This window comes from Acinetobacter baylyi DSM 14961 = CIP 107474 (assembly GCF_000368685.1).
GTDB classification, from domain to species: Bacteria; Pseudomonadota; Gammaproteobacteria; order Pseudomonadales; family Moraxellaceae; genus Acinetobacter; species Acinetobacter baylyi.
The window spans coordinates 1150813-1192079 of sequence record NZ_KB849628.1 but is presented as its reverse complement, the minus strand read 5'-3'; the positions used below and the strand labels follow the sequence as shown (position 1 = coordinate 1192079).

Below are 41267 nucleotides of genomic sequence, written 5' to 3'. Positions count from 1 at the left end.
CAGAATTCACAGGTGTAATGGCAGGGGCGGCTGGATTCGAACCAACGGATGCCGAGATCAAAACCCGGTGCCTTACCACTTGGCGACGCCCCTAAATATCAGTCATGAAATGAGATAATGGTGATTTGTTCAAGCTATGTACCACATAAGATTTACATGGTGCATGTTGAACAATTTCGCTCACATTCATTTCAGGAGTGACCTCAGTAAAAACACAAGCACCTGTACCTGTAAGCTTTGCCTGACCAAACTGATCAAGATATTGCATTGCTTCTTCTACTTCTGGATATAGACTACGAGCAAGAGCTTCAAAGTTATTTCCAAAATCAGAAGGCTTTAACTGATAGGCGCAAAATGTAGTGCGATTGGAATCTCTTGTCAACGTTTTTTGTGAAAAAAGCAATTGGGTGCTGATAAAACAGTCAGGTTTCAAAATAATGTATTGTTTTTGATCTAAATCCACAAAAGTAAGTTTCTCTCCAATGCCTTCAGCCCATGCATTTTTACCATAAATAAAAATAGGAACATCGGCACCTAGTTTCACACCCAAAGCTGCCAATTGATCGAGATTTAAGCCACAATCCCAGAGCTGATTTAAGACCAGAAGTGTTGTTGCGGCATTGGATGAACCACCACCCAGACCTGCACCCATCGGAATCTGCTTTTCAATCTGAATATTCAGACCGCAATATTTTTTTGCATACAGTTTAAGCAGTTGAGCCGCACGAAAAATCAGGTTTTGTTCAAGATCGACTTGTTCAATGCCTGTAATGCTTAAATTATCTTCGGCTTCAGTTCGAGGTGTGAAAGTCATCCAGTCGTAAAGATCGATTAGTTGGAAAATACTTTGTAACTCGTGATAGCCGTCATTACGACGGCCTGTAATATGCAAAAATAAATTAATTTTGGCAGGGGATGCTACACGAATCATAAACCCAACTTGACTTAACGATTTTGAATAATCATTGTAATACGGTTTTCCTGATTATCTGCAAGTGACTGCTTTAAAATCAGTTTATTGGGAAGAGTTTGCTGGGCATTATAACTTAGATTGACATTCCAGCCATCTTCCTGAATATCCTTGATTCGACCCTGATCATCTTGCATGGTTTTTGCTAAAAGTGTTGCTGGCTTAGCTTGTACCCAGCTTACGATATGGGTGATGGGTGCATCCCAGCCTGTTGCACGTTTTAGTAGTTCTTCTGGGCTGGAGGCGGTAATTAAGCCAGTCTTGGCACTATTTAGAGTGACTTCACCTGGTTTGCCCTCAATTTGTGTTTTACCTACGCCCAGGATACCGCTGAGCTCGATATCAAAATCATCTTGATGCTGTGACCACGTAAAAAAGGCACTTCCAGATTGTTGAGGTGTGCGTACACCAATTTTACCTTGTAAATCAAATTCATTAGGTTGTTCAGCTTGAGCTGTACTCGGTGCTGACTGAGGTTTTATAATGTGTTGACAGCCGCTAAACAATAAAGCACTTGTACAGCATAATGCGATTGAAAGTTGAGATGTTTTAAACATAAATTAACTCTTTTTAGTCACTGTCGGTAAAATTAACGCATCAAGCTGTTTTAATTGTGGATCATTTGCATTTTTTTCTTTGAGCTGTTGTAACACTTCGCTAAATTCTGTGAGATTTCCTTGCATATACAAGGCTTTAGCAAAACGTATTCCAATATTAACGTTATTGCTGAGCGTGTATGCTTTGCCTAATGAAGTGGCTGCTGCTGCATAGTCATTTTGTAAAAAAGCAATATAGCCTAAAGTATCCAGAATGGATGCCTGCTCAGGTGCATATTCTAATGCAAGTTCTGCATACTGACGTGCTTCATCTAAGCGTCGATTTTGTAAGGCCAGGGTGTATGCGTAAGCATTCAAATAGGTTGGACTATTGGGTTCAATCAATAGAAGCTGTTTAAGTGTACGATCTAGCTTATCTCGATCTGAGAACGGATCGAGTAATAAGACTTCTGCATAAATAAGTTCTGGATCATCAGAGATATTTTTTATAGCTTCATCCAGCAGGCGTAAAGCAGCTTTTTTATTTCCGGTCTTTTTTAAAATTTCGGCCTGTGCCTGATAGAGAAAACTGGCATGCTGTGGATAATTGACCCGTTCTTGTGTCAAAAAACGCAAGGCGTCGTTTAAATTACCCTGCTTTTCAAAAATTGACACCAGATTGCGTCTAGAAACGACGTATAGGCTGCCGTCGACCAAGCGATAATAGGCTTTTGCTGTCTCAAAATGCTGTTTGCGTTCTGCATTGACGGCCAGATAATAATAGGCATCATTTTGATACTTTGCAGAATAGCGCAGATCGACCAGATATTGTTCGGCTTTTTCATACTGTTTCAAATCAATACTGGTTAGCCCTGCGATGAATTTGGCATCTTCGGCATCTGGCCAGGTTTTGATAATGTCTTCAAGTTTTTTCAGCGCCAGCTCTGATTCATTGTGGCGAATTAAGAAACGTGCTTCTGCCAGACGGATATCTAGATTATCACGATGACGTTTACTGGATTTGGCATACCATTTTTGTGCGCCCTCAATATCATTGAGACCAATCAATAGATTGGCTTTCATCAAGATAAAACCTGTCACTTTGGGCCGTTTTCTTAAAGCACGGTTTGTATTGATTAGTGCATCTTGTAGATGTCCATTTTGTGCTTCAAGACCAGCAATCATCACCAGAATTGAAGGATTTTCTTTTTCTTTACTGGTTTTGAGTGTTTCAAGCAAGTTTTCGCGATCTTCTTTAGATTCTGGCGCAATTCCAGCCAGGATTTGTTCCAGGTCGGCATTAGGATCAATATTTAGAATTTTATCGAGTGTATTTGCTGCGAGCTTATATTCATGTGCGCGTAAGGCAATATGTGCCAAATAAAACATTGCTGGAACGTCCTCAGGCTCTTGTACAACCCAATGGGTTGCAATATCAAGTGCGGCTTTCAAGTCATTGTATTCAAGTGCAATATCGAGGGCACGTTGTTTAATACTGGTTGAATTACTTTTGATTGCGAGTACAGTATAGTTATGAATTGCAGTTGGAACATCGTCATATGCCAGTGCAAACTCGGCAATCATGCTTTGTTTGAGGGCTTCACTATTAAACGAATTTGGATGAAATTCATCCGCAGCTCGAACATGGGCAGCGGAAGCCATGCTACCTAGCAACAAGAATGTGGTAGAATATTGTTTAATGGACGTACCGTTGAACCGGTTATTCATTTGTCGCAATTTTTAGTAATCCAAGTAATGCTTTTTATGACACCGATATTGCACAATAGCATAAATTTAGCGAAATGATGATCTGATATGTCTTTCTTTGCATTGGGTGTCAACCATCAAACTGCTTCTGTCGAGTTGAGAGAACAAGTCGCGTTCAATGCTGAACGTTTAAAGGACTTGCTAGCTCAGCAGCGTAATCATGCCCATTTAAATGATATGGTGGTGGTGTCGACGTGTAATCGCACAGAAGTCTATGCCATGACAGAACATGCTGACATACTGCTAAATTGGCTCGCCCAAACAAATGGTATTGATATTAAACAGCTTCTTCATCATGTTTATCGTTACGAAGATGCACAGGCTGTTACACATCTGATGCGTGTTGCAAGTGGCTTAGATTCCCTTATGTTAGGTGAGCCTCAAATTTTGGGGCAGGTTAAAAGTGCCTTGGCACTGTCCAAAGAAAGCCATACAGTGTCACGCGACCTAAATCGTATTTTTGAATACGCATTTTATGCAGCCAAGCGGGTTCGTTCAGAAACTGCTGTGGGAAGCCATGCTGTTTCGATGGGTTATGCTGTAGCTCAATTGGCATTACAGGTATTTAGTAATCCTGAAAAACTTACTGTCATGATGGTTGCTGCGGGTGAAATGAATACGCTCGTTGCCAAGCATTTGGCTGAAATGGGTGTGGCAAAGGTCATTATCTGTAACCGTAGTCGTGAACGTGCCGAGTCTCTGGCGCAAGAAATTGCGCATCAGGTCGAAGTTGAAATTATTGGGTTTGATCAGTTGGCAGCGAATTTACACCGTGCAGATGTCGTGTCTAGTTGTACTGGAAGTCTGCATCAAGTGATTTTTTATCAAGATGTCAAGGCAGCACTGAAAAAGCGTCGCTATAACCAAATGCTCCTAGTTGATTTGGCTGTTCCACGAGATATTGATTCTAAGGTTGAAACACTAGATGGCGTCTATCTATATGGTGTAGATGATCTGCAAAGCGTGATTGATGAAAATCTGGCGCAACGCCGACAGGCTGCAGTAGAAGCTGAAGTCATGGTGAGTCAGCTTGCAAGCCAGTTGCTCACCCATCAGAAAATCCAGCAGGCAGGCAGTACAATTCAGATGTATCGTGAGTTCAGTCAACAACAAAGTCAGGATGAGATAGCACGGGCATTAACAGATCTGAATAAAGGTCATGATGCTGAAGACGTTCTTAAACAATTCGCCCATCGTCTAACTCAAAAAATGATGCATCCGACCTCTATTTTGCTCAGAGAGGCAGCACAGCATGAAAGTCCAGATTATTTTGAGTGGATGAAAGAACAACTGACAGACGTATTTGAGCATCAGCGCAAGCCTAAAAACAATCTGGATCGATAATTCAAGATAATAATCTTAAGTTGATCTGTTTGCTTAATTCATTGAGCTGTTGACGTAGATTGCGTGATTCAATCAATGAAATAGGTGCCTTTAACTTTTGACGCAAATATTTTTCTTTCAAGCCCAGCGCATATTCTTTGGCATGTTTATCGGCAGTTTCTGGTGCATTCATTAAGGTTTGAATGTCGGTACGTTCAATGATATCTGCAATTTCATGACTAAACTGATTGCAGGCGCCTAAAACGTAATAAGTGGCCAGTTCCTGATCATCGGGTAATTCATCAAAGACACGGTCAATGATGGCTAATATTTGAGCCAGTAATTGTTGTGGATCAATAAAAGCCCGCAAAGCCTCGAAGTGAATATAAAGATAAGGATGCTGCATCAATAATGCTACAGCAAAATCTTCATCTTTGGTCTGGATATTAAAGGATAACGAGGCATCATGACTGATTTGAGGCGTCCATTTACGCCCCAAACCGAGCTTTTCACGGAAAGATTGTGTGAGCAGGTAGCGAAAAGAGCCTTGTTTGGGTAATAACTCTGTGAGTTCACGCAGCTCGCCCATGACCTGACTTTTGCCCTCAGGCGTAGAGATGTCATGTTGCTGTGTTAAATGTGCAAAAATAAAATCGGAAAGTAAGGGTGCTTGCTCAAGTAAGCGCTGAAAATGTTCCAATCCTTCACGGCGAATGAGCGAGTCTGGGTCATGCTCTTTGGGAAGTACAAAAAACTTGAGTTCTCGACCATCGTTGAGTGAGGGAAGGGCAATTTCCAAGGTTCGACGTGCCGCTTTTTGCCCTGCTGCATCGCCATCAAAGGCAATCGTGATTCTAGAGTTCTGTTTAAATAATGTATTTAAGTGATCAGCATTACTGGCTGTGCCTAAGGTTGCTACCGCACCATAGACGCCATATTGCTGTAAAGCAATCACGTCCATATAGCCTTCTACCATTAACCAGTCTTTTGCCTTGAGTTTTCTGCCTTCATATAGACCATAAAGTAACTGGTTTTTATGGAAAATCTCGGAGTCTGGTGAGTTGATATATTTAGGCTTGATTTCATCATTCAGCGCACGACCGCCAAAACCGACCACACGCCCTTTATGATCACGAATCGGGAAGATGACACGCTCACGTAGCAGGTCAAAGTCACGTCCACTATCACTTGAGCGGATGAGTCCCACTTGCTTTAATCCTTCGATATCATAAGGAAAGGCTTTTTCAAGGTGCTGCCAGTCTTCGGGTGCATAACCCAAACGCCAGAATTGAATAGTTTCTGCACTCAAGCCACGTTGTTTAAAATATTGCTGTGCCTTATTACTATTTGGCAGCTGTTTTTCATAAAACTGAGCTACATTTTCCAATAGGTCATAAAGATTGCCTTCTTGAGGGGCATCTTCAAAACCCATATAGCTTTGATCAAACTGTGCGAATGGATCGTCAAAGTAAGAGGGTGCTTGTAAACCGTCAATCTGTTCCGATGATTCGGATATTGCAGCATGGTGAGATGGTGCAGATTTTTCAGTATTTACAACAGGTTTCGGTTCTGGTTTTTGTGTATTGCGCTTATAGGAAAGTTTCTTTTGTTCAAAGTTATCTTTAGGAAGTTCAACGCCCGATTTACTAGACAGTTCCTGCATGACATCAATAAAGTTACGCCCATCAATATCCATCAAAAAACGGATGGCATTACCGTTGGCCTGACAGCCAAAGCAATGGTAATAGCCCTTGTCTCGATATACATGGAAAGAAGGGCTTTTTTCTTGATGAAATGGACAGCAACCCGAATAGGTTCTACCTGTTTTTTTTAGTTTGACTCTCTGGCCTATTAACTCAACCAGATCAGTCCGATCTAGAATTTGATCAATGGTATGCTGAGGAATAGCCATAACGAGAAATATCCTAACGACAAGCGCAGTTTTTAAAATAACAATTTATTAGTGTATATGATGAAAAGCCAAAAAAGAATTTTGATCGTAAGCAAAAATAAAAAGGCAGGTATTAAACCTGCCCTTTTTTATTGATAATCACTGATCTGGTTTATTTGGCAGCATCAGCCCCATCAGTGTTTTGTGTATTTTGCGAGCTACTTTGCACTGGTGGCTTTGGAATTTCGGCTGGTGTGTGCTGGGTTTGAGCTGCTGGTTTGTCCAATAATCCCAAACTTAGGCGATTGGTCCAACTACGTTTATCATCACTTTCTGGGGTGGTATTGCTACTATCACGCGACGCATTGGCTTGAGCTTCACGACCAAAAATACCCAAAGTAGCGCGATTGACCCAGCTCGCATCATGACGAGCAGCACGCAAGTTGACCGTACCGTTGGCACGTACAAGATCTGGATAATTTAGCTTTAACAAATTCACATATTGTTGTGAAGTTGCCTGATCACCTAATTCATTGTATGCATAAGCTAAAGTTGCAAGTGCTTCTGGTGTCTGAGGTGTTTGTGGGAAATGTTCTACAACCCATTGTGCACGATCAATCGCAGCAACCCATGCTTTACGTTTGATATTAAAACGCGCCACATTCATTTCACTTTCTGCAAGCTCTTGTCCAATAAATTTCATCCGTTGAGCGGCATCTACTGAATATGGACTACTTGGAAAGCGACGGATCAGATCTACAAAATTCTGATAAGCCAGCTTCATATAGCTGGTATCACGATGTGATTGTTGAAGCGAAGTATAACGCATCAAACTGTCGTAATTCAGTTCCATATTGGCTACACCGCGAATGTAATAAACATAGTCAATATTCGGATGTTGTGGATTTAAACGAATAAAACGATCCGCCTGAGAAACAACCGTTTCATATTCTTTTTGCTGAAACTTGACATAAAGTAGATCAAGCTGTGCTTGAGCAGCATACTGGCCTGTTGGGTAATATGTATCTATCGCTTCTAAAGATTTAGCGGCTTCTGTATATTGTCCACGATCAAGTGCTTTCTCTGCTTTTTGGAAGTAAATTTGTTCACTTGACTGAGGGCCTGTATCGACTACTTCTTTTTTGGGATTACTGCTACAGCCCACCATTGCAGCCGCTACGCCAAGAGAAAGGGCAAGCATGGTAATCTTATATTGTGGTAGCGACATAAAAACTCCTCTGTTTAATACGGGCAATGAGCTACAATTGCGCTATTAAACCACTTTTATCTCAATGAGCAAATGACTTCAGCACAATCTTCTAATACTAATCTCTCTGAAACAGACTTCAATTTACTCGAAGATTCTGAGGATGCAGATAACCATACTTCTGAGACAACTGCAACACGTTTATCGTTGCAAGTTCAACTTGATCCAGATTACTTAGGTCAGCGTATTGATCAGGTCGCTGCAACCGTCTGGAATGAATTCTCAAGAGAAAAACTTAAACAATGGATGAAAGATGGTCACCTACTGGTCAATGGCGAAGTAGTCAAACCTAAATATCGCTGCGAAGGTAATGAGCTTCTGACACTTAATGTCGAGCTTGAAGCGCAAACAACAAGCCAACCTGAAAATATTCCACTCGACATTGTTTATGAAGACCAAGATATTCTGGTGATTAATAAACCCGCAGGAATGGTCGTGCACCCAGGTGCGGGTAATCCATCTGGAACACTGGTCAATGCATTGCTTTATCATTACCCGAAAGCTGTCGAACTTTCACGTGCTGGCTTGGTTCACCGTATTGATAAAGACACCAGTGGTTTACTGGTTGTCGCTAAAAATCTGGAAGCGCAATTTTCATTGAGTAAACAACTGGCAGATAAGTCGGTCTATCGAATTTATGATTTGGTGGTTTATGGCAATATTATTGCGGGTGGAACCATTGATGAGCAAATCAAGCGACATCCTGTAGATCGTATCAAAATGGCAATTTTACCAGGTGGGCGTGAAGCAGTTACACATTACAATGTCAAAGAGCGTTTCCAACACTTTACCCGAGTACAGGCTCAACTTGAAACAGGTCGTACTCATCAAATTCGTGTACACTTTAGTTATATTGGACATGGCTTGGTGGGTGACCCAGTATATATGAGTCGCGTACGTGTGCCAGCAGGTGCCAGTGAACGTTTGGGCCAGACATTGCGTGGCTTTAAGCGTCAGGCTTTACATGCTTCAAAACTTGGCTTGGTACATCCTCGTACTCAAGAGGAAATGATGTTTGAAGCACCATGGCCTGAAGATTTTACCCAGTTACTTGAGGTTTTGCGTCAAGATAATGCAGCTTACTAGGTAAGGAACAGAGCATGGATTTTGTAAAAGGGTTACCTACAGGTGTGTATGTAGGGCAAACCAGAATTCAGCATCCTAAAGCTATTCAAAGCCCTTTATCAGAGCTTGAAGGTTTTAACTTAGCCTTGCATGTGAATGATGATCCGTTTCGTGTACAGCAGCATCGTATGATTTTGCTGGATGAGTTTTCTCAATACGGTGTCAATAAAATGACATGGATGACTCAAACGCACAGCACCATTTGTCATACCGTGAATGACGCTATGACCATGAACGCATTGACGGGTGACGGATTGGTGACTCAGAGCAAAAAACATGCCCTCATGATGATGACAGCCGACTGTTTGCCTGTGGTTTTGGTCAATCGAACAGGTACTGAAGTTGCCAATCTGCATGCAGGCTGGCGGGGCTTAGCAGATGGCATTATTGAAAATACCATCGAAGCCATGCACAGTGGGCCTGCATATGCATGGCTGGGTGCAGCTATTAGCCAGCCATGCTTTGAGGTGGGCGAAGAAGTGAAGCAAACCTTTTGTGCAAAATATCCAGAACTCGACACTGCATTTGAACAGGGCAAACAATTTGGCAAGTTTCAGGCAGATTTATATTTGATCGCGACCTATATTTTACAGTTACACGGTGTGGAAACGATTTTGGGCGGTGATCAATGTTCATATCGTCAGGACAAAGATTATTACTCTTATCGTCGTCATGCCAAAACGGGACGAATGGCAACATTCGTGTTCATGCAATAAAGCTGCTAAACTTTTTCTAACTGGTTGATTAAATCTCATTATGTCGCAACTCAGAAAATCTCTTTCAATCGTCTTTCATAGTCCTTATGGTCATACGGCAAAAGTTGCGGCATATATTGCACAGGGCGCCCAAAAAATGGGAATCGACGTGCATATTATGCCAATTGAGCATATTGACTGGGATATTCTGGATCATTCTCAAGGAATTATTTTTGGTTCACCCACCTATATGGGTAGTGTTTCTGCAGATTTCAAACGTTTTATGGACAGTACATCTAAGCGTTGGCGAGATCGGATCTGGCAAGGCAAGCTGGCAGCAGGGTTTGCAAATTCAGGTGGCTTAAGTGGTGATAAGCTTTCTGTACTTCAGCAAATCAATATTTTTGCCATGCAGCACGGCATGCTGTGGTCAGGATTGCCCTTAATGAGTACAGGGCATCGCGAAGATGATTTAAATCGATTGGCTAGTTGTTTGGGATTGATGACACAGTCAGATAATGCGCCAGTCGAAATCACACCTCCACAAGGTGATCTGGATACTGCAATCTGGTTTGGTGAGTATATCGGTGGGTTACTTTACCGTTTGCATTAAACAATCAAACAAAAAGCCTTAGTAAAGGCTTTTTGTATAAATTACTTATGCATAATCCGTGCTTTGTCACGTTGCCAGTCACGATCTTTTTCGGTTGCACGCTTATCATGTAACTGTTTCCCTTTCACCAGTGCAATTTCGAGCTTGACCAAGTGACCTTTCCAGTAACATGCCAAAGGTACACACGAATAACCTTTCTGATTGACAGCACCTAGTAGTTGACCAATTTCACGACGTGACAGTAGTAATTTACGTGTCCGTGTGGCTTCAGGCACAACATGGCTCGATGCGGTAAGCAACGGTTGAATTTGAGCACCAAATAGGTAGGCTTCACCATTTTTAAAGATGATATAGCTTTCGGTAAGGCTCATACGACCTGCACGCAAGGATTTTACTTCCCAGCCTTGCAAAGACATACCTGCTTCAAATTTTTCTTCAATAAAATAATCGTGTCGGGCGCGTTTATTCTGCGCAATGGTACCGCCATTATTTTTTTTAACTACTACTGCTTTCGACATAATCTTAAAATTCCAAAGTTATGCTTATTGTGCCTTAAACAACGACCGAGGTGAAGTTTTTTCATTTTAATGGAGTGACTTCGCTAAGAAATCAAGATTTGCTAGAATTAAGACTTACACAATAAACTAGAGTACAACCGGATGTCTAAAACACGTGTTATTTATCCAGGCACATTTGATCCTATTACTAATGGTCATGTAGATTTAGTCACCCGTGCATCAAGAATGTTTGATGAGGTTGTGGTTGCAATTGCAATCGGGCATCATAAAAAACCTCTTTTTAGTTTAGAAGAACGCGTCAAGCTGGCTCAGTTATCATTGAGTCACTTGCACAATGTGGAATTTGTTGGTTTTGATGGCTTGCTGGTCAATTTTTTTCGTGAACAAAATGCAACGGCTGTTTTGCGTGGGTTGCGCGCCGTTTCCGATTTTGAGTATGAATTTCAACTGGCCAATATGAATCGTCAGCTTGATCATCATTTTGAAGCGGTATTTTTAACGCCTTCAGAACAGTACTCGTTTATTTCATCGACTCTGGTGCGTGAAATTGCACGCCTAAGAGGTGATGTCGCCAAGTTTGTGCCTCAGGCTGTGGTTGAGGCTTTTGAATATAAACATCAACAAGGTTGGTAGCGTGTCATTATATATCACTGAAGAATGCATCAATTGTGATGTCTGTGAACCCGTGTGTCCCAATGAAGCCATCTATATGGGTGAATTGATTTATGAAATTCATCCCGATTTATGCACCGAATGTGTTGGACATTTCGATCAGCCACAATGTCAGCTTTTTTGTCCAGTGGACTGTATCCCCAAAGATCCAGACCATGAAGAAACACAAGATCAACTCATGCAGAAGTATCAAAAACTAATTGATCAAAAAAGCGCGAGCAATTAGATCAAATCTTTGATACTATGCGCACACGAAGTGGACTGGACGGTCGCTGCTGTGGAGGTCTTCGTGACTGAAACAGGGGAGGAAAGTCCGGGCTTCATAGGGCAGGGTGCCAGGTAACGCCTGGGCGGTGAAAGCCGACGGAAAGTGCAGCAGAGAGTAGACCGCCTCATTCGTGAGGTAAGGGTGAAAGGGTGCGGTAAGAGCGCACCGCGTGTCTGGTAACAGTTCACGGCATGGTAAACCCCACCAGAAGCAAGACCAAATAGGAATCCTGAGGTACGGCCCGTACTGGATTCGGGTAGGTCGCTTGAGCGTATGAGTGATTGTACGCCTAGAGGAATGATCGTCCTCGACAGAACCCGGCTTACAGGTCCACTTCACCAATTTTATGAAAAATTTGCTTGACGTATCTTAGAGAACTTAAGATAATGCGCGCACAGTTTTCGGCTATGTAGCTCAGTTGGTTAGAGCACCGCACTCATAATGCGGGGGTCACAGGTTCAAGTCCCGTCATAGCCACCATTTTATAGACCATGCTCCTGCATGGTCTTTTTTTATGTCTTTTATCAGTGCGAATGGATTTTATACAAAATATCTAGCTGTATTCGTGTGTCATATTGCATTTAGTTTTATTGTTAAAATTGTAAGGAAAATAGCGGATTTAGATATTTTTGAATATTTGCTGAGCAGATGAATAGTAAAACTATTGACGCTCATCTGTGTTCTATAGATAATGCGCACACAGTTTATGGCTATGTAGCTCAGTTGGTTAGAGCACCGCACTCATAATGCGGGGGTCACAGGTTCAAGTCCCGTCATAGCCACCATTTTTAAAGATCATGTACCTTACGTGATCTTTTTTTTTATTTATCTTTTTTAGATTTTTATTTCACATTCAAGTTCACTGTTTTAGTTTTCTAATTCCAACCGAACTTATGCATTTTCATCACCCACTCAAAAGGATGTTATGGCATGAATAAGTCATTATTACTACTTACAACAACAATTGCATTTACCCCCGTTGTATATGCACAAGATCTTAGCTGGGGCGACCCAAAGGCCGAAGCGGGGCAGGTCAAAGTATCGGGTGCCATCCGCACGCGTTATCTCAGCAAAGATTTTCAAGATGAAGCCAATGAGGGGTCAAATAACAACTGGCGACTGGCTGATATCAAGCTTAATTTAAACTATGAAAATCCGAAATGGCTGGCGGCACTCGATGCACGTTGTTATGAATACGATGAACTCTGTGATGCGGTTTTTTTGAGTGATGCATGGGTTGGGTACAAGATTTCTGATCAGCAGCGCGTGAGCATCGGATTACAGCCTGTGGAATTTGGTTTCGGACGCTTTTGGGGGAGTAGTTACTATGAAACCCTCATGAATACGGTTGGCTTTGAAGATGTATCTGCACTTGGTTTACGCTATCAGATCAATCATGATGATTATCATCTAGGCTTAGGTTTTTATCCGACAGATGGTGGTAATTATAAAGGTACATCTCAAGATTCGAGTCGTTATAGTCCTGCCTTTGTTAAAGCTGATGATTTGACAACAGGAACTTATCTTGAAGAGCGGAATATGTGGATTGGTCGAATGTCCAAAAATTTTCATATGAATGCTGTAGAGGGATTATCTACCGAAGTTGGGACATCATTTTGGTATTCTGATCTTAAAAATAAGAAAAATGGCCTGAGTGGCTCACGCCATAGTTGGAACGTCTTTGCGCAAACACAATATAATGCTTGGCAGTGGATGTTTTTGGCAGGTAAGCAATCGGTCAATAATCGTGATGACATGCAGCCCGATACCTCTACATTGGGGGCATTTGATTCTAACTATCAGTTGGCTAACAAAACAAAATATTTGGTCAATGAGATCAATTATAGTTTTAATCAACCATTTTACAAAATTGGGAATATCAAACCTTATGTGTCCTATAGTCGACTCTTTAAACAGCAGTCGGGGTATCAGGATTCTGATCGTTTAATTGCAGGTGTGTCTTTTAATTATAAAGCAATTGGTATTCAGGGTGAATACATCTGGAGCCGTAATGATCCAATGACAGGTGCAAGCAGTGATGGATTGGCACAAGGTGATCATAATGGCTGGAATCGAATGCTATATCTAGCGCTTGGCTATTACTTTTAAATGATAAAAAGAGGCATGTTCAAGCAGTTGTATGATGCTTGAACATGTAGTCTTTAATTTTGATGTTGCTCAATCAATGCCAGTGTCGCAGGGCGAATATAAAATGGCTTTAAAATCTGCATCAGTAATGGTTCAAGTAGATTTTGTTGCTCAAATGCTCGAAGTACTTTGGGGTAGAATCGTAAAGCTTCAGTCTTAATATCGCTTTCATTCAAACCAATGCCATAAAGTAAGTCTTGCAGCGTCTCATGTTCATAAAATCGATAAAATACTTCGACACCTCGAAGAATTAGATTTTGCATAAAGGGTTGTTGACGTAATTCCTTCCAATACTCATAGATCAAGACAAAAAACTCTTCTACATCCAGTGGATCAATCTTTGAAATATATTGATAAACCGTTTTTTCTTTTAAATCATCCCAAATATTTCGAATCAAATCTTCCAGATCATCATTGGATAAAATAGTCAGCTCAGCCAATTGCTCCTGAATAAATGTAGCGAGATAATCTTCGAGTTTCTGTTCAATTCGCTGTTGTTGCTTGAGTGAAAAACGTTTGATCCGCTGTTGCCAGCTAGAATGAGGATGTTGTGTATGATGTTCTTGAAAATTAGGATTTTGTAAAAAACCAGGAAGCTTTTTCTGAATAACAGTGGTCGCAATAAAATGACAAAGCTGCTGAATAGCAGGACTATCACGCAAGAAATTATTCAGATATACACGCACATGTTCAAGCTCTAAAAATTTGGACAGCCAAATTTCAAATTGATGATCTGAAATCAGATCATTCAGGGTAGAGGAAGATTTTAATGCAGAGATGAAAATCTGTTTAGAAACTTCACCAATAAATTCCAGCAAATCCGCACCTAGCTGCATTTCAAGTGCATAACGCTGTACAACGGCTTGAAGTTGTTCAAGGTCTACCACTTGATTGAGATTAAGGTATTGAGTGGACTGAAAAATTAAATGACAAATATGCTGAATATATTCGGGAGAGTGATCTGCAGAAAGTTGTTGTTGATAATAACGAACTTGCTCAAGCAAAAGTGCTTGAGCAAGTTGTTCGCTAGATGATGTCTGATCCTTAGTCATCGGGTCTCCAGCCATTTACGATAGGGTAACGACGCTCTCGACTAAAAGCACGTGAGCTAATACGCGGGCCAATTGCACCTTGACGGCGTTTATATTCATTTCGATCAACCAGGCGAATCACTTTTTCAACGACTTCTTTGTCGAAGCCTTTGGCAATGATATCTGACTGACTTTGATCTTCTTCAATATAAGCATAAAGAATTGCATCAAGAATATCATAAGCAGGTAGCGAATCCTGATCTTTCTGATCGGGGCGCAATTCTGCCGATGGCGGACGAGTAATCACACGTTCTGGAATAACAGGTGTTTCACTCAGAGTGTTTCTGTATTTTGCGAGTTCAAATACGATGGTTTTATACACATCCTTAAGAACAGCAAAGCCACCCACCATGTCACCGTAAAGTGTGCAATAACCCACAGCAAGCTCAGATTTATTTCCTGTTGATAAGACTAAATTACCAAATTTATTGGACAATCCCATTAACAACGTACCACGAGCACGTGCTTGCAAGTTTTCTTCAGTTGCATCCGCAGGCGCATTTCCAAAGAACGGGTAGAGCGTTTGCATAAAACTATTGACGATTGGATGAATCTCGGCAATTCCGAAAGTTACACCCATACGACGCGCTTGTTCGGTTGCATCTTCAACACTAATCTGAGATGTATAAGTATATGGCATCATGACGGCCTGTACTTTGTCTGCACCAATCGCATCGGCCGCGATGGCGAGCGTTAAAGCAGAATCGATACCGCCAGACAAACCTAGAATTACGCCTGAGAAGCCTGAGCGTTGAACGTAGTCACGCGTTGCCATGACCAAACTTTGATAGATTTCAGCAATGGTATCAAGTGCGGGGGCAGGGTCAATTTTTTTATAGCGCTTTTGTTCAATATCAAATTCACTGTAGTACAGCTCTTCTTTGAAGCTTGGCGCCTGAAATGCGACTTCTCCATCGTGATTGATAATAAAGCTGCTACCATCAAAAATTAGATCATCCTGACCACCCACTTGATTGAGATAAACCAGATGAACATTGAGCTGCTTAGATAGCTCAGTCAATGTTTGGACACGATGCTGTGGTTTACCTACTTCATAAGGAGATGCGTTTAGAACCAGAACAGTTTCAACATTCAACTTAGAGAGTTGCTTAACCGTATTGATCGACCAGATATCTTCACAAATCAAAACACCAAATTTATGTCCAAGGTATTCAAACACCAAGTGCTGATGACCAGGACTAAAATAGCGTTTTTCATCAAACACACTATAGTTTGGTAAATTGTGTTTGTTGTAAACACCCAGAACAACACCATCTTTCATGACAGCTGCAGAATTGTAACGATGACCTTCTTCGGTTTGATGAACAAACCCAAACACCATGACAATATCTTTAACTTCCTTGAGTTGCTGAAATGCCTTCTGCATCCGTTTGTTTAAATTTGGACGTAAAAGAAGATCTTCTGCGGGATAGCCAATCACAGAAAGTTCTGGAAAAATAATTAAGTCAGCATTTTGTTTTTTAGCTTCATTTGCTTGCTCAACCATTCTTTGAGCATTTGAATCAATATTGCCAATATGCGGTGAAAATTGAGCAAGGGCAATTTTAAAACTTTTCATTCAAACCTAGTCCTAGATCGATAGCACAGATATACGTCAGCAGTTGATTTTGTCGTTGTCATTATGCAACGTTTCGACGTATGGGATAACACAAAAAAGTCAATATAATTGAAAAACAGTGCAAGATGGATAATATATACTAATCAAAACTTTTTCTGCGTAAAAATAACAAGATTTATCGTTTTTTATTATTTTTTTATTTGTTGTTAATTTTCTTTCTATTAAGTCGGTTATTCCTGCATGATCAATCTAATAGTGGCTATTGAACAATAATGTTGATGCATAAATTTCTGATCCTTCGAAAGCGCTCTCTTACTGTCGGAGAAATTCGCCTTGCCCATGCGATATTTGCTGATCATCTTGATCTGAAGTCGATTTGTATCTATGCGCATCGTCTGATCATCAAACATTATGCAATCAGCCCAAATGGTCATATTTATTTTAATATTGCGGATTGGTGTGATGATTTTTCGACACAATCGATTGAGAAACAGTCTTGGCTGATTCATGAGCTCGTGCATGTTTGGCAGTATCAGCAAGGCATAAAGTTAATCCGAAAAGGAATTTTTGAAAGAAAATATCAGTACGTTTTGCAGCAGGGAAAGCAGTTTTTGCATTATGGTATAGAACAGCAAGCGCAGATGGTACAGGATTATTTTTTGAAAAAACACTATCGACAAGATTGTGATGATTTAGCTGCCTGTATTCCATTTGTCTCGCGTAACAATATATGATCTTAGTCAATCATCAAAATAAAAAAGACCGCACTAGGCGGTCTTTTAAGTTGCTCTTCTTTCGAAAATTAACGTTTAATGTCGCGTTTGGTTTCGCCAGTGTAAAGCTGACGAGGACGACCAATTTTGTACGGAGCACTGTGCATTTCTAACCAGTGGCTGATCCAGCCCACAGTACGTGCAAGTGCAAAGATCACTGTAAACATTTCTGTTGGAATACCAATCGCTTTAAGAATGATACCTGAATAGAAGTCTACGTTTGGATACAAATTACGCTTGATGAAGTATTCATCAGACAACGCAATGCGCTCAAGTTCCATCGCAAGTTCAAGTTGTGGATCGTTAATGCCGAGTGCGGCAAGAACTTCATCACATGTTTCTTTCATGACTTTCGCGCGTGGATCGAAGTTTTTATACACACGGTGACCAAAGCCCATGAGTTTAACTTCTTTGGTTTTCACTTTTTCCATGAAACCAGCAACGTTCTCAACAGTGCCAATTTCATCAAGCATTTTCAGAACAGCTTCGTTTGCACCACCATGAGCAGGGCCCCAAAGTGCAGAAATACCTGCTGCGATACACGCATACGGATTCGCACCGGTTGAACCAGCCAAACGGACTGTAGATGTTGAAGCATTTTGTTCATGATCTGCATGAAGCGTGAAAATACGATCCATTGCCTTAGCAAGAATTGGATTAACTTTGTAATCACGGTCTGCTGGGGTTGCAAACATCATGTGCAGGAAGTTTTCTGCATAACCAAGATCATTACGAGGGTAAATGAACGGTTGGCCGACAGTGTATTTATAACTCCAAGCAGCAAGCGTTGGAATTTTTGCAATCAAACGAATTGCAGTAATTTCACGATGATTGACATCTTCAATGTTTAACTGGTTGTGATAAAACGCAGATAAAGCACCGACTACACCCACCATGATTGCCATAGGGTGCGCATCACGACGGAAACCATTGAAGAAACGGCTAACTTGATCGTGAACCATGGTGTGGTTACGAACTTTAGCATCAAATTCTTGTTTTTGCTCTGGCGTAGGAAGTTCACCATTTAATAACAAATAGCAAGTTTCCAAATAATCTGCTTGAGTTGCAAGCTGATCAATTGGGTAACCGCGGTGTAATAACACACCTTCGTTTCCGTCAATGAATGTAATCTTCGATTCACATGAAGCGGTCGCCATGAAACCAGGATCAAAAGTAAAATGACCTGCAGCCAATACATCCTTAACGTCAATTACATCTGGGCCCAATGTGCCGCTGTAAATTGGTAATTCAATTTCTTTGCCATCAAGCTTTAATACGGCTTTCTTGCCAGTTGCTTCAGACATTCAATAGATCTCCTGTCCTGGTGAATGTTGATCTGAATCGAAGTATTAATCTTTTAATGCACGAATTCAGACGGGTCAAAAATTGTTACTAAGATTAGTGTGAACTGAAATTTTGTCAATCATACTTATGGATAAAAAGTAACGTTACCACAAGCAGTTAGTTTCAACCTTTGACAGCTAAAAAAACTGAATAAAATCACAGTGTCGACGCGCTATGATAAGTCAAATTTATGACCACGTGCAGAAAAAAATTGACTATAAAAGCTAAATTGTAAACAAATTTTTAGAGCAATTAATCCATCGGTACACTGATATATATTGCCAATTTAAAGTTAAAATGGCCTAAATCCCATAACTTACCTATGTTGCGTGTTTAAAAAACTATAAATTTAATCAAGTGAATTATTTTGCTATGCAGGTTGTTTTGATGGTTTGATTGGTTAAAAAATAGCTTATTGGAAAGTTGTTTTATGTAATTGATGCTGCAAAAGAGAAATATTTGATCGGTTTTTGTTGGATTATCAAGCAGGATTACTGTTTGGTGAGATTGTTAAGTTTAAGTTATTCACAAAGTAAGTTGTTCTTTATAAAAATGATGTGACTATTTAAATAATGGTATTTGATTAAAACATTTCATAAAAAAATGTTGCTAAACAAATCATAATGATGAATTGAGGTGAATCATCTTGATTTTACTCATGATCGGTTGATTTTTTCTATGAAAATCTATTCATCTTTGGTCGAATACCAGCAAGAATGTAGTTTTGTCATTCAGTTTGAGTGTAATTATAAAATTATTCTATAAAAATAGTGACATACATATTAAATCGCACAAAAAATGATTATTATTTGATAAGTTGCATATGTTAATGATTCTTATTTGAAATATTTTATGAGTAAAACTGATTTTTCATTGTTTGTATTTTGATTTTTGACGATTTATAATTCATTGTCGTTTATTAAGTAGGCATTTGCTTGCCTTCAATGCCAGCTTTCCTTCGAATTAATTCAAACAAACTCCAGCTGGAGTTTTTACTACAGGATGCCCGCTGTGAAAAGCAACAGACCTGTCAATTTGTCCATGGGTCAGGTGTTAGCGGTAAATTTGCGCTCACCCGTGGCTATTGCATCAATCTTACACCGTCTTTCTGGTGTGATCGTATTCCTCTTAATTCCCGTTTTACTATGGATTTTGGATAAATCCTTATCTTCACCAGAAGGATTTGAATACGTAAAAACAGTAATCTTCGGAAATATTTTAGTACGTCTTATCGTATGGGTATTTGTAGCAGGTTTAATCTTTCACTTTATTGCTGGTGTTAAACACTTGCTCGCTGATCTTGGCTTTGCAGAAGAGCTTCAAAGTGGGCGCACTGCAGCTACAATTTCATTGATCTTATCTGTGATCGGTATCATCGCAGCCTTTGTATGGATTGTGTTCTAATGAAAAGTGCTACAGGATTAACAGGTTCAGGTTCTCGCGATTGGTTTATTCAGCGTATTAGTGCTGTGGTTTTGGCCGTATATACAGTTGTCATTTTTGGCTGGATTCTTTTTCATGGTGGTTTTAGCTATGAGCAATGGTCTGGCTTCATGATGACTTTGCCAATGAAGATTTTATCTTTACTGGCAATTCTGTCATTGGCAGCACACGCATGGATCGGCATGTGGCAGGTATTTACTGATTATGTAACGACTCGTCAAATGGGTCCTTCGGCATCAGGTTTACGTCTGGTTCTTACATCGGCTGTGATTATTGCCGTGTTTGTATTTGCAATCTGGGGTATCCAGATTTTCTGGGCGAATTGATAGGAAGACATCATGGGCGCGATAAACCCTAAAGAAGATTATTCAAATATTCAAAACCTCACTTTTGATGCTGTCATCGTAGGTGGCGGTGGTTCTGGTATGCGTGCTTCTTATCAGTTGGCACAAGCTGGTTTGAAAGTTGCGGTACTCACCAAAGTATTCCCAACCCGTTCTCATACAGTGGCAGCGCAGGGTGGTATTGGTGCTTCACTAGGCAACATGCAGGAAGACAACTGGCATTTCCATTTTTACGATACAGTAAAAGGTTCTGACTGGTTAGGTGACCAAGACGCCATTGAATTTATGACACGTGAAGCGCCAAAAGTTGTATATGAGCTTGAACACTTAGGTATGCCATTTGACCGTAACGCAGATGGTACGATCTATCAACGTCCGTTTGGTGGTCACTCTGCAAACTATGGTGATAAACCAGTTCCACGTGCTTGTGCTGCTGCTGACCGTACAGGTCATGCGCTATTGCATACCTTGTATCAAAGCAACGTCAAAATGGGCACTCAGTTTTTCGTTGAGTGGATTGCGCTTGACTTGATCCGTAATGAAGCAGGTGATGTACTCGGTGTAACTGCTTACGACCAGGAAACAGGTAATATTGCAGTATTCCAAGCCAAAGCGACTTTGTTTGCTACAGGTGGTGCAGGTCGTGTTTACCGTGCATCTACCAACGCTTATATCAATACTGGTGATGGTCTTGGTATGGCTGCACGTGCAGGTATTCCATTGCAAGATATGGAATTCTGGCAATTCCACCCAACAGGTGTAGCGGGTGCGGGCGTACTTCTGACCGAAGGCTGTCGTGGTGAAGGTGCGATTCTTCGTAACAAAGATGGTGAGCCGTTCATGGAACGTTATGCACCAACTTTGAAAGACTTGGCGCCGCGTGACTTTGTTTCACGTTCAATGGACCAAGAAATTAAAGAAGGTCGTGGCTGTGGCCCTAAAGCGGATTATATCTTGCTCGATATGACTCACTTAGGTGCGGATACCATTATGAAGCGTTTACCATCTGTATTTGAGATTGGTAAAAAATTCGCAAACGTGGATATCACCAAAGAGCCAATTCCGGTTGTACCGACGATTCATTATCAAATGGGTGGTATTCCAACCAATATTCATGGTCAGGTGGTGGTTCCAGTGGCAACTGAAAACCTTCACTTGGAAGCGCATTATAACAATGCGACCAAAGAATATACTTTTGAGACCAACTGTCCAGATTTCGTAAAACCAGTAAAAGGTTTTTATGCGATTGGTGAATGTTCTTGCGTATCTGTACATGGTGCAAACCGTTTGGGTACCAACTCTTTGCTTGACCTGGTTGTATTTGGTAAAGCCGCGGGTGAGCATATCATTGATTATGTGACCAAGCATCATGGTGATGAATATGCACCGCTTCCAACAGATGTATTAGAGAGTACATTAAAACGTATTCGTCATCTGGATGAATCAACTTCTGGTGAAAATGCGCAAGAAGTTGCAGATGCGATTCGTGACATTGTGCAGGATCATGCTGCAGTATTCCGTACTCAAGAGTTGCTGGATGAAGGTGTAAGACAAATTCTTGCGCTAGAGCCACGAGTTCGCAATATTTACTTAAAAGACAAATCTAAGGTATTTAACACTGCACGTGTAGAGGCTTTGGAGGTTGAAAACCTGTATGAAGTTGCGAAAGCAACATTGATTTCGGCTGCCGCACGTAAAGAGTGTCGTGGTGCGCATACAGTTGTCGATTATGAATTGGCGCCAGATCATCCTGATTACCCATATGGTCGTCGTGATGATGAGTGGATGAAGCATACACTGTGGTATTCGGCAGATAACCGTCTTGAATACAAGCCTGTGCGTTACGTTCCATTAACAGTTGACGCAATTCCACCTGCACCACGTACATTCTAATTCGGGAGAATAAAGATGAGTAGAGGTACTCGTACATTCGAAATCTACCGCTATGATCCTGATAAGGATAAAGCGCCGTACATGCAAACTTTTAAGCTTGAATTGACAGATAAGCACCGTATGTTGCTTGATGCTTTACTTGCATTGAAAGTTCAGGATGAAACATTGACATTCCGTCGTTCATGCCGTGAAGGAATCTGTGGTTCTGATGGTGTGAACATTAACGGTAAAAATGGTTTGGCTTGTCTGTGGAATTTGAACGATTTACCAGAAAAAATCGTGATTCGTCCACTTCCTGGTTTGCCAGTGATTAAAGATTTGGTTGTTGATATGAACCAGTTCTATGATCAATATGACAAAATCCAGCCGTTTTTGATTAATAATCAGCCTGCGCCACCTAAAGAACGTTTACAGTCTCCAGAAGAGCGTGAACACTTAAATGGTCTATATGAGTGTATCTTGTGTGCATGCTGTTCGACATCATGCCCATCATTTTGGTGGAATCCAGATAAGTTCCTGGGGCCTTCAGCACTTCTTAATGCGTATCGTTTTATTATCGATTCGCGTGATACAGCCACTCAAGATCGTTTATCGCGCTTGGATGATCCGTTCAGCTTATTCCGTTGTAAAGGAATTATGAACTGTGTATCTGTTTGTCCAAAAGGACTGAACCCAACCAAAGCGATTGGACATATTCGTAATATGTTATTCGATCAGGCGGGTTAATATGCGTCAAAAAAGCGTGCATTTAGATGTGCGCTTTTTTTTATGTAAAAAGAAATGGGACTAAGGTCTAAATTGCATCTAAAATCTATATGAAGCACCATAGATTATCAGATAAAATAGGCAGTGTATTTTGTCAATTTATGAGAGGTATATGTCAAAAAAATCAATTCAGGTTAATAGAACATGATACGATTTGAAACGAAATTTTATGCCGATAAAGCGCATAATAGTTACATGTTCAGCAAGCACGATTTTGAGATTGTGCTTAATTTTTATATAAAAAGTCATTTTAGAAAAGCTAAATAGTTTATTTTGTTTTTCTAAGACGATTTGCAAAAATTGCTCGGTGTTGCCGAGTATACAGATGAGTGATGATGCCAATGAGGGCGTAATTATTCATTGACTGCATTGGTTTGACTAATGCAGTAATAACGCCCCCGATGGTCACAGCGCCAGAATGGGTTTGTAATGCCATTTACAATTTGGCGTTATCAATCATGGGTATGCTTAAAAAGCAACCCGTAATGTTTTTGCAATAGGAAATGGGTCCACAAATGCAAGATGTTGCTGACGCTTTGCGTCTTGACACTGAACTTTCCGCTGATAGCGCAGCGTATATTGAAGAGCTTTACGAGCAATACCTGACCTCCCCAACCTCTGTGACAGAGGACTGGCGCCAATATTTCGATAAATTCCCTAAAGGTGATCAACCGCACAGCAGTGTGCGTGAGCAGTTCTTATTACTTGGGCGTAATTCGAATCGTGTTCAGGCAGTAGTACAGAGTTCAGTAAGCAGCGATCATGAGCGTCGCCAGATTGGTGTCTTACAACTTATCGCAGCATACCGTAACCGTGGTCATCAAAAAGCAAAATTAGATCCGTTAGGTTTGGCAAAGCGTGAAGACGTTCCAGATCTAGATTTATCTGCACACGGTTTAACCAAATCTGATCTTGATACTGTATTTAATACCAGTAATCTTGCTATTGGTAAAGCTGAAGCCACTTTAGGCGAAATGGTTGAAACCATGGAGTCTATTTACTGTGGTTCTATTGGTGCAGAATATATGCACATTGTAGATACCAAAGAAAAACGTTGGATTCAACAGCGCTTAGAGGGTGCTCGCGGTCAGTTCAATTTTACCAATGACCAGAAAAAAGCATTGTTAGAGCGTCTTACCGCTGCTGAAGGTCTAGAAAAATTCTTAGGTAATAAATATGTCGGCGCCAAGCGTTTTGGTGTTGAAGGTGGTGAGTCATTCATTCCAATGATGAATGAAATCATCCAGCGTGCTGGTTCGGTTGGCTGTAAAGAAGTTGTGATTGGGATGCCACACCGTGGTCGTCTAAATCTACTTGTAAACATCATGGGTAAAAACCCTGCTGATCTTTTTGGTGAGTTCGAAGGTAAATCAATTCACAAAAAAGGTTCGGGTGATGTGAAATATCACCAAGGTTTCTCGTCAAACGTAATGACACCTGGTGGCGAAGTCCATTTGGCTTTGGCATTTAACCCATCGCATTTGGAAATTGTTGGACCTGTAGTTGAAGGTTCGGTACGCGCACGTCAGGTTCGTCGTAAAGACATTGGTGGTGATGACGTACTACCTGTGATCGTACATGGTGATGCTGCATTTGCAGGCCAAGGTGTTAATCAAGAAACCTTCCAAATGTCACAAACCCGCGGTTACACCGTTGGTGGTACAGTGCATATCGTGATTAATAACCAAGTCGGCTTTACGACTTCTGATCCACGTGATGCGCGTTCTACAGAATACTGTACTGATGTGGCGAAAATGGTGCAGTCTCCAATTTTCCATGTCAATGGGGATGACCCTGAAGCGGTTGCATTTATTGCACAACTGGCACATGATTTCCGTCATACATTCCGTAAAGATGTTGTCATTGACTTGTTCTGTTACCGTCGTCGTGGTCATAATGAAGCAGATGAACCATCTGCGACTCAGCCATTGATGTATCAGGTGATCAATAAAAAGCCAACAACGCGTACATTGTATGCAGATCAGTTGGTTCAGCAAAAAGTACTTGATCGTGCTGAAGCAGACAAGTTAATCGAAGATTATCGTTCAGATCTTGAAGCAGGTAACCATGTTGCTAATGCACTGGTACTTGAACCAAACACCAAGATGTTTGTGGATTGGAAACCTTATTTAGGTCACGATTATACAGATGTATGGGACACCACGATTGATATCAATCGCTTGAAAGAACTTGGCGAAGGTATGCGCAAATTGCCAGAAGGCTTTGTCATGCAACGTCAAGTTTCTAAAGTCATTGATGATCGTCTGAAAATGCAGACTGGTGAAATGCCACTGAACTGGGGTGCTGCTGAGACGCTGGCCTACGCGACACTTATTGATGAAGGTTATTTGGTTCGTATTACGGGTGAAGATGTAGGTCGTGGTACGTTCTCACATCGTCATGCCAAGTTACACAATCAAGTAGATGGTTCGACCTATATTCCACTGTGTCATGTGAAGGAAAACCAGCCACGTTTTGCTTTATATGATTCATTATTATCGGAAGAAGCGGTACTTGCATTTGAATATGGTTATGCAACCACGATTCCAAATAGCTTAATTATTTGGGAAGCGCAGTTTGGTGACTTTGCTAACTGTGCGCAAGTTGTGATTGACCAATTTATTGCGTCTGGTGAAACCAAGTGGGAGCGTGTATGTGGTTTGACCATGTTGTTACCACATGGCTTTGAAGGTCAAGGCCCTGAGCATTCATCTGCTCGTCTTGAACGTTTCTTACAGCTATGTGCAGAAGACAATATGCAGGTCATTACGCCAACGACACCTGCACAAATTTTCCATGCATTGCGTCGTCAGGCAGTTCGTCCAATTCGTAAACCAATGATTGTGATGTCGCCTAAGTCGTTACTACGTCATAAGCTTGCGACTTCGACACTGGAAGAGCTAGCAACAGGCACATTCCAGACTGTAATCGATGAAGTCGATCAAATCACTAAATCAGATGTTACACGTCTCGTGTTGTGTGGCGGTAAAGTTTATTACGATCTCATTGAAAAGCGTCGTGAGCTTGAGCTGAACAACATTGCAGTAGTACGTATCGAACAGTTGTATCCGTATCCAGAACAACGTCTTGCCGAAGTTCTAGCTGCTTATCCAAACGTTAAAGATGTGGTTTGGTGTCAAGAAGAGCCGAAGAACCAAGGCGCATGGTTGTTTATCGCACCACGTTTGTACGATGACATCTTGAAGTCTGGAAAACAAATCCGTATCAGCTACGCAGGCCGTGAAGCATCGGCTGCACCAGCGTGTGGCTCACCATATTTGCATGCAAAACAACAAGCTCAGCTCATTCATGATGCATTAGCAATCGAAGCTGAACAATCAGGAGAGACAAAATAATGGCAACCGAAATTAAAGCACCGGTATTCCCAGAGTCAGTTGCAGATGGAACCATTGCAACATGGCATAAGAAAGTTGGGGAAGCAGTATCACGTGATGAAGTCATTTGTGATATTGAAACTGATAAAGTTGTTTTAGAAGTGGTTGCTCCAGCTGATGGTCAACTTGTTTCTATTATCAAAGACGAAGGCGAAACAGTTTTATCTGACGAAGTGATTGCACAATTCCAAGAAGGTGCAGTGTCAGGTGCAAATGAAACTCAAGCTGTTCAAAGCGACTCTAAAGTAGAGCAGGCTGCGGCTAAAACTGAAGCGGGTGCAGCTCCAGTTGTTGAGCGTGCGCAACCCGTTTCTGATCAAGCTCCAGCAGTTCGCAAGGCTTTGACTGAGTCTGGTATCAGTGCATCAGACGTTCAAGGTACTGGTCGTGGTGGTCGTATCACCAAAGAAGATGTCGTCAATCATCAATCTAAACCAGCTGCACAACCACTGAGTGTTGCAGTGGGTGAGCGTATCGAAAAACGTGTTCCAATGACACGTCTTCGTAAGCGTGTTGCTGAACGTCTTCTTGCTGCCACTCAAGAAACAGCAATGTTGACAACGTTTAACGAAGTCAACATGAAACCAATCATGGAAATGCGTGCACAGTATAAAGATGCATTTGAAAAACGTCATGGTGCGCGTCTTGGCTTTATGTCTTTCTTTGTTAAAGCAGCAACTGAAGCATTGAAGCGTTATCCTGCGGTGAATGCATCTATCGATGGCGATGACATCGTTTATCACGGTTTCTACGATATTGGTGTAGCTGTATCTTCTGATCGTGGTCTCGTGGTTCCAGTACTACGTGATACTGATCGCATGAACTATGCTGAAGTTGAAAATGGTATCCGTGACTATGCTGTCAAAGCGCGTGATGGCAAGTTGGGTATTGAAGATATGACTGGCGGTACATTTACCATCACCAATGGTGGTACATTCGGTTCATTGCTTTCTACTCCAATTTTAAATACACCACAAACTGCAATCTTGGGTATGCATAAAATTCAAGAACGTCCAATGGCAGTGAATGGTCAGGTTGAAATTCTTCCAATGATGTATTTGGCTCTTTCTTATGACCATCGCTTAATTGATGGTAAAGAAGCAGTTGGCTTCTTGGTTACTATTAAAGAGCTTCTAGAAGAGCCTGCAAAACTTATTCTTGATCTTTAATTCATTCCGGACAATAGCCCAGATTGAGATGATTCATCTGGGTTTATGGAGATAAAAATGTCTCAACAATTTGATCTTGTTGTAATTGGCGGTGGACCAGGCGGTTATGAAGCGGCGATTCGTGCTGCTCAGCTTGGTTTTAAAGTTGCTTGTATTGAGAAACGTGTTCATAAAGGTAAACCATCTTTAGGTGGTACGTGCTTAAACGTTGGATGTATTCCTTCTAAAGCACTCCTTGATTCGTCTCATCATTATGAAGATACGATTCATCATCTTGGTGATCATGGTATTACAACAGGCGAAGTTAATATTGACATCGCAAAAATGTTGGCACGCAAAGATAAAGTTGTAGAGAATTTGACTGGTGGTGTTGCCCAATTATTAAAAGGCAATGGCATTGAGTGGTTGCAAGGTACGGGTAAGTTACTTGCGGGTAAGAAAGTTGAGTTTGTTCCTTTCGAAGGTGAAACTCAGGTTTTAGAACCTAAATATGTGATCCTCGCTTCTGGTTCTGTTCCAGTCAATATCCCAGTTGCCCCTGTTGATCAAGACTTGATTGTTGACTCAACTGGTGCACTCGAGTTTGCTGAAGTACCTAAGCGTTTGGGTGTGATTGGTGCAGGTGTGATTGGTCTGGAACTTGGTTCTGTATGGCGCCGTTTGGGTTCTGAAGTGGTTGTATTTGAAGCATTGGATGCATTCTTGCCAATGGCAGATAAAGCACTTTCAAAAGAATTCCAAAAAATTCTGACCAAGCAAGGCCTTGATATTCGCATTGGTGCTAAAGTTTCTGGTACTGAGGTGAATGGTCGTGAAGTGACGGTTAAATACAATCAGGCTGGCGAAGACAAAGAACAAGTGTTTGACAAGTTGATCGTATGCGTAGGTCGTAAGCCTTATGCAGAAGGTTTGTTGGCAGAAGATGCTGGCATTAAACTGACTGATCGTGGCTTTATCGAAGTAAACGACCATTGTGCAACTTCTCTTGAAGGTGTGTATGCGATTGGTGACCTTGTCCGTGGTCCTATGCTTGCGCATAAAGCCATGGAAGAAGGTGTGATGGCAGTTGAGCGTATTCACGGTCATGCAGCACAAGTGAACTACGATACAATTATCAGCGTTATTTACACGCACCCTGAAGCAGCTTGGGTTGGCTTAACTGAAGAGCAAGCTGTTGCAAATGGTCATGAAGTAAAAACAGGTCAATTCCCATTTGCCGTGAATGGTCGTGCTCTTGCTGCTGGTGAAGCTGCTGGTTTTGTAAAATTCGTTGCTGATGCTAAAACTGATCGCTTGTTAGGAATGCATGTGATTGGTCCTGGTGCTTCAGATATTGTACATCAAGGGATGATTGCACTTGAGTTTGTATCTTCTGTAGAAGATTTACAATTAATGACATTTGGCCATCCGACTTATTCTGAGGTGGTTCATGAGGCTGCTTTAGCTGTTGATGGTCGTGCAATTCATGCGATCCAGCGTAAACGTAAATAATTGAAAAAAGAGCGGTGTAAACCGCTCTTTTTTGTTTAAGGTGGTTGTTTATATCTGAATAATCATCTAAAAATAAGTACAAACGAAATTGAAAAAATGATCTGTATTTACTGAGATGGATGTTTAAGTACGGGTCAGTTATAACTAAGGGCACAAGTAGTAAAAGGTAACTAAATGAACTTACATGAGTATCAAGCCAAAGCACTGTTGAAAAAATATGGAGTGTCTGTCCAAGAAGGAATTTTGGCAAGAAGTGCAGAAGAAGCAGTCGCTGCATTTGAACAATTAGGTGGCAAATTTGCTGTGATCAAAGCGCAGGTACATGCGGGTGGTCGTGGTAAGGCAGGTGGTGTAAAAGTTGTTAAATCAAAAGAAGAAGCCGCTGATTATGCAAACCAGTTGATTGGTACCAATCTTGTGACCTATCAGACGGATGCGAATGGACAACCAGTCAATAGCGTCCTTGTTTGCGAAGATGTATATCCTGTTGAGCGTGAACTGTATCTCGGTGCTGTGGTCGACCGTTCCTCACGCCGTGTGACGTTCATGGCATCCACTGAAGGTGGGGTGGAAATTGAGAAAGTTGCTGAAGAAACACCAGAAAAAATTATCAAAGTTGAAGTGGATCCACTTGTAGGTTTACAACCGTTTCAAGCGCGTGAAGTTGCTTTTGCATTAGGTTTAAAAGACAAGCAGATTGGTCAGTTTGTCAAGCTGATGGCAGGTGCTTATCAGGCATTCGTTGAAAATGATTTTGCCCTATTTGAAATCAACCCACTCTCAGTTCGTGAAAACGGCGATATTCTTGCAGTCGATGCTAAAATTGGAATCGATTCAAATGCATTGTACCGTTTGCCTGAAATCGCAGCATCTCGTGACAAGTCACAAGAAAACGAGCGTGAATTAAAAGCGTCTGAGTTTGAACTGAATTACGTTGCGCTTGAAGGGAATATTGGTTGTATGGTCAATGGTGCTGGTCTGGCTATGGCAACCATGGACATTATTAAACTTTATGGCGGTCAACCTGCAAACTTCCTTGACGTAGGTGGTGGTGCAACCAAAGAGCGTGTAATTGAAGCGTTTAAACTCATTTTAGCCGATACATCTGTACAAGGTGTATTGATTAATATCTTCGGTGGAATTGTGCGTTGTGACATGATTGCTGAAGCAATTATTGCAGCAGTTCAAGAGGTTAATGTGACTGTTCCTGTTGTTGTCCGTTTAGAGGGTAATAATGCAGAACTAGGCGCAAAAATTCTCGATGAATCTGGTTTAAAACTTACTTCTGCTAATGGTTTATCCGATGCGGCAGAAAAAATTGTTGCTGCAGTGAAAGGGTAAGGGAGTATTCAGCATGAGCGTTTTAATTAATAAAGACACAAAAGTATTGGTACAAGGTTTTACTGGTAAAAATGGTACTTTCCATTCAGCACAAGCTTTAGATTACGGCACAAAAGTAGTCGGTGGTGTTACACCAGGCAAGGGTGGTACAACTCATCTTGACTTACCCGTTTTTAATACCATGAAAGATGCTGTACGTGAAACAGGTGCAGATGCATCTGTCATTTATGTTCCAGCACCATTTGTACTTGATTCAATTGTTGAAGCGGTTGATTCTGGCGTCGGTCTTATTGTTGTGATTACCGAAGGTGTTCCAACTTTAGATATGCTTAAAGCCAAGCGTTATCTTGAAACCAATGGGAATGGAACTCGTTTGGTTGGACCAAACTGTCCAGGGGTAATTACACCAGGTGAATGTAAAATTGGAATTATGCCAGGTCATATTCATCAACCAGGGCGTATTGGAATTATTTCACGTTCGGGTACATTAACCTATGAAGCTGTGGCTCAAACCACTAAGCTTGGTTTAGGTCAGTCGACGTGTATTGGTATTGGTGGTGATCCAATTCCAGGCATGAATCAAATTGATGCGTTGAAGTTGTTCCAAGATGATCCAGATACAGATGCCATCATTATGATTGGTGAGATTGGTGGTACAGCAGAAGAAGAAGCTGCTGAATATATCCAGTCCAATGTAACCAAACCTGTTGTTGGTTATATCGCAGGTGTAACTGCACCAAAAGGTAAACGTATGGGACATGCAGGCGCAATTATTTCGGGCGGTAAAGGAACAGCAGAAGAGAAATTTGCTGCATTTGAACGTGCTGGCATGGCATATACGCGTAGCCCTGCGGAATTGGGTTCAACGATGTTGCAAGTATTAAAAGAGAAAGGTTTAGCTTAATTTCTTAGCAAAATCTAAAAGCCCCTTATTCACTTGATCAAAATTTGGATAAATTCCTTTTTTGATATGAATAAGGGGCTTTCTTTTTTTAGAAAACTAAAAAAAGTTAAACTAATAAAACAGGCAAAAAAAAAGCGTAACGATTGGGGTGATCATTACGCATAACAACGAATCTGTATTCACAGCTTCGGTAAAGTAGAATGTTATGAACTTGGGGGAGTGCATAACCTATTCCGTCATAATAATAGGGTAACACTCATTGTTCATTGGTATTCACGTTAATAAGTGTTAAATCACGTTAAAGAAACGATTAAATTATAAACTTTAACCTCAAAATAAAAGTGCGATCAATTGATCGCACAAGGTTAAATCTTTTGAGTAATAAAGTTTAATTGAACGGTTATTAATCAGAACTTAAATAAGCCTAAACCTTCTTTTACTTCGTCCAGTGTCTGCTGAGTAATTTTTTGGCATTTCAGTGTACCTTCGCGTAACACATCCATAATATAGTCTGGATCCTTAGCAAGTTCTTCACGACGTTCACGAATTGGCATAATTAACTCTTTTAAGATACCTTCAAGACGCTTTTTCACTGTACCGTCGCCTAAACCACCACGGCGATAATGTGCTTTGAGCTCTTCAACTTCTTGTTTGTTGGTATCGAAAGCATCTAAATAAGCAAATACAATATTGCCTTCTACTTGACCTGGATCTTCGATACGTAAGTGGTTTGGATCGGTATACATTGCATTCACTGCTTTTTTAATATCTTTATCAGTGGCATTTAATACAATGGTATTTCCAAGAGATTTTGACATTTTGGCTTTGCCATCAAAACCAGGCAAGCGGCCTGTATTGGAAAGTAGCGCTTTACATTCAGGTAAAAGATCTTGCCCAATCTGGCGATTAACTCGACGAACAATCTCATTGGTTTGTTCGATCATTGGAATCTGATCTTCACCGACGGGTACGACTGTCGCTTTAAAAGCGGTAATATCTGCTGCCTGGGCAACTGGGTAGCATAGGAAACCTGCAGGAATATCACGCTCAAAACCGCGCATCTGAATTTCAGACTTAATTGTCGGGTTGCGCTCAAGACGTGCCACAGTAACAAAATTCAGATACAGCATGGTCAGTTCATTGAGTGCTGGTAAGCAAGATTGCACACAGATAGTGGTCTTTAATGGATCAATGCCAACTGCCATATAATCCAGTGCAACTTCTAAAATATTACGGCGGACTTTATCTGGGTTATCCGCGTTATCTGTTAAAGCTTGGGCATCTGCCAATAAAATATGTTGATGATGACTGTCCTGTAGACCCACGCGAGAACGTAAAGAACCCACAAAATGCCCGAGATGAAGTTGTCCTGTCGGGCGATCGCCTGTCAAGATGATTGGACGCTGATCAACATTACTCATTATTTATCCCACTATTGTATTGGCTTAATCAGGGGAAGTGCCCTGTAATATAAAAGATTGGCGTTATTGTACGGGAAATAAAGGAAAATCGTCAGCGATAGATTCAATTTTTCATCAAATAATACCGTGAATTTATTCACAATAATTACAGAAAATTAAAAAAATCATTTTACAATAGTCAGATAATTACAAACGTGGATAAAAAATGGCAAGTGGCTTACTTTTGTTACTCGATGATATTGCAACGCTTTTAGATGATGTTGCCTTGATGAGTAAGATGGCAGCGAAGAAAACAGCAGGTGTATTAGGTGATGACCTTGCTTTAAATGCACAGCAAGTAACAGGTGTTCGTGCTGAACGAGAATTACCTGTAGTTTGGGGGGTGGCCAAAGGTTCATTCGTCAATAAATTGATTTTAGTGCCACTTGCACTCTTAATTAGTGTAATCGCACCTTGGCTGATTAACCCGTTATTAATGATGGGTGGGCTGTTTCTTTGTTATGAAGGGGTAGAGAAAGTCATGCACTCTTTACACTCAAAGAAAAATCATGATTTAGAGCATGCGGCTGAAAAGTTGGCTCAGGATGAACTGGATTTAGCCACATTTGAAAAAGATAAAATTAAAGGTGCAATCCGTACCGATTTTATCTTGTCTGCAGAAATTGTAGTGATTTCTTTAGGTACCGTTGCAACGGCACCTTTTATGACCAAGCTTATGGTGTTAGCGGTCATTGCCATTATTATGACCATTGGTGTCTATGGTTTTGTTGCTATGATTGTTAAAATTGATGATCTAGGACTTTACTTAACTCAGCAAGCATCATCTCTTAAACAAAAAATTGGAAATGGTTTATTGGCTTTTGCCCCATTTCTGATGAAAACACTATCAGTTGTTGGAACCATTGCGATGTTTTTGGTGGGCGGTGGAATTATTGCACATACAATTCCTTTGTTTCACCATTTCACCGAGGATGCCACCGATCATATAGAGCTTATCCCAGCCGTTGGAAATATTATTGGTGCACTCACGCCTACATTAATCAACATGGTCATTGGACTTGTTGCTGGTGCAATTGTTCTAATATTGGTGACTTTATTTCAAAAAATGAGATCAAAATAGTCATAATTGTATGATAAAAATAATCTGAGGTGTTTTATGCGTTGGAAAGGGCGTCGTGTTAGTAGTAACGTAGAAGATCGTCGTGGGAGTGGTGCAAAGGTTGGTGGCATCAGTATTATTGGATTAGTTGTTGCTTTTGTTGCATGGAAATTTTTCGGTGTTGATCCGCAGCAAGCCTATCAAGCAACACAGCAAATCACGGCTGCACAAAATCCATCTTCAAATGCGCCACAGCAACTCACTGCAGATCAAAAAGAAGCATCTGATTTTGTGGGAACCATTTTAGCGGATACAGAAGATACTTGGACACCCATTTTTAAGCAGTTGGGTCAAACTTATGTGCCGCCAAAGTTGGTACTATTTAATGGTATTGTGCAATCTGGTTGTGGAACAGCACAATCTGCCATGGGGCCATTTTATTGTCCCACAGATCAAAAAGTATATATCGATACCAGCTTCTTTAAAGATATGCGTGAGCAAATGGGAATCTCTGGTGAACAGAATCAGACTGAACTTTCGCGACAGGATCAAGCTGGTGACTTTGCTCAAGCATATGTGGTGGCACATGAGGTAGGGCACCATATTCAGAATCTGCTAGGAATATCTTCTCAAGTGCAACAGGCACAAGCGCAAGGTAGTCGTGCTCAAGCCAATCAACTTTCAGTTCGTCTTGAATTGCAAGCAGATTGCTTTGCTAGAATATGGGCCAATCATAATCAGCAACGAACACAATTTTTAGAGGCAGGTGATATTGAAGAAGCAATGGATGCTGCACAAAAAATTGGCGATGACTACTTACAAAAACGTTCTACTGGACAAGTGGTACCAGATAGTTTTACTCATGGCACCAGTCAGCAACGCATGCATTGGTTTGAGGTGGGTCTAAAATCGGGTGATTTAAATCAGTGTGATACCTTCAAGGCCAGTATTTGACAAGAGAAGGTTATGCCTTCTCTTTTATTTTTCTAAGAATCTTCTAAAATTACGTATAATTCTGAAACTGCAATAAATGGCAATTAAAGCAAAGATTGAAATACCCACCACAATAAATTTTAGTCCTTTCATATCTTCTGCATACAGCGCATCAATTTCTTTTTGAGACCAATTAAAAGAACCTATCATATTGGTTTGACTATCCAGAAATTGAATATTTTGGATATAGCTATGTTGACCAATGTTTTGAAAGGTGGCGTTCTGAACAATGCGAGTTCCGACTTCATTATATTTGTCGATGCAAAGACTATTGATATAGTTTTCACAATTAAATTTGGCGATATAGCCTTGATTTTGAAGAACAATATAGAATGCTTGATGTGGCTTTTTATTATTACTGAGTAAGCGATATGTATGATTTTCATTGGTACGAATATGAGAAATTTGCTTATTTTTATATTCATCTTGAGCAGACCAAATTTCATAAGATTTGGTGATACAGGTAAGAATCAGTGCAGCAGTAATCAGAAAAATACATGTTGCTAATATGAGACGTACAACAATTTTAAGGGTTTGATGCATGATCTGGCTTCCTGTTCGACGCCATTAAAATACCCGATTTATAAGGTTTCACAAAGTGCTTTTCACGGTTGTTGTAAAGCAATGAAAATAATTAATATTATTTATTTTGTTAAGAAAATTATTTTTTTAAATATCTCATACAAATTTAAGTAAAATTGAGGCTTCGATTATTTGTTTGATCCATAAGGATATTTATGGGTAGTTTTTTTCTTCTACAAGTTTTAACTGTTATTTTTGCGCTTTCGATTGCAACCACAATCTTCAATAAACGTATTCTTAATTTTCCTCAAGCTATTGGTGTTCCAATCGTTTCTGCTGTATTGGTATTTATCTTACAGTGGGGAGCAAGTCTTCTTAATGGTAATCAATTTATTGCTATTAACATTCATAATATTGAAAATGCAGTCAGAAGCATCGATTTCTATGATTTTTTAATTAATGGTGTCATCTGCTTTATTCTTACCTCTTCTGCACTCAAGTTTAAAATTTCTGATCTAAGAAGCCACTGGAAACCAATCGGTATTCTTGCAACCATTGCATTACTGTTATGTGCCATCTTTTTTGCAGGGTTGTTATACGGATTTCAATATCTCATGGGAAATCCTGTACCTATTCTGGTGCTATTACTTCTTGGTTCTGCATTGGGTGCGACAGATCCGATTGGAATTAAAGGTGTTTTAAGTTCGGTTCGGGCACCTCATCATTTAATTGTAAAACTTGAAGGTGAGTCACTTTTTAATGACGCAATGTGTATTGCGGTATTTATGACTTTATTGAACGTTTTGCAAGGCGAGCATTTTAGTTTAATTGGGACAATTGAAAATTTTTTCTATGAAATTGCCGTTGCGGTTGTCATTGGATGGGGATTTGGGCTGGGTGTATTGCGTTTGTTACGTGGCAAGCATGAAATGGAATCTCTCATTTTAACAACAGCATTATTGGCGAGTGGTGCTTATCTAGTCTCATTATTTGCGCATGCTTCCGCGCCGATTGCTTGTGTAATTGGTGGCTTAATTGTAGGGAATAAATGGAAGGAAATTTTAGAAGAAAGAGAAATTCGAGAAGTTAATCATTTTTGGCATACAGTTGAAGGAATTATTAACTCATTTCTTTTTACCTTAATTGGTTTGGAATTGTTTATTTTAGACCTAAGTACGAGCATGATTTTGGGAGGAATGGTTGCATTTATCGCATTACATCTTTCACGATTTGCTGCAAACTTTTTATCTTTCTCATTCTTTCCATCATTTAGAACAAAAAGTTATAACGGTAGTTTAGCGATATTATCATGGGGTGGAGTACGTGGTGGTATTTCACTTGCTTTGATTCTGGCAGTCGCCAACGTACCGCAACTGCGTGAATACAGTAGTATTTTAATTGGATATACATTTATTAGTGTACTGATGTCTGGTGTGGTTTGTGGGTTAGGATTACCTGCTGTAATGAATGCTTTTTACTATAATCCCAATGAGGAAACCACTGGCTTTAAAGGCTGGTATCAACGTTTATGTCACAAAATGAATCGCAAAGGATTTAAATATATTGTAGGTGAAGATGCGTATGGCAATGAAACCATCACTATTTATGATACAGACCAATTGATCGATCAAAAGGCTGAAGATGGTGTTGCTGCTGTACATCACCCAACAAAAATTCAAGAAGTGAAACGTTTAGAAAATCCAGAAAATTTCTAGTGTGTAAACAAAGGAACCTGAAATATGGTTCCTTTTTAATATGTTGTTCGTTAAGTATTTATAATCAATTATAATAAAATGTAAAAATTTTCGAAATTTTAAATTTTTAGTCAAAAGACCTTTAGAAATTTTATTGTTTAATAATTCTAATTAAACTCGTGGTTAGTATGTTATTTTTTTGAATAATTAAAAGAGGCTTCAAAAAAATTATTTTGTATCAAAATTGTTCATTTTGAAAAATATAATCATTTTTTATATTTAAAAATCAATATGTTAATATTCATTTTATTATTTTGTGATGTATTTATCATTTTTTTTATTTTTTTAGTGGTTTTCTGTATTTATTTTTTTTTATTTTGAATGTTTAATGTTAGGGATTGGGTGCATATTCATTTAGAGTGATTGTTTAATAAATCCTTTAAATGGTGGGGATGGCACAAAAAAATATAAAGTATACTAGAGAGAAAAAGTTATGCCTGATATACAAATTATTGCTAAAGATACGCATGCCACATTGGCAAATATAACTGGCAACTCAGCCAAACTTACTCAGGCTTCAGTTGTCTTGATTAAAGTTCCTGTAGAGGATGTTCAGGAGGTAACGCGCGATGGAACAAGCGCGATAGTTAAATTAAAAAATGGTGAAGTCATTGTCATTGATGATTTTTTTAGCACAGAAGCACCTACTGATAATAGTTTAGTTTTTCAAGATGATTCAGGTAAGCTCATCTGGGCTCAATTTACAGACGCTCAAGGTGCATTGTTAGAAAATGTGGCTTACCAGCCTATAGATTCAATTGATCCATTGCTCTATGCAAGCAATGGTGATTCTAGCCCTTGGGCATGGGCTGCTATTCCAGTGACTACGGGTGGAATTTTATGGTGGGCTCATCAACATAACAGTAAAGATAGCGATAATCAGCCAGCACAACCACCTGCTACACCGACTACTGCCGCTATTATTACTGACGATAAAGAACCGATTACAGGTGAAGTCAAACAAGGTGGAGTAACCAACGATCCAACTCCAGCCATTACAGGAAGTGGCGCAACACCAGGAACAACAATTACTATTTATGATGGTGATACTAAGCTAGGTAGCACAACTGTTGGAAGCGATGGAAAATGGTCATTTACTCCATCTACGCCATTAACAGATGGTAATCATGATATTACTTATACAGTAAAAGATACTGCAGGTAATGAAAGCGGTAAAAGTCCAGCTGTTGATTTCACTGTAGATACTACTGCGCCAGCGACACCTGATACAGCACCAGCAGGTACTGATGATCAAGCTCCGATTGTTGGTCCGATTACCTCAGGTAGTTCAACCAATGACAATACGCCCTTGATTAGTGGTACAGGCACAGCGGGTGAGGTGATTACCATTTATGATGGTAGTACCAAATTAGGTACGACTACGGTAGGTTCAGATGGTAAGTGGACATTTACACCTAGCACTCCTTTAGTCGATGGTGATCATAGTATTGGTTACACAGCAACAGATGCCGCAGGAAATGAAAGTGGTAAGAGTCCGACACTAGATTTCAATATCGACACTGTGGCACCGACTGCGACTGCAAGTTTAGTCAGCATTACCCAAGATACAGGAAGCTCAAGCAGTGACTTTGTCACCAGCGACAACACCCTGGTCTTCAACCTCAGCACCACAGGCACCCTGGCAACAGGTGAGTATGTTCAAATCTCACTCGACGGTGGGACGACCTGGGTCAATGCCATCAAAGGCAGTGACAATAGCTGGAGTTACGACAACACGGGCAAGACCCTGGCAGATGGCAGCTACAGCATCGAGACCCGAGTAGTCGATGCAGCGGGAAATACAGGCACAGCGAGTACGCAAGTGATCGTGGTGGATACTCAATCACCATCAGCGACAGCGGTGACTGCGGATGATCTCTACGATGACGTGGGTGCAATACAAGGCACCATCAGCAACAGTCCAGATAGCCTGACAGACGACACCCGTCCAACCTACTCAGGAACAGCAGATGCCTCAGTTGCGACCGTGAAAGTCTACGACAATGGCGCGTATCTAGGCAGTGCAACCGTAGGAACAGATGGCAAATGGAGCTTCACTCCAGCAACGCCAATTGGAGCAGGATCGCATAGCTTTACTGCGAGCGGTGTCGATGCAGCAGGCAACGAAGGCCCACAAACCACGGCCTGGGCGTTCAAAGTGGTCGGTGCAGCGCCATCAGCGCCATCGATCCAAAGCGTACTAGACGATCAGGGCAGCGTTACTGGCGAACTGCAAAAGAACCAGACCACCGATGACCGCACCCCAACCATCAGTGGTACCGGGCAAGTGGGTGCAGTGGTGACTGTTTATGTTGACGGAACAGCGGTGGGTTCAAGCACCGTGGCCGCAGATGGCACCTGGAGCGTAAAAACCACAGATCTTGGCGCAGATGGCGTGAAGAACCTGGTGGCGAAACAAACCGATGGAGCAGGCCAATCGAGCCCTGATTCAGGTGCCTATCCGATTGTACTGGATACCACAGCACCAGCGACACCAGGTGTGGTGACTGCGATAGACGATCAAGGAGTGGTACAAGGTCCGATCGCCAATAATGGCACCACCGATGACAAGAACCCGGAATTCAAGGGGACAGGTAGCGCAGGTGATGTCATTACCATCAAAGATGGTGAGAGCGTATTAGGCAGCACCACAGTCGGCGCAGACGGCACATGGAGCTTCACGCCATCGACTGGCTTGGACGAAGGTAAACATAGCATCACCACCACAGCGACTGATCCAGCAGGCAACACCAGTGCGGCCAGCGATGCGCTCAACTTTACAGTAGACAGCAGCAATGTCGTGGTCAGCATCAACAAAGCGATTGATGATGCAGGCAGCAAAACAGGCGACCTTGCCAACAACGCAGCGACCGATGACACCACACCAACGCTAGTAGGTACAGGCACCGTCGGTGCAGTGGTAAGCATCAGTGTTGACGGTGGTGCCGTCGTTGGTTCAGCGGTGGTTGACAGCAATGGTAACTGGAGCTACACCTTACCAAGCCAAAGCGAAGGCACCCACAGCTATACCGCCACTGCGAGCAATGCAGCGGGTACCCAAGGTACAGCCAGCTTCACCCTAACCATTGATACCACAGCACCGGATGTTCCAAGCATTGGTCAAGTGAATGACGATGTGGGTCTCATACAAGGTCCATTAACTCAAGGTGCGAGCACCGATGACACCACACCAACCCTCACCGGAACAGGTGCAACGCCAGGTGATGTGATCAAGGTATATGATGGCAACGATCTGGTGGGCAGTGTGACCGTTGGAGCGGATGGCAACTGGAACTACACCATTCCTGCACCTGGCTTGACAGAAGGTTCACATGACCTGAGCGTCACAGCGACTGATCCAGTAGGGAATGAGAGTGGCAAGAGCGATCCATTCACCCTGACTGTTGATCTGACTGCACCGACTGCGACTGCAAGTTTAGTCAGCATCACCCAAGATACAGGAAGCTCAAGCAGTGACTTTGTCACCAGCGACAACACTCTGGTCTTCAACCTCAGCACCACAGGCACCCTGGCAACAGGTGAGTATGTTCAAATCTCACTCGACGGTGGGACGACTTGGGTCAATGCCGTCAAAGGCAGTGACAACAGCTGGAGCTACGACAACACGGGCAAGACCCTGGCAGATGGCAGCTACAGCATTGAGACCCGAGTAGTCGATGCAGCGGGGAATACAGGCACAGCGAGCACGCAAGTGATCGTGGTGGACACCCAAGCGCCAACCACAGATAACAGCATCAGCCTGACAGGCTATACTGATGACGTTGCACCGAATACCGGTGACTACGGTACAGGCACATCGACCAATGACACCTCACCACTACTCAAAGGTACAGTGAGTGGTCTTAAAGATGGTGATGTGGTTCAGATCTATGAAGGCAACACCTTACTGGGTACAGCGACCGTCACAGGCGCAAGCTTCAGCTACCAATTGAGCAATGTCAGCGAAGGCACCCACAACTACAAAGCGTCGATTGTGGACCAAGCAGGCAATGTTGGCACGACATCAACTGAACTCAGCTTCACTGTAGACACCACACCACCATCAGCGACAGCGGTGACTGCGGATGATCTCTACGATGACGTGGGTGCAATACAAGGCACCATCAGCAACAGTCCAGATAGCCTGACAGAC

The 41267-nt window shown here is 41.3% G+C and carries 32 protein-coding genes, 3 tRNA genes and 1 other RNA gene; 24 read left to right on the top strand and 12 right to left on the bottom strand.

The annotated features are described in order from the left end of the window. Nucleotides 1-18 precede the first annotated feature (18 nt). From F952_RS14870 to F952_RS14855, 4 genes are all read right to left on the bottom strand, one after another. A tRNA-Gln gene (locus tag F952_RS14870) sits at nt 19-93 on the bottom strand. Continuing rightward, the gene (gene ispE, locus F952_RS14865; protein ID WP_004929443.1) at nt 92-931 is read right to left on the bottom strand and encodes a 4-(cytidine 5'-diphospho)-2-C-methyl-D-erythritol kinase; all 840 of its coding nucleotides are present in this window, start codon (nt 929-931) and stop codon (nt 92-94) included. The genes F952_RS14870 and ispE overlap by 2 nt, the downstream gene beginning before the upstream one ends. Before the next feature lie 14 nt (nt 932-945). Then, nucleotides 946-1527: a lipoprotein insertase outer membrane protein LolB gene (gene lolB / locus F952_RS14860; protein ID WP_004929441.1), complete on the bottom strand. Its 582-nt coding sequence runs from the start codon at nt 1525-1527 to the stop codon at nt 946-948. Between the two features lie 3 nt (nt 1528-1530). Further along, complete coding sequence (locus tag F952_RS14855; RefSeq protein WP_004929439.1) at nt 1531-3234, bottom strand: tetratricopeptide repeat protein; 1704 nt, start codon at nt 3232-3234, stop codon at nt 1531-1533. A gap of 87 nt (nt 3235-3321) precedes the next feature. Here F952_RS14855 and hemA point away from each other — a divergent pair, with 87 nt between their 5' ends. Next, nucleotides 3322-4617 carry a glutamyl-tRNA reductase gene (hemA, locus tag F952_RS14850; protein ID WP_004929436.1) on the top strand — a complete coding sequence of 432 codons (1296 nt, stop codon included), beginning with the start codon at nt 3322-3324 and terminating at the stop codon, nt 4615-4617. Nucleotide 4618: 1 nt separating this feature from the next. Here hemA and F952_RS14845 read toward each other — a convergent pair whose 3' ends face one another. Beyond that, entirely contained in the window at nt 4619-6508 is a 1890-nt protein-coding gene (locus F952_RS14845) for a DNA primase (RefSeq protein ID WP_004929432.1), read from the bottom strand. Between the two features lie 151 nt (nt 6509-6659). Continuing rightward, nucleotides 6660-7715 (bottom strand): outer membrane protein assembly factor BamD, encoded by a 1056-nt coding sequence (locus tag F952_RS14840; protein ID WP_004929430.1) that lies wholly within the window; start codon nt 7713-7715, stop codon nt 6660-6662. Between the two features lie 72 nt (nt 7716-7787). Here F952_RS14840 and rluD point away from each other — a divergent pair, with 72 nt between their 5' ends. From rluD to F952_RS14825, 3 genes are read left to right on the top strand one after another with little or no spacing between them, the layout of a single operon-like run. Next, nucleotides 7788-8840: a 23S rRNA pseudouridine(1911/1915/1917) synthase RluD gene (rluD, locus tag F952_RS14835; protein ID WP_004929428.1), complete on the top strand. Its 1053-nt coding sequence runs from the start codon at nt 7788-7790 to the stop codon at nt 8838-8840. A 14-nt stretch (nt 8841-8854) separates the two neighbouring features. Then, nucleotides 8855-9595, top strand: a complete 741-nt coding sequence (gene pgeF / locus F952_RS14830; RefSeq protein WP_004929426.1) for a peptidoglycan editing factor PgeF — start codon at nt 8855-8857, stop codon at nt 9593-9595. A 40-nt stretch (nt 9596-9635) separates the two neighbouring features. Further along, complete coding sequence (locus F952_RS14825; RefSeq protein ID WP_004929423.1) at nt 9636-10187, top strand: flavodoxin family protein; 552 nt, start codon at nt 9636-9638, stop codon at nt 10185-10187. Between the two features lie 41 nt (nt 10188-10228). On the opposite strand, the gene smpB is transcribed toward F952_RS14825, so the two are convergent. Next, on the bottom strand, nt 10229-10705 hold the full coding sequence (gene smpB / locus F952_RS14820; protein ID WP_004929420.1) for an SsrA-binding protein SmpB: 477 nt from the start codon (nt 10703-10705) through the stop codon (nt 10229-10231). A gap of 141 nt (nt 10706-10846) precedes the next feature. On the opposite strand from smpB, the gene coaD reads away from it, so the two are divergent. The 6 genes from coaD (at nt 10847) to F952_RS14795 (ending at nt 13754) form a co-directional block, all read left to right on the top strand. After that, on the top strand, nt 10847-11338 hold the full coding sequence (gene coaD / locus F952_RS14815; RefSeq protein ID WP_004929418.1) for a pantetheine-phosphate adenylyltransferase: 492 nt from the start codon (nt 10847-10849) through the stop codon (nt 11336-11338). A 1-nt stretch (nt 11339) separates the two neighbouring features. After that, nucleotides 11340-11603, top strand: a complete 264-nt coding sequence (locus tag F952_RS14810) for a YfhL family 4Fe-4S dicluster ferredoxin (protein ID WP_004929416.1) — start codon at nt 11340-11342, stop codon at nt 11601-11603. A gap of 27 nt (nt 11604-11630) precedes the next feature. After that, nucleotides 11631-11986: RNase P RNA component class A (gene rnpB, locus F952_RS16610), an RNA gene on the top strand. A 62-nt stretch (nt 11987-12048) separates the two neighbouring features. Further along, nucleotides 12049-12125: transfer RNA gene (locus F952_RS14805), tRNA-Met, on the top strand. 228 nt (nt 12126-12353) lie between these two features. Then, nucleotides 12354-12430: transfer RNA gene (locus F952_RS14800), tRNA-Met, on the top strand. Nucleotides 12431-12575: 145 nt separating this feature from the next. Continuing rightward, a complete protein-coding gene (locus F952_RS14795) occupies nt 12576-13754 on the top strand; it encodes a hypothetical protein (protein ID WP_004929412.1) in 1179 nt (392 codons plus the stop codon). 53 nt (nt 13755-13807) lie between these two features. On the opposite strand, the gene F952_RS14790 is transcribed toward F952_RS14795, so the two are convergent. Together F952_RS14790 and F952_RS14785 are read right to left on the bottom strand one after the other, a co-directional pair. Continuing rightward, nucleotides 13808-14845, bottom strand: a complete 1038-nt coding sequence (locus tag F952_RS14790) for a hypothetical protein (protein ID WP_004929410.1) — start codon at nt 14843-14845, stop codon at nt 13808-13810. Then, nucleotides 14838-16463 carry an NAD+ synthase gene (locus F952_RS14785; protein WP_004929407.1) on the bottom strand — a complete coding sequence of 542 codons (1626 nt, stop codon included), beginning with the start codon at nt 16461-16463 and terminating at the stop codon, nt 14838-14840. The genes F952_RS14790 and F952_RS14785 overlap by 8 nt, the downstream gene beginning before the upstream one ends. Nucleotides 16464-16735: 272 nt before the next feature. Here F952_RS14785 and F952_RS14780 point away from each other — a divergent pair, with 272 nt between their 5' ends. Further along, complete coding sequence (locus F952_RS14780; RefSeq protein ID WP_004929402.1) at nt 16736-17197, top strand: hypothetical protein; 462 nt, start codon at nt 16736-16738, stop codon at nt 17195-17197. A gap of 68 nt (nt 17198-17265) precedes the next feature. Here the strand turns inward: F952_RS14780 and gltA are convergent, their stop codons facing one another. Next, complete coding sequence (gene gltA / locus F952_RS14775; RefSeq protein ID WP_004929399.1) at nt 17266-18540, bottom strand: citrate synthase; 1275 nt, start codon at nt 18538-18540, stop codon at nt 17266-17268. A gap of 1042 nt (nt 18541-19582) precedes the next feature. Between gltA and sdhC the strand changes: the two genes are divergently transcribed. From sdhC to sucD, 9 genes are all read left to right on the top strand, one after another. Further along, nucleotides 19583-19984 (top strand): succinate dehydrogenase, cytochrome b556 subunit, encoded by a 402-nt coding sequence (sdhC, locus tag F952_RS14770; protein WP_011182639.1) that lies wholly within the window; start codon nt 19583-19585, stop codon nt 19982-19984. Continuing rightward, nucleotides 19984-20349: a succinate dehydrogenase, hydrophobic membrane anchor protein gene (gene sdhD, locus F952_RS14765; RefSeq protein ID WP_004929393.1), complete on the top strand. Its 366-nt coding sequence runs from the start codon at nt 19984-19986 to the stop codon at nt 20347-20349. Before sdhC ends, sdhD begins: the two co-directional genes overlap by 1 nt. 12 nt (nt 20350-20361) lie before the next feature. Next, the gene (gene sdhA, locus F952_RS14760) at nt 20362-22260 is read left to right on the top strand and encodes a succinate dehydrogenase flavoprotein subunit (RefSeq protein WP_004929391.1); all 1899 of its coding nucleotides are present in this window, start codon (nt 20362-20364) and stop codon (nt 22258-22260) included. 15 nt (nt 22261-22275) lie between these two features. Then, nucleotides 22276-22986 carry a succinate dehydrogenase iron-sulfur subunit gene (locus F952_RS14755; protein ID WP_004929388.1) on the top strand — a complete coding sequence of 237 codons (711 nt, stop codon included), beginning with the start codon at nt 22276-22278 and terminating at the stop codon, nt 22984-22986. A 554-nt stretch (nt 22987-23540) separates the two neighbouring features. Continuing rightward, nucleotides 23541-26381 carry a 2-oxoglutarate dehydrogenase E1 component gene (locus F952_RS14750; RefSeq protein WP_004929385.1) on the top strand — a complete coding sequence of 947 codons (2841 nt, stop codon included), beginning with the start codon at nt 23541-23543 and terminating at the stop codon, nt 26379-26381. Beyond that, nucleotides 26381-27589, top strand: a complete 1209-nt coding sequence (odhB, locus tag F952_RS14745) for a 2-oxoglutarate dehydrogenase complex dihydrolipoyllysine-residue succinyltransferase (RefSeq protein ID WP_004929384.1) — start codon at nt 26381-26383, stop codon at nt 27587-27589. The genes F952_RS14750 and odhB overlap by 1 nt, the downstream gene beginning before the upstream one ends. Nucleotides 27590-27646: 57 nt before the next feature. Further along, on the top strand, nt 27647-29080 hold the full coding sequence (lpdA, locus tag F952_RS14740; protein ID WP_004929379.1) for a dihydrolipoyl dehydrogenase: 1434 nt from the start codon (nt 27647-27649) through the stop codon (nt 29078-29080). A gap of 174 nt (nt 29081-29254) precedes the next feature. Beyond that, the gene (gene sucC / locus F952_RS14735; RefSeq protein WP_004929376.1) at nt 29255-30421 is read left to right on the top strand and encodes an ADP-forming succinate--CoA ligase subunit beta; all 1167 of its coding nucleotides are present in this window, start codon (nt 29255-29257) and stop codon (nt 30419-30421) included. 13 nt (nt 30422-30434) lie between these two features. Beyond that, nucleotides 30435-31325, top strand: coding sequence for a succinate--CoA ligase subunit alpha (gene sucD, locus F952_RS14730; protein ID WP_004929372.1), 891 nt, complete (start codon nt 30435-30437; stop codon nt 31323-31325). Between the two features lie 407 nt (nt 31326-31732). Here sucD and trpS read toward each other — a convergent pair whose 3' ends face one another. After that, on the bottom strand, nt 31733-32746 hold the full coding sequence (trpS, locus tag F952_RS14725; RefSeq protein WP_004929370.1) for a tryptophan--tRNA ligase: 1014 nt from the start codon (nt 32744-32746) through the stop codon (nt 31733-31735). A 205-nt stretch (nt 32747-32951) separates the two neighbouring features. Here trpS and F952_RS14720 point away from each other — a divergent pair, with 205 nt between their 5' ends. Then, complete coding sequence (locus tag F952_RS14720; protein WP_004929367.1) at nt 32952-33866, top strand: DUF808 domain-containing protein; 915 nt, start codon at nt 32952-32954, stop codon at nt 33864-33866. 36 nt (nt 33867-33902) lie between these two features. Then, entirely contained in the window at nt 33903-34799 is an 897-nt protein-coding gene (gene ypfJ, locus F952_RS14715) for a KPN_02809 family neutral zinc metallopeptidase (protein ID WP_004929364.1), read from the top strand. Nucleotides 34800-34823: 24 nt separating this feature from the next. Here ypfJ and F952_RS14710 read toward each other — a convergent pair whose 3' ends face one another. Then, nucleotides 34824-35381, bottom strand: coding sequence for a hypothetical protein (locus tag F952_RS14710; protein WP_004929363.1), 558 nt, complete (start codon nt 35379-35381; stop codon nt 34824-34826). Nucleotides 35382-35575: 194 nt separating this feature from the next. Between F952_RS14710 and F952_RS14705 the strand changes: the two genes are divergently transcribed. Then, on the top strand, nt 35576-37075 hold the full coding sequence (locus tag F952_RS14705) for a cation:proton antiporter (protein ID WP_004929361.1): 1500 nt from the start codon (nt 35576-35578) through the stop codon (nt 37073-37075). 472 nt (nt 37076-37547) lie between these two features. Further along, nucleotides 37548-41267: Ig-like domain-containing protein (locus F952_RS14700; RefSeq protein WP_004929359.1), on the top strand; the 3720-nt coding region annotated here is incomplete at its 3' end.

Excerpts from the sequence above, each read along its gene's own strand:
- odhB (WP_004929384.1), top strand. The coding sequence starts at position 26,381 with ATGGCAACCGAAATTAAAGCACCGGTATTCCCAGAGTCAGTTGCAGAT.
- sucD (WP_004929372.1), top strand. The coding sequence starts at position 30,435 with ATGAGCGTTTTAATTAATAAAGACACAAAAGTATTGGTACAAGGTTTT.
- F952_RS14855 (WP_004929439.1), bottom strand. The coding sequence starts at position 3,234 with ATGAATAACCGGTTCAACGGTACGTCCATTAAACAATATTCTACCACA.
- coaD (WP_004929418.1), top strand. The coding sequence starts at position 10,847 with ATGTCTAAAACACGTGTTATTTATCCAGGCACATTTGATCCTATTACT.
- ispE (WP_004929443.1), bottom strand. The coding sequence starts at position 931 with ATGATTCGTGTAGCATCCCCTGCCAAAATTAATTTATTTTTGCATATT.
- lpdA (WP_004929379.1), top strand. The coding sequence starts at position 27,647 with ATGTCTCAACAATTTGATCTTGTTGTAATTGGCGGTGGACCAGGCGGT.
- sucC (WP_004929376.1), top strand. The coding sequence starts at position 29,255 with ATGAACTTACATGAGTATCAAGCCAAAGCACTGTTGAAAAAATATGGA.
- ypfJ (WP_004929364.1), top strand. The coding sequence starts at position 33,903 with ATGCGTTGGAAAGGGCGTCGTGTTAGTAGTAACGTAGAAGATCGTCGT.
- F952_RS14840 (WP_004929430.1), bottom strand. The coding sequence starts at position 7,715 with ATGTCGCTACCACAATATAAGATTACCATGCTTGCCCTTTCTCTTGGC.
- F952_RS14705 (WP_004929361.1), top strand. The coding sequence starts at position 35,576 with ATGGGTAGTTTTTTTCTTCTACAAGTTTTAACTGTTATTTTTGCGCTT.
- F952_RS14785 (WP_004929407.1), bottom strand. The coding sequence starts at position 16,463 with ATGAAAAGTTTTAAAATTGCCCTTGCTCAATTTTCACCGCATATTGGC.
- sdhA (WP_004929391.1), top strand. The coding sequence starts at position 20,362 with ATGGGCGCGATAAACCCTAAAGAAGATTATTCAAATATTCAAAACCTC.
- F952_RS14795 (WP_004929412.1), top strand. The coding sequence starts at position 12,576 with ATGAATAAGTCATTATTACTACTTACAACAACAATTGCATTTACCCCC.
- F952_RS14720 (WP_004929367.1), top strand. The coding sequence starts at position 32,952 with ATGGCAAGTGGCTTACTTTTGTTACTCGATGATATTGCAACGCTTTTA.
- F952_RS14750 (WP_004929385.1), top strand. The coding sequence starts at position 23,541 with ATGCAAGATGTTGCTGACGCTTTGCGTCTTGACACTGAACTTTCCGCT.
- sdhC (WP_011182639.1), top strand. The coding sequence starts at position 19,583 with ATGCCCGCTGTGAAAAGCAACAGACCTGTCAATTTGTCCATGGGTCAG.
- gltA (WP_004929399.1), bottom strand. The coding sequence starts at position 18,540 with ATGTCTGAAGCAACTGGCAAGAAAGCCGTATTAAAGCTTGATGGCAAA.
- F952_RS14790 (WP_004929410.1), bottom strand. The coding sequence starts at position 14,845 with ATGACTAAGGATCAGACATCATCTAGCGAACAACTTGCTCAAGCACTT.
- F952_RS14710 (WP_004929363.1), bottom strand. The coding sequence starts at position 35,381 with ATGCATCAAACCCTTAAAATTGTTGTACGTCTCATATTAGCAACATGT.
- pgeF (WP_004929426.1), top strand. The coding sequence starts at position 8,855 with ATGGATTTTGTAAAAGGGTTACCTACAGGTGTGTATGTAGGGCAAACC.
- trpS (WP_004929370.1), bottom strand. The coding sequence starts at position 32,746 with ATGAGTAATGTTGATCAGCGTCCAATCATCTTGACAGGCGATCGCCCG.
- F952_RS14780 (WP_004929402.1), top strand. The coding sequence starts at position 16,736 with ATGTTGATGCATAAATTTCTGATCCTTCGAAAGCGCTCTCTTACTGTC.
- smpB (WP_004929420.1), bottom strand. The coding sequence starts at position 10,705 with ATGTCGAAAGCAGTAGTAGTTAAAAAAAATAATGGCGGTACCATTGCG.
- sdhD (WP_004929393.1), top strand. The coding sequence starts at position 19,984 with ATGAAAAGTGCTACAGGATTAACAGGTTCAGGTTCTCGCGATTGGTTT.
- F952_RS14845 (WP_004929432.1), bottom strand. The coding sequence starts at position 6,508 with ATGGCTATTCCTCAGCATACCATTGATCAAATTCTAGATCGGACTGAT.
- F952_RS14825 (WP_004929423.1), top strand. The coding sequence starts at position 9,636 with ATGTCGCAACTCAGAAAATCTCTTTCAATCGTCTTTCATAGTCCTTAT.
- F952_RS14755 (WP_004929388.1), top strand. The coding sequence starts at position 22,276 with ATGAGTAGAGGTACTCGTACATTCGAAATCTACCGCTATGATCCTGAT.
- hemA (WP_004929436.1), top strand. The coding sequence starts at position 3,322 with ATGTCTTTCTTTGCATTGGGTGTCAACCATCAAACTGCTTCTGTCGAG.
- rluD (WP_004929428.1), top strand. The coding sequence starts at position 7,788 with ATGACTTCAGCACAATCTTCTAATACTAATCTCTCTGAAACAGACTTC.
- lolB (WP_004929441.1), bottom strand. The coding sequence starts at position 1,527 with ATGTTTAAAACATCTCAACTTTCAATCGCATTATGCTGTACAAGTGCT.